The following is a 56472-nucleotide window of genomic DNA, read 5'->3' as shown; positions in this document are numbered from 1 at the left end:
AACGGCGATCAGCGGGTGATCCGTGCCCGTATTGCCGAGCTTGGCAGCTCCGCCAGGGGAACCGATCTCAACGAAGAACTCGACGTTCGCCTTGTAGTAATCGGCCCACTCCTCGGGCACATCGTCTTCGTAGTAGATCGCCTCAACGGGGCAGACCGGCTCGCAGGCACCACAGTCGACACACTCGTCAGGATGGATGTAGAGCGAACGTTCGCCTTCATAGATGCAGTCAACCGGGCACTCTTCAATGCAGGCTTTGTCTTTGACATCCACGCATGGCTGCGCGATAACGTACGTCACGTCCCAACCCTTCTTCTCTGTGTTGACTGGCACCAGGAGGGATCGGCGCTCAGGGTTCCATTATCCCCCACCCGGCTTGCCCAGCCGCGCCACGACGTGGACTGTGAACTTATGTGTGCGAACTGATAGGTGCCAGCCAGGCTCTGTCTGCGGGTGAACAGTGCCGGGCCCGATCGTCGCTGGGCCGGTGTGCGACGATCGGGCCCGGCACTAGCATGGGGGAATGATCCGCCTGCCGCCGCTCAGCCACCTTCCCTGGGAACGTTTACATCCCGGGATGCGCCTGGTGGTCCGTTATCGGCGGGCCGGGCAGGCCGACATCGGGGGTTCGGCAGAACCCTTCACCGATGCCGTGGGCGAGCTCCTCTCCACCGAAGGGTCCCCCGGAGAACCCACGACTGCTGCGTTGAGGGTGCAGACCCGGTGGACCGAGGTCCACATCCCCTGGCAGTCGGTGGTAGCGGTAAAGGAGATTCCGCCGGCGCCGGTGCGAGCCGGAGCTCGGAGCGTCAGTCCGTCGGAGTGACCAGGGTCATCCCAGCCACCTCGATCTCCACCAAGGCACCCGGCGCCACACTGAAGTTGGATCGCGGGGCTCCGGTCATCACGACGTCACCCGGGCCCAGACGGAGCCAGTGACAGACGTATTCCAGGCACTGGCGGATGGTGGACGGCAGATCCCAGGTCCCCGTGGAAACGCGCTCCGCTCCATCGATGCGGACCACCATGGCAACCTCGTCAATACCGCACTCGGTGTCGATCCACGGCCCCAGCGGGGTGTAGCCCTCCCCCCCTTTGCCTTCGAAGTTCCGTGGGTCCAGGACGGCCCGGTCCGGACTGGAAACGTCGTTCACCGCCGTCACACCGAGCACGTACTGGTGGGCTGTTGCTGCCGTCAGGCCGAGAGTATCCTTGCCGATCACCACGGCAATCTCACCCTCGATGGCCGGGATCCCGGCATCCCGGCGCAAGGTGAGTGGGATGCCGGAGGCCACCACGGTCCGCGGACTCTTGAGCCACGCCTGGACCGGGCTGTGATGCTCGGGCCCGTTCTGAGCGATCCCTACCACGATGACGGGCTGGCAGGGGGCCAGCATCTCCCCGTTCAGTGGCTCCGATGGCACCGCATCGGCTGGCGATTCGCCCCGTGCAAAGGCTTCGTAGGGATCCTCCACCGGCAGCCAGTCCGAGCCCTCAGCCCGGACCCAGTGGAAGCCGGCATTGGTTGACAGTCGGGCGAGCCGCATCAGAGCACCGCCATCGCGGTTGGCCTCGAGTTGAGCACAGCAGCCACCGTCAGATCTCGATCTTCGTGATGCGCTGAGTGGTGGCTTCCACGCCCTCGCCGGTCTCGTGGCGGGAGACCTTGACGGCATCGTCCGTGCGGAGCAGGTCGCGTCGCAGCGTCTCCGGGACCAGGAAGGTGGAGCAGGTGGTGATCAGAGCCAGGGTGGCCATGTAGATGGCCAGCAGAATCCAGTCACCCTTGCTCACGGCGATGATGTAGGCACCCAGGACGCCGGCCAGGCCGCCTGCCAGGACCGCGGAGATCTCGCGGGCCATCGCCACGCCCAGGTAGCGGTGCTTATTGCCGAACATCTCCGGCATCATGGCGCACTGCGGGCCAAGCATGGTGTTCACGGCCACGCCGATGCCGATGGCGATCACGAATACCGCCAGCCAGGTGTTGCCGAGAGTAAGCATCCACCACGCGGGGAACGAGTAGAGCAGCATGAAGACGGCGCCGACGCGGTAGATGGTGCGACGGCCGAATTTGTCGGAGAGGTGCCCGGCGAACGGGACGGAGAAGACACCGATCAGAGAGCCGATGGTCACGCCCCAGGCCAGCAGGCCCTTGTCCGCGTTCTTGCCAACCACGGAGACGAAGAACGCCAGGGAGAGAGTCTGGAACATATAGGAGCCGCCGTTCTCCGCCATGCGCAGGCCGATGCCGACGAGGACGCCGGGCAGGCCCTTGGTGAAGATCTCTTTGACGGGCTTGTCCTGGATCTGCTCGTTCTTCTCCAGCACCACGAACGTCGGAGTTTCCTTCAGCTTCGACCGGATGAACAGTGCGACCAGAATCAGCACGAAGGAGAGCAGGAACGGCACGCGCCAGCCCCAGCTCATGAGCTGATCCTTGGGCAGCAAGTTGATCAGCCAGAACACCACGCCAGCCAGCAGGGTGCCGGCCTGGATGCCGATAAACGGTAGCGAGGCGAAGTATCCGCGACGCTTGACCGGGGCGTACTCGGCCATCAGGACGGTGGAGCCGGCCTGCTCGGCGCCGGCACCGAAGCCCTGCAGCAGGCGCAGGACGACCAGCAGGAGAGGAGCCAACAGGCCGACCTGGTCGTAGGTGGGCAGGACGCCGATCAGGGTGGAGGCACCGCCCATGAGCAGGATGGTCACCACCAGAACCCATTTGCGGCCCAACCGGTCACCCAGACGTCCAAAGACGAGGCCCCCGAAAGGACGCGCCAGGAAGCCGACGCCGTAGGTTGCGAAGGCGGCCACAGTCGCCATCGCGGGATCCGCCTGTGAGAAGAACAGAAGGTTGAAGATCAGTGCCGTCGACAGGCCGTAAAGGGCGAAGTCGAAGTATTCGAGAGCGCTGCCGATGCTGGAGGCCAGGGTGGCACGCTGCAGATTCTTGGCGTAATCCGGATCGGAGGCACCCGGGTGTTCAACCGTGTGTACTGAGGTCAATGCCATCTCCTTTGATTGGCTGGAACGAGCGAAATCGACGCAATGATTACGCCTTGTCTCTGCGTGGAGACTACCAGCCCTTTGAACTCTGTTCAACCCCCTGAACATTCCGAGTGCTGTCACCGCGTCGTCAACCCGGGTCAATAGGAGGAATATCCAGCCCAGTCACGCCACCCTCGGCGCCCACGAGGCGCTGGATATGTCGATAAAGAGGGTCCTGCCCCAGCACTGATGCGGCAGATGCCCCCGACCGAAGCCACCGGGGTGCGGCATCCATCATACTGAACATGGTTCCGCATATTGAATGCCACCAGGTGGATCGCTCTGGAAGCTCGGCCGGCGCAGAGGATAGGATTTTCGCTATGACTTTGATCCAGAATTCCCCCGCTCTTGCTCTGACGATCGCCGGCTCCGAAGCGACCGGCGGGGCCGGGGCGCAGGCGGATCTGAAGACTTTTCAGGCCCGAGGGGTCTTCGGTATCGCGGCGCTGACCTGCATCGTTTCCTTCGACCCCAAGGCCGACTGGAATCACCGTTTTGTCCCGGTGGATCCCTCCGTCATCGCCGATCAGCTCGAGGCGATCACGACCGCTTACCCTGCCGAGGTGCTGGACACCGCCAAGATCGGGATGCTCGGCACCCCTGCGACCATCGAGACCGTGGCCTCCATACTGAGCAGCCAGAGCTGGCGCCATCTGGTGCTGGACCCGGTGCTGATCTGCAAGGGCCAGGAACCGGGTGCCGCGCTGGATACGGACCAGGCGCTCAAGCGCGAGGTGCTGCCGCTGGCTACCTTCGTCACCCCGAATCATTTTGAATCGCTCTCCCTCTCCGGCATGGAGGAGATCAGCACCGTCGAGCATCTGGAGGATGCCGCCCGGCGGATTCACGACTCCTCGGGCGCAACGGTGCTGGCCAAAGGCGGGGTGCGGCTGGGCGGAAGCGACGCGGTGGACGTCTTCTACGACGGCACGACGTTGGAGATTCTGCGCGCACCCAAGGTTGGCGAGGTCGCCGTTTCGGGTGCGGGCTGCTCACTCGCTGCGGCCGTGACGGCGGAGCTGGCCAAGGGCGTTGAACCCCTGCAGGCCGCTCGTAACGCCAAGGAATTCGTCACGGCCTCGATCGCGGGCCGGGTCAGCTCCCAGGCTCCGTTCGACGCCGTCTGGCAAGGTGCCCTCTCCGCCTCCTGATGGGTACCTCCTCACTTCCTTCCTCTTTTCTCCGTCCCCCGTCCCTCCCTCTCCCAACTGAGTCTCAGGTTGGAGGGATGGTTGCAGGAAAGAGGCGGGACAGGGGGTGCTGAGGCTGCCCACAGCGCTCTGGCAGGTGACTTGCCTAAGGTGAAAGGGAATCCCCTGCACCCTTCCCCAAGGATCACCATGAACGCTTCAGCGACCCCCGCCGTCTGGTATCGGCGCTCCTTCCGTAACCAGCCACTCTGGCACTGGCTCGTACTGGCCGGCATCATCCTTCTCGCCGTCGTGCTGGAAAGCTGGAACCTGGGGCAGGCCGGGATGTCCGAGTATTACGGAACGGCGGCCCGGAGCATGTCCGAGAGCTGGCGAGCCTTCTTTTTCGGATCCTACGACCCGGATGCGACGATCACCCTGGACAAGCTCTCCGGCTTCCTGGTCCCTCAGGCCCTCTCGGCCCGGATTTTCGGCTTCAACCAGGTCTCGATCACGCTCCCCCAGGTCATCGAGGGCGCCGTCACCGTCTGGGCCGGTTACCGCATCGGCAAAAACTGGGCAGGGCCCCTGGCGGGCCTTCTGGCGGCTGCAGGCTGTGCGCTGACCCCGCTGGCGATCTCGATGTTCGGGCATTCCATGGAAGACGGCATGCTGATCATGTTCTGTGTGCTCGCCGTGATGTCCTGGCAGGATGCGGTGCGCACCGGGAAGCTGCGCTGGCTGGTCCTCTCCGGTGTCTGGGTGGGGCTGGGCTTCCAGGCCAAGATGATGGAGGCCTGGTTCGTGATCCCGGCGCTCGTGCTGGGCTATCTGCTGGTGGTACACCGCTCCTGGTGGTTCAAAATCCGGCATGTGCTGATCTTCGGCGCCGTGACCCTGGTGGTTTCCCTCTCCTGGATGACCGCCATACAGCTGGTCCCCGCGCAGGATCGCCCCTATGTGGACGGCAGCACCAATAACAACATGTACGCCATGGTCTTCGGCTACAACGGCCTGAACCGCTTCATCCCGGAGGCCGTCTCCGGCTCCGTCACGACCGGCCCTGGGCTGGCACAATCCGGCCGGTCCGGCGGGATGCAACCCGGAACAGCCCCGGCCGATGGCGGCCAACAGGCCGGGACGCAGGGTGGCGGCACCCGGGGCGTGCGTGCAGGGCAGCAGCCCGGCGGCGCGGGTGGTTTTCCGGGTGGAAGTTCGGGCGGCTCCGCCTGGAAGCTGCTCAGCGCTCAGTACATCTCACAGATCGGCTGGCTATACCCCGCAGCGCTCTTCGGCCTGTTGCTCAGCGGCATGGCAGTGTTCCGCCGCCGGGCAAGCCAGGGCATCAGCTCCGCCTTCTGGGTCGGCGGCATCTGGCTGGCGACCGGCGTCGTGATCCTGAGCGCCATGACCATCCCACACACCGCCTATCTGGCCATCCTGGCGATGCCGATTGCCGGCCTCTCCGCAGTCGGAGGAGTGCTGATGGCCCGGGCCTACCGTAAAGCCCAGACTCTCCGCCAGGCGTTGCTGCCCGCAGGGGCTCTGGCGATCCAGACTGCCTGGTCCGCCGTGGTGGCCTCGACCAGCGGCCTACTGACCCCCTGGCTGCCACTGGTTATCGCAATGGCCGGGGCCGCCGGGGTACTTGCGCTGACGCTGCCGTGGCTCAGGCAGCTGCCGTCGCTCAATCACCAGGAGGCCCCGGCCGCTGAGCGCCGTGGCTTTGTTCCGGGACAGCTGCTCACCGCAAGCACCGCCCTGGCGATCGCCGCAGTCTTCCTTGGCCCGGCAGCCTGGTCCGCCTCCGTCGTGGTACCCGCGTACGCCGGAACGGCATCGGACGCTTATGCCGGCCCACGGCAGACTGAGGGTGGATTCAGTGGAGGTTTCGGCGGAGCCGGCATGGGCGGCTTTGGTGGCGCTGACGGAGCCGGTACGACGGCCGGGCAGGGACAGCGATCTGCCCCCGGGGCCGGCATCCCTCAGGCGGCTGGCGGCCGCGGCGAGCGCGGAGGGAATCCAGCGGCCGATGGCGCAGCAGGCAACCGCGGCGGCGACCAAGCAGGGGCTGGCTCCCAAGGAGCTGGCGCTCAGGGCGGCGCCGCTGCAGGCGGCCCTTTCGCCGCGGTGACCGGAACCACGCTCACACTCGACGCCGCAGACCAGAAGCTCTATGACTACCTTCATGCGCAGAACCCTGGGGCGCATGTGCTGATGGCCACCGACAGTCGTACGACGGCATCGCGTTTTATCCTCAACACCGGCCAGGAGGTCATCTCCTACGGCGGCTTCAGTGGGACCGTTCCTTCTCTGACTCTGGATCAGTTCACCGCGCTGGTGACCTCCGGCCAACTCAAGTACGTGCTCCTGACCCAACCGGCCGGAAGCACCTCGGACACGGCCTCCTCCGGGCGCGCTGTGGGCGGAATGATGGGTCGGGTGGCATCCACCCCGGAGGCCTCCACCATCCGTGACTGGGTGGCCCAGCATTTCACGGTGGTTCCGGCCAGCGACTACGGATCGGGTTCCGGCACCAGCTCTCTCGGCACGCTCTACGTTTACCAGGGCTGAGTTTACAAGGGCTGATCGGCAGGCTGCGCCTCCCCCGGATCCGCTGTGGACGGACCCGCAGGGGACGAATCCGGTGTGGACGAATCCGGCAGAGTGCGCATCCTGAGCAGAGGTGAGAACACCACGGCCAGTGGCGTCAGCAGACCTGCGAGGGCGCCGATCCAGATGGCTGGAACGGCGCCCAGCAGGGTGCCCAGCACGCCTGCCAGCAGGGCGCCCAGGGGTATCACTCCGAAGACCATGAAGCGGATCGAGGCGTTCATCCGGCCCAGCAGCGCAGGTGGACAGATCCGCTGGCGCATGCTGACCTGCATGACGTTGAAGGCCAGGATAGCGAAACTGGAGACGAATTCCACCGCGATCAGCAGGGACATCTGCCAGAACACGGTCGGCAAGGCGGCAGCCAGTGGAACGCCCAGAGCTGCCACGGACCAGCAGATCGCCGCTACCGGGATCAGTCGCCCTTCCCCCATCCATCGAGCCAGGTGGGGTACCGCCACCGCGCCCAGCACACCGCCGACGGAGCCCACAGAGAGCACGATGCCGAGCCCCACCGCACCGAGGTTCAGCTCCCGCAGGAGCAGGATCGGTATCAGCGTGCCCGTGATGTTGCCACAGAAATTGGCCCCGGCCACGGTCAGGACGATGCGCCGCAGCAGTGGTTGATGCAGCACATAGGCCAGTCCTTCGCGAATCTCCACGCCCAGCGACCGCCGTTGCTCCACCGGATGCCGGTCCTCGCGGACCCGTACCCGCCACAGACACAGTGCAGAGACGGTGTATCCCAGCGACTCCGCTACGAACAGCACCGGGGCACTGAGTACCGTGAGCACGGCACCGCCCAGGCTGGGACCGGCCACCCGCGCCACCTGAGCCGTCCCTTCCAGCCTCGAATTGGCATCCGGCACCTGCGACCGTTCCACCAGAAACGGAATGACGCTCTGGTAGGAGACATCAAAGAACACCGTGGCCACGCCCACCACGAGCGCCACCAGATACAACTGCCAGATGTGCAGCAGGCCAGACCACCAGAGCACAGGGATCGCCAGCATCGCCACCGCACGGACGGCATCGGCCGCAATCATGACCCGCCGTTTTCGCCAGCGGTCCACCCAGGCACCAGCGGGCAGGCCGACCACCAGGAAGGCGATTGTCCCCGCGGCCCCGAGCAGGCCGACATCGAACTCGCTCGCGTTGAGAAGTCCGACGGCGAGCACCGGCATGGCGAGCAAACCCAGTTGCGTGCCCAATTGGCTGATCCCCTGGCCGGACCAGAACCGCAGGAAGTTCCCGCTGCGCCACAGCGATGGTGAGGTCATGATCCCAGTCTCAGCGACCGATTGGTTTAAGTCAATCAGTCGGTGGGAGCCCTCTAGACTGGTGGTATGAGCGCATCAGAGGAGGAACTGAACCAGGCAAGGATCAAAGCACTTTCCTCCAGCGTGCGGCTGCGGATCCTGCGCCTGTGCCTGCACGCGGCCAGAACCAACCGGGAAATCGCTCAGCTCATGGAGATGAATCCTGCCACGGCCCTGCATCACGTCCGAACCCTGGTCAGCACCGGATTCCTGGAGGCGCAAGCCGAGCGCCCGGGCAAACAGGGCGCCCGGGAAATCCCCTATCTGGCGACTCGACGCTCCTTCCGCCAGGAGGTCCCCGGAATTGCACCGATCCTCATTGAAACCTTGATGCAGGAGGTGGAGGGCCTGCCTCCCGAGGAGATTGAGGTGACCCGACTGGGTCTCATGCTCAATGCAGAGCACCAGGCGGAACTCAGGGATCGGCTGGAAACACTGACCAATGAATACGCGGCCCGGCCGGCCGATCCGGACGGCAGCCCGACCTCGCTGTTCATGGTGCATCACCCGGACCGCTCAGCAATCTCTCTCGACCCACCACCCAACTGAGTCGCAGCGTAGTGGCGCAAAAATCGCGAATTTCCAGCAACTACTGCTGTGAGGTTGGGAGGTTGGGAGAGACAGCCGGACGGGATGCACGACGGCGGCCCACCACGCGGATCATGACCATCACCGCCAGATACAGCACGGTGACCCCGGCCAGGCCATAGAGCCACACTCTGCCGGGAAGATTGTCCAGAATCAGCCCCAGCATGCCGTGCGGCATCGAGAGCCAGAGACTCATCAGATAGGCCAGCACACCGACCAGCGCGCCCAGCAGGACGGAACGGGCCCAGCTGCCGATCATCACCATCGCGGAAGCGGCCAGCAGCACGGCCAGCGAAGCACCCCACGGCCATCCACCGGCGACCCGCGAGTGCAACAGGGTGCCCAGCAGTGCCACCACGACACCGACGACGACGGCGCACAGCGTCCGGCCCAGCCAGTCACTCGCCGTAGAGCGCGGAGCAGTGGCTTCCACGCCAGCGTTCCCGCGCCCAGCATTCCCGCGCCCATGGCGCACGGTCTGGAAACCCTCGCGGGCACTCACGGGAGCGAACTTGCCGTCGCCGGCCGCCATCGAGCTCCCCTGGATCACCATCTGGCTGCGATGCGCGGCCATGGCCTGAAGCTTGGTGTGCAGATCGCCTTCCACCCAGAGAGTGGCGAGTTCCTCCTGCGCCTGACGATCAGCAGGGCGGTCCGAGTGGATCACGTGGACCAGCGGCACATCCCAGGCCTCGGCCGTGGAGGCCTCCAACGCAGAGGGCGAGCGCTGCAGCGATTCCGGCTCGGCAGCCAACTCGATGGCGCGCAGAGTGAGCTCATGGGTGCGCATATGGTCTGGATGCCCATAGCCACCATCAGGGGCATAGCTGACCACCACATCCGGGCGCATCCGGCGAATATACGCTGCCGCATGGGCACTGGGGATCTCCAGCGGCATCCGGCTCAGGGCCAGTGGATCGTTCAGCGCCAGCGGGTCCGGCTGGGCACGCCCATCGGACCCCCAGGACATCCCGGAGTCCCGGAAAATCCTGGGCTCCGACCCCTCAGCGAGTGCGGGCCATTCGCCCAGAAAGGCACGCCCGTTGATGCCGAGCACCCGGCTGGCCTGATCAAGCTCCGCGCTGCGCAGCTGTCCGAGGGCCGCACCGCCGTCGTTGAGGCTCTGGCCTTCGCGCGCAGGGCCATACTCTGTGGCGGGCTTGGGCAATCCCTGTTCCAGATGCCTGATGTCTTCCGGCAGCACCTCGCCCAGCTCGCCACGGGTGTTGGTGAGCAGGTCCACCTGAACGCCCCGGCCAGCCAGCAACGCCATCGTGGCACCGGTACTGATCGACTCATCATCCGGGTGCGCATGGATGAACAGTACCCGGTAGCGGCCGTCCGGAGCAGAGGGCTGGTCCGGAAGGAAACCGAACGGCAGAAAACCAGCACCGGGCGAGCCCGGCACGGTGGTGCCGGGCTCGCCCGGTGTGAAGGAGGGAACGCCCATCAGTGGTGGTCCGGGCTGCTTAGCCCTGAGCTGCAGCCTGGTTGCGGGAACGGTTGGCCTTGACACGCTCGGAAGCGGTCAGAATCACCTTGCGGATGCGGATCGCCTCCGGGGTGACCTCCACACATTCGTCCTCGCGGGCAAACTCGAGGGACTCTTCGAGGGTCAGCACCCGCGGCGGAGTGAGGTTCTCGAAGCTGTCCGAGGAGGCAGCGCGCATATTGGTGAGCTTCTTCTCACGGGTGATGTTGATGTCCATGTCATCAGCGCGGGAATTCTCGCCAACGATCATGCCCTCGTACACCTCAGAGGTGGGCTGGACAAAGAAGGAGCCACGCTCCTGCAGGTTGATCATCGCAAACGGTGTCACCACACCGGCACGGTCGGAGATCAGCGAACCGTTGGTGCGGTACTCGATCGGGCCAACCCAAGGTTCATAGCCCTCGGAGATGGAGGAGGCGATGCCGGCGCCGCGGGTGTCCGTGAGGAACTTGGTGCGGAAGCCGATCAGGCCACGGGCCGGAACGACGAATTCCATCCGGCACCAGCCGGTTCCGTGGTTGGCCATATTGGTCATCCGGCCCTTGCGGGCAGCCATCAGCTGGGTGACTGCGCCCAGGTACTCTTCCGGAACGTCGATGGTCATGTGCTCCATCGGCTCGTTGACCTTGCCCTCGATGACCTTGGTGACCACCTGCGGCTTGCCCACGGTCAACTCGAAGCCTTCGCGGCGCATCTGCTCCACCAGGATGGCCAGGGCCAGCTCGCCTCGGCCCTGCACCTCCCAGGCATCGGGGCGCTGGGTGGGCAGCACGCGGAGCGAAACGTTACCGATCAGCTCCTTGTCCAGACGATCCTTGACCTGACGGGCCGTGACCTTGGCACCCTTGACTTTGCCAGCCAGCGGCGAGGTATTGATACCGATCGTCATGGAGATCGCCGGGTCATCGACCGTAATGAGCGGCAGCGGCTGCGGGTTGTCGACGTCGGTCAGGGTTTCACCGATGGTGATGTCCTCGATGCCGGCGACTGCCACGATCTCTCCGGGGCCGGCCGACTCGGCGGGCACGCGCTCCAGAGCCTTGGTGGCCAGCAGTTCAGTGATCTTGACGTTCTTCAGGGTCCCGTCGTGCCGGGCCCAGGCCACCGTCTGCCCCTTGCGGAGCGTGCCGTTGAAGATGCGCAGCAGCGCCAGACGCCCCAGGAACGGGGAGGCGTCCAGATTGGTCACATGCGCCTGGAGCACACCTTCGGGATCGTAGGTCGGGGCCGGGATGTGTTCAATGATGGTCTTGAACAGTGGTTCCAGATCCTCGTTGTCCGGGGCCGAACCGTTGGCCGGCTTCTCCAGCGAGGCGCGCCCCACCTTAGCGGCGGCGTACACCACGGGAACCTCAAGCACCTTGTCCAGATCCAGGTCCGGAACCTCATCGGCCAGATCCGAAGCCAGACCGAGCAGCAGGTCCATCGACTCGTGAACGACCTCATCGATCCGCGCATCGGGACGGTCGGTCTTGTTGACCAGCAGGATCACCGGAAGGTGCGCGGCCAGTGCCTTACGCAGCACAAAGCGGGTCTGCGGCAGCGGGCCCTCAGAGGAGTCCACCAGCAGCACGACGCCGTCCACCATGGACAGGCCGCGCTCCACCTCACCACCGAAGTCGGCGTGGCCCGGGGTGTCGATCACGTTGATGGTCACGGTCTCGCCGTTAGAGGACGGACCGTTGTAGGCCACCGTGGTGTTCTTGGCCAGAATGGTGATGCCTTTTTCCCGCTCCAGGTCACCGGAGTCCATGACGCGGTCGGCCACTTCACCGTGTTCGGCAAAGGAGTGCGTCTGCTTGAGCATGGCATCCACCAGGGTGGTCTTGCCGTGGTCCACGTGCGCCACAATGGCAACATTGCGCAGGTCGTTACGGGAGGCTGTCTTAGTCTCGGACTTAGTCTCGGACATGCGTGAGGACTCGATTCGGTGATCGGAGGCGGGATGACGAAAGACGGCAGGGCCGGTCAGACCCCGACGCCAGCGTTACAACCCCCCATTCTAGCCGCGTCCGACGACCTCACCCAAACGCATGGGCTACTACACCCAGCGAATGGTGTCTGATCTCACAGTTGGCAGTCCGCGCCGCATGCGTCATGATAAGGCAAGAAGTAGCCGCCGTGAGTGCGGTCAGAGGGGGAACATATGGGTGCCTGGGAGGCGGGTCGCATGCTGCGCAGGCCGTGGCTCCTCAGCGCCCTCGCAGCCGCTCTGGTAGTCCTGACCTTGCTCTTCGGCCAGTCGTTGGGGCGTGCCGCTGGCGCGCCCTTGGCTGGCGCGCGGGCCCTCTCAACGCTGATCAGCCCCGATGCGACTACCCTGGCCGGTGATGGCGCCCGGATCCGGAATCCGCTGACCAATCGGGTGGAGCTGGTTCGCGCCGGCATGCCGAGCACTGCCGTATTGATCGGCGATTCACAGTGTGCAGGGGCGGCCGGAATTCCGGGCGATCACACCTGGCCGCAGATGGCGCTCACCAGCCTGGGCTATAGCGTCTCCTTCCACGGCGTCCCGGGCACGGGTTACGTCGCCGCGAACTCCCGCGGCCAGGATTACCCGGACGCCCTGCTCTCCGGCCAGTGGGTGCTCCCCTATGCCGGCCCACGGGCAGCCAACGCTCCCCTGGTGGTGATTGAAGGTGGAGGCAACGATGCCGCCCTCGGCGCCACCGATGCGCAGATCACCGCCAACGCCCAGCGGCTGGTGACGGAGCTGCGCAGGACCTACCCGGCATCGGCCATGGTGATGATCGGCACGCTGGGCCGTGGTGAGAATTTCGGTGGCGGTCGCCGCAGCCAGGTGGATGGCCTGCTCAAAGGATTCGCTGCGACGCAGCGAATCCCCTTTGTCAGCGTGGGCGACTGGCTCACCCGCTACAACGTGGCTCAGGATCTGGCGGATGCGGTCCATCTGAACGAGACCGGGCACCGCATTCTGGCCCAGGTGCTGCGTAACGCCTTCATCACTGCAGGCATCGTGGGCCCTGCGGGACAGATGCAGGCACACCGTGCCAGCCTTATCCCCCAGCCCTGATTCCGACTGTTCTGGCTTTACTCTGATTAACGCCGTGTGGCCGGCATCGTGAGATTGACGATGCCGGCCACACGAGCACAGTGAATCAGGACGCTTCTTCCATAGCCAACAGTTCCTCACGCATCTGACGGCGTTCCTGCTGAGCCTGCGGGTCCGGCAGCGGCACCGCCGCCAGCAGACGCTGCGTGTAGGCCTGCTGCGGATCCTGCAGAATCTGCTCCCGGGTTCCCTGCTCAACGATCTTGCCGCGCTGCATCACCACAATGCGATCCGCCAGGTAGTCCACCACGGCGAGATCGTGAGTGACGAAGAGGCAGGCGAAGCCGAGTTCCTTCTGCAGGTTCTGCAGAAGATCCAGCACCTTGGCCTGCACCGAGACGTCCAGTGCCGAGGTCGGCTCATCAGCAACCATGAGCTTGGGCTTGAGCGAGAGAGCGCGGGCGATACCGACACGTTGCTTCTGGCCGCCGGAGAGCTCATGCGGGTACCGGTTGCGGTAGTTGCGGGGCAGCTCCACCTGGTCCAGGAGGTCCTCGATCCGCTTCTGCAACGCCGGTCCCTTGGCGACCTTGGCCAGGAACATCGGTTCCCCGATGCTCTCACCGATCGGCAACCGCGGGTTCAGCGAGGACGATGGGTCCTGGAAGACCATGCCGACGCTCTTGCGCACCGTGTGCAGCAGGCGGCCATTCTTCTTCGCAGCCGTGATGTCCTCGCCCACCACGCGCAAGGTGCCTTCAGCGACCGGCAGCAGCCCCACGGCGGCCCGACCGATCGTCGTCTTACCGGAACCGGATTCGCCCACCAGGCCGACCACCTGGCCGGGGTAGATCGTCAGATCAGCCCCTTCCACGGCGCGAAACGCGGCAACCCTGCCCTGCTTGGGGTATTCGATCGCCACATTCTTCAACTCCAGCACGGGAGCTTCGGTGCGGGTCTCTTCGGCCCGGTGCTTCCCTTCCCCCTCGGGCACGGGCTCGGTCATCTCCAAGACCTCCACCGTGGCGCTCTGCTCGCTGCCGCGCCCCAGGTGCGGGACGGCGGCCAGCAGGGCCTGCGTATAGGGGTGCTGAGGCCGGTAGAAGATGTCCTCCGCCGTGCCGGTTTCCACGATCAGGCCCTTACGCATCACCGCAATGCGATCCGCCAGGTCGGCCACCACACCCATATCGTGGGTGATCAGCACAATGGCGGAATCCAGCTTGTCCTTCAGATTGCGCATCAGGTCAAGGATTTCGGCCTGGACCGTCACGTCCAATGCGGTCGTCGGCTCATCGGCGATCAGAAGTTTCGGATCACAAGAGAGCGACTGGGCGATCATGGCGCGCTGGCGCTGACCACCGGAGAGCTGGTGTGGATAGGATTTGAAGGCCTTCTCCGGATCCGGCAGCTCCACCAGTTCCAGCATTTCCAGGGCGCGTACGCGTGCCTGCTCCGGTGAGATCTCGTTGTGCATGCGCAAGGTCTCAATGATCTGGAACCCCACGGTGTACACCGGGTTCAGTGCCGTCATCGGCTCCTGGAAGATCACGGCAACCTCGCCGCCACGGACCCGGCGCAGCTTGGCGGGCGCGGCGTTGAGGATCTCGTCGCCGTTGAGCTTCACCGAGCCACGCACCCGCGTGTTGTCCGGCAGCAGGCCCAGAACGGCCATCGAGCTGGCGCTCTTGCCGGAACCGGATTCACCCACGATGGCGAGTACCTCACCGGCCTTCACCTCATAGTTGAGTCCGATGGCGGCAGGCACCCAGCGCTTGTCCACGCCGAAGTCCACCGAGAGGTCCTTGACCTCGAGGACGGTGGCGCCGGGAGTGGTCCGTGCCGTGGCGGGAACCGGGGCTGCGAAGCCTGCCGCAACATCATCGAGAATTTCCTCGATCTCGCCCACGGTGTTCTCTGCGTTATCGGGGGTTTCCCGCTCCGGGGAGTTCCCTGCGTTGACGTCGGTCATGATGAAATCCTGTTCCTTCCGTGCTGGATCGCAGCAACGTCGAGGTTGCTTGGCACAGCAAGCCTGAACATCGAATGTGCCCGCAGCCGGGCGGGAATTCGTGACACTGAGGTGGAGACTGTCACGATAGAGCCATGACTGACGAGCCCATGACAGACCAGCACTTTCGGCCCCGGAACGGCAAGATCCTGGGTGTGGTGCTGTGGGTGGTCGCCGCGGCTGGCCTGATCGTGCCCCTGATCACCAGGTTCAGCCTGACCGATGTGCTGCTGGCCCTGCCGATCGTAGGCCTGCTGGCCTTCTGCGGCTACTGGCTTTTCTGGTACCCGGAGGTCGTGGTAGGCAGCGACTCGGTGACGCTGGTGAACCCGGTCCGCACCATCGAGGTGCCCTGGGAGGCGCTCATCACGGTGGACACTAAATTCGCCCTGACCCTGGTTACTCCGGTGGGCAGGTTCAGCGCCTGGGCGGCACCGGCTCCCGGCGTGGTCACCACGTACCGGAGCAAGCCCGGAGACGCTCAGGGCCTGCCCTCGACCACGTACGGCGCACAGGGAAGTCTGCGACCCGGCGATCTCAAGCGCAGCGACTCCGGCGCGGCGGCCTATCTGGTCCGCAGCCGCTGGGCGGCCCTGGCCGAAGCCGGAGCCCTCGACGTCGATCACACCGAGAACGCTGTGGTGAGCCGCCAGGTGCACTGGCCGCTGGTGGGCATTGCAGGCGTGCTGGTGGCGGCCGTCATCGTGCTGGGCGCCCTGTCCTTCTGAGCACCCAGCGATACAAGCTGAGTGAGTGCCGATCATGAGGCCTGGTCGGCTTTCCTGGCGTGGCGTGCGCTGAACTTCTTCTGGCGCGGATCGAAGGCATCGCGCAGACCATCACCGATGAAGTTGATGCACAAGCAGATCACCACGATGAACAGGCCGGGGAACCAGAACAGCCAGGGCCGGGTGGAGAACGCTTCCTGGTTCTGCACCACGAGCGAGCCCAGCGAGATATCTGGTGCCCGCACACCGAGTCCGATGTAACTCAGACCGGCCTCCAGCAGGATGGCCGAGGACATCAACAGCGTCGTGTTGACGATGATCACGCCGATCGCGTTCGGCAGAATGTGCTTGAAAACAATGCGGGAGTTGGAGGCACCGGCGATCCGCGCGGCGTCCACAAACTCACGCTCACGCAGGCTGAGGAACTCTCCACGGACCAGACGGGCCAGGCCCACCCAGATGGCAAGTGCCAGAAACACTCCCAGAAGCACCACGCCGAAGTTGTTCTGCAGCCAGGCGAACATCTCAGCGATGAAATCGCGCTGCTCGATGATGGAACCGTCGGCCTGCACTTTGGTGCTGCCCACGCTGGCCTTATTGGCAATCTGGCCCAGCACAGCAGCCGTGACGATCACCGGGATGATGATGATGGCATCCGTGATGCGCATCAGCACCGTCTCCACCCAGCCGCGGAAGTAACCGGCCAGCGCGCCCACCACCACACCGATGAAGGCCGCGATAATACCGATGGTGAACATCACGATGATGGACAGCTGGGCTGCACGCATGGTCATCGCGAACATATCGCGACCCACCCGGTCCTGGCCGAAGGGATGGTCACCGAAGCTGAACGGGAAGGTGTAAGTCGGCGCCGCGTCGTTGACGATGTCACCAACGTCCGTGTAGCTGTACTTCCACCAGCCGGGAATGTTGATCCATCCCCAGAGCTTGATGCCGGAGGCACTGAAGACCAGAACGGTCACCAGGACGAAAATCACCAGGGCGACCATGGCGGCCGTGTGGCCGAAGAAGCGCTTGCGGATGATCTGGCCCTGGCTCAGGCCCTTAGTCTCTTGAATATCTTCGATACCGGCGGCAGGGACCACCGCTTCGATCTGATCGTCGCCCGGTTCAAAAGGCACCAGCGTCGTCATGATTTCACCTTCACTCGGGGATCGAGGGCGGAGTACACCAAGTCCGCCAGCAAGTTGAACACCAGGGCTGTGATCGCGACGACCACAAAGAAGCCCATCACGGGATTCGGGTCAACCCGCTGCAGACCCTGGGCGAACATCTGGCCCATACCGGTGAAAGAGAACACCGATTCCGTGATCACCGCACCACCGATCAGACCGCCGATATCGAAGGCCACCACGGTGGCCAGCGGGATCAGCGCATTGCGGAAGGCGTGACGCATGACGACGGTGCGCTCGGAGAGGCCCTTGGCCCGCGCCGTGCGGATGTAGTCCATGTTCATGATTTCCAGCATGGAACCACGGGAGTACCGCGTGTAGGAGGCGATGGAGATCAGGATCAGCGCAATCGTGGGCAGCAGAAGGTGGGTGAACTGATCCAGACCCTGAGCCCAGAAGTCACCCTGGAAGTTCGGAGTGCTCGCACCGATCGTGGCAATAGGCCGCCCGCGCGTGGCGTCATAGTAGCCCGGCCAGGCCTGCATGAAGCGATCCAGCGTGATGAGGAGCCCCATCAGGAAGGCGGTGAGCCCCGCGGAACGCATGTTCTGACCCCGGTCGTAACCGCCAAAGAAGTAACCGACTGCGACGCCCACTCCCACGGCGACGACGGCAAGAATCACCATCATGAGGAAGGTCGCCTGATTCAGAAGGGCTGGCAGAGCGAAGTAGAGGACGACGCCGATGCCCACGGTGGTCAGTGACGAATAGAGGGCTTTACGGTTTTTGAGGCCCGCAGAAAGCGCAGTGACGCCGAAGGCAACGCCGACCCCGCTGAGTGCAAGAACCACCGGGCCGAGCCCGGGGGTGCGCAACCAGCCGGTGAGTGACATGTAGAACATGACTGCCGCGACCACCGCTGCGGTGGCACCGAAGGCGATCCACCGTCCCTTCCAAGCACCCTTGGCGACCGCCATCGCGATCAGGCCGAAGACCAGCGCCACTGCGATGATCACCGGTATCGGAATCTCCGGGTTTTTAAGGAAGGTATTGAAGCTGATGGCTCCGAATTCTTTCAGGAGCACGGCGGCCCAGAAGATCGGCAGCGAGAAGAACAGGAAGGCCATGAACGTGACGCCGTAATCGAGCGCGCTGTACTGGCGGAGTGCGGTGATGATTCCGATGCTGATACCGATGACGATGGCCAGCAACGTTGCTGTTGTCACCAGGGTCAGGGTCTGCACGATGGCAAGACCCAGTTGTTCAGTCACCGGTTGGCCTTGCAGATTTTTTCCCAGATCGCAGGCATTGGCGAAGGGAATCAGGCAGCCGGCTGCACCGCGGAGCCACACAAAGTAGCGCAGGGGTGCGGGGACGTCGAGATGGAGCAGATCGCTGCGCGACTGGATAAGTGCGGCTTTATTGGGGTTGTTGCTGGTACGCAACTCTTCCAGCGGATCGCCAGACGCTGCAGTCAGGAGATAGACCACGAAAGAAGCGCCAAGCAGAATGAGTGCGGCTGTGATGAGCCTTCTCACAATGTAGCTGAGCATAAGGACCTCGAGAGGGTACATGATCGGGCGTGACACAGCAGTTTACTCCACGCCCAGAGGCGTCCTGTCGCGCTGCATCATCCGGATGGTCGGATGGAACCAGAGGGGCGCCAGGACTTTCAAAGTCCTGGCGCCCCTCCACGGAAGGATCAGTCACTGCCCGGGTTGGATGCCCCGGCCAGCATGACGGACTATCTGCCTATTTGGCAGTCCAGTCCCAGACATTCCACCAGACGCCGGTCTGCGTCGGATTGTAGCTGACACCGGCAACCTTGTCGCTGTAGGCATCCATACCAACGGTCTGGAACAGCGGGAGGCCGTAGCCCGTGGACCAGATCTGCTTGTCGATCTGGGTCATCAGATCGTTCTGCTTCGCCGGATCAACAGCCTTGATCAGCTGTGAGCAGAGCTCATCGGTCTTGGGGTCCGAGTAGGTGTTGAAGTTGTTGCCAGCGTTGGACTTGAACAGCTGCGGGATGTTCGCAACGCCAACGCCCGAGTTGATCCAGCCGAAGACAGTGGCATCGTAGCCGCCCTTGCCCAGAGCCTTGGACCATTCCGACTTGCCGAGACCGCCATCGACGATCTTGAAGCCGGCCTTGGTGGCGGACTGCGCGATCAGCGTGTAGGAATCCAGACGGTTCGGGTTGTCCTTGTTGTACATGATACGAACCGTCGGGGTGGCACCGTTGAGCAGCTTCTTAGCGCCGTCAATATCCACGGCCGAGTAGTCAGCGGAACCATTACCCTTCACGGAGTTCGCGTAGGGATCCTGCTGCGGCAGGAAGGTCTCCGAATCCAGGACCTTGGCGTTGGGATCCAGCGGCGTGATGATCTTCTTGAGGATGTCCGCACGCGGAACGGTCTTCATGAAGGCCTTGCGCACGTTCTCGTCGGCAAAGACGCCTGTGTAGTTCAGGTCAAGGTGATCGTAGGAGAGCTGGTTGCCCTTGTCCGCGGTCACGCCCTGGCTCTTGAGAGCATCAAGCTGAGCCACGGTATCAGCGGAAGCCTGCGGTGCGATGATGTCTGCCTCGCCGTTCTTCAGTGCCGCGATCTGTGCAGATGCGCTGGAGATGTAACGAACGGTGATCTGGTCCAGGTGCTGAGTCGGGCCCCAGTTGTAGTCGTTGTTCTTCACCAGGGTGATCGACTGATCCGGCTGCATGCTCTTGACGACGTACGGGCCGTTCGAGAGCGAAAGGCTCGTATCCGAGGGGAGCTGCTTGGTATCAAAGCCGGTGTTCCAGAAATCGGCGGCCTTCTTCAGCGCGGCGACAGGGGCGGCGGGCTTGGTGGGATCACCCTTGGGGGTGTTCTTGAGCAGGTCCGTCAGAGCAGCCGCATCCTTGAGGCCGGCCTTGGTGGCGACGACGTGAGCAGGAACGTCGATGACCGGAATGCCCAGCGCGACTTCCCAGTCAGCGTAGGGCTCCGAGTACTTGATGGTGATGGAGTGGTTGTTGTCGCCGATTTCCGGGAAGGTCGTCAGCGCCAGGCCGGAGGTATCCGCCGCCGGCTGGAAGTAGGTAGTGCCGGTCTTGGCTTTAGGATCTGCGTCGTCGTAGTAGCCGGAGCCGGAAGCCCAGGCCAGGACGAGGTCGCTCGCATCCACCGGGCTGCCGTCGGACCACTTGACGCCATCGTTGACCGTGTACTTGACGGTCAGCGGGCTGTCCGAGAGCTTCTCGATCTTGCCGAACTTGGTGTTACGGACCACTTTGAGCTTGTTGTCGATGTAGCCGAAGCCCGAGTGGGTCGCGTAGGCGATCTTCGAGTTCGTGTCGACGTTGTTCTCGGTGAAATTGCTGTTGAACGAGGTGAAGCCATTGACTTCAACCACGGTTGCCGATCCACCGGATTTGCCGGTGTTAGCGGCAGTGGAACCGCCCCCGCTAGGGTTCCCAGCGCAGGCGCTCAGCGCGAGCGCGGCGATTGCCGCGACGCTGAGTGCTTTCGAAACACGTCCAAAACGCATTTCGCCTCCTCAGTTGTTAGGTGCTTGTGACCAAAACATGGCTGCTTCGGCCGGCCGGCCCAACATCACAGGGATGTATGGGCCAACTCACATGATGTAGAGCGTAGACCGATCAAGTTACCGATGGGTAAAAGATCCTTCCTTCGGGTCATGGTTGTTATGGAGATGCAACCTTAAGTTCAGCGTTTCGTCGCTCGATTGCCCCCTCCAGTCCATCCCGCTGGACCTCATCCGACTCCCGCTCCTAGGTGCTACTAGCTCCGCTCTGCCCCGCACTAGACTCCAGCAGATGAACCCTTCGCCAACGAGCACCACCCCCAGCACGCTCCACGCGCCGCTTAAGTCTCAGTTCGAAATTTTTCTCGATGAGCACCGCGAAGCGCTGAACTCCTGCCTGGAGGGGCTCACCGAGGAGCAGGCGCGCAGGCAGCTGGTGCCATCGCGAACTACCCTGTTGGGCCTGGTGAAGCATGCCGTCTTCGTGGAGAAGGTCTGGTTCGATGAGGCCATCAGCGGACGGAGCCGGGCGGAGATCGGCATTCCTGACACGCCGGATGAATCCTTTGTCCTGGAGGACACGGACACCATCGCCTCCGTCCGCGAGGAGCATCGCACCACCTGGGCTGCATCCCGGGCAGCTGCTGCCACCCTGGACCTGGATGATCTGGTGACCGGAAATCGGCGAGGACCGCTCCCCTTGCGATGGGTCTACCTGCACATGCTGCGCGAGCTGGCCCAGCACTGCGGGCATGCCGACATTTTGCGCGAACAAGTTCTCGCGGAGCCGTCCTGAGCTTCTTCCCCTCCGTCGAGTGGTGACGTATGGCCCCTAACACGCGGTGTTAGGGGCCATACGTCACCACTCGACGGAGGATTCTCAGGCCGGAGTGTTCAATGTTGATCGATTCTGACGGAGACATTGTGGTTTGAATCACGTATGACTAGCGTGAGCGTATTCTTCACCCTGTTTTTGTTCTGCTGATTTCCCTGCTCACAATGCCAGATTCGGTCCGTCCTGGAGACGGACGCACCTCCAAGGATGACGTTCCGATGCCTCTTAGCCCCTCACGCCGTTCTTTCCTCCTCGGTGCAGCAGCGGCGGCAGCCGCTTTCGCCCTCCCCCTGCCTGGTGCCGCCGCCATCACTGCCGATCGCTTCAGCGTTCTGGTGGATCGCCGTCGTGATTTCCTGACCGGCGGCTCGGTGGCCGCCACTCACCCAGCCCTGGCTCAGAAGCGATCTACCATCGATGCCTCAGTGACCGCTCTTCGGGCCTCCTTCAATCGCAGTGCGGGACGCACCAACCTATGGCCAAATCTTCCGCTGGACAAACTCGGCTCGCTGGCCTCGCACACTGACAACATGGGCCTGACCTTCAATCAGATCACCTCTCTGGCGCTCGCCTGGGCCTCTGCTGGCAGCATCCACCACGCAGACTCGGACCTGCTGATCGACATCGCCGGGGCACTGACCTTCATGGCAGGCAAATACACCCAGGCCACGAAGAAGGCCGGGAACTGGTGGTTCTGGGAAATCGGCGCCCCGCGCCAGGTCGCCGACACCCTGACGCTGCTGGGAGACTCAGCGCCGACCGACCCTGCGACGCAGCTGATCACCGCAGTGCGGTTCTTTGCCCCCGATCCTAATAAGCGCACCGGAAGCACTCTGCAGGAGACCGGGGCCAACCGCTCGGACAAGGCGCTGGCCTGTATTGCCCGCGGCCTGGTGTCCAGAAATGCCGACGATGTGGCCCTGGGCCGCGATGCGCTCTCCGATGTCAGGGGCGGTGGGAAGCTCAGCCTCTTCGCTCTGGTCAGCTCCGGCGACGGGTTCTACGCCGACGGCTCCTTCATCCAGCACGGCGGCCTGCCCTATTCCGGAACCTACGGTGGAGTCGCGATCTCCGGCGTCGCCGAATGCATGGCCATGCTGGCCGGCAGCGAATGGGCTGTTGCTGACCCGGCAATGGGCAACCTCCTGGACGCGATCGACAAGACGTTCGCCCCGTTCCAATGGGATGCCCGCACCATGGACACCACTCGTGGACGTGCAGTCTCCCGCCAGTTCTCCCGGGACTACGATTCAGGTTTCGCTATCGCCACCGCCGTCCTGGTGCTGGCCGAATCCGGCTCCAGCGCGCAGCGCGATCACTGCCGCGCACTAGTCAAGGGCTGGCTCAGCCGCACCACCGACCAGAATGTGGGAGCCAACAGCCAGGGGCTCGCCGCCTCGGCGCGCAGTCTGGCGGTCCTCGACGACGCCTCTGTCATACCGCCGGGGCCGCGCATCGGCATCACCAACACCTACACCCAGGAACGCATGGTGCAGCACCGTGGAGACTGGGCCGCCGTCGTGAGCACCTCTTCGAAGCGGATCGGCCGCTACGAATGGGGCAATCTGGAGAACAGTCTGGGCTGGTACCAGGGCGATGGCGTCTTCTACCTCTACCATCGGGCCGATCCGACACAGTTCTCCGCCGATTTCTGGCCGACCGTTGACCCTTACGCACTGCCGGGCATCACCGTCAACGGCGAACTGCGCCAGAGCGGTGCTGCCGCCGGAACCGGAATCCCCACGGCGCTCAATTCCTATGCCGGAGGTGTGACGCTTGGCGGCGAGATCGGCACCACGGCGATGGACCTGCAGAACGCCACCAAGAAGCTCTCTGCCAATAAGTCCTGGTACTTCCTGAAGGACTCGGTGGTCTGCGTCGGCTCCGGCATCACCGATTCTTCCGGGACCACAGTGCGCACCATGGTGGAAAACCGCGGCTTCGCACCGGGGAACCTTCCCGCGGTCCATTGCGACGGTGCGCCGCGCACCCTGAACGACACTTTGCAGTCAGCCTCCTCGGTTCATGTCGAGGGGCACGCCGGATTCGTGGCGCTTACCCCCGATTCCCTGGCACCGCAGACCCTGGGTGTCCGCTCCGAATCGCGCACAGGAACCTGGCAGGCGATCAATTCCGGAGGCGACACCGGGGGAACCACCGATCCGGTCAATCGGGACTTCCTGCGTATTGAGCAGGCGCATCCGGCCGCCGACGGCTGGTACGCCTACCAGGTACTGCCCCTTGCCAGCGCCGATCAGACGGCAGCCGCCGCCCAGAGTCCGCAGGTGCGGGTGCTCGTCGCCGACCGCTCCTGCCACATCATCGACGCGGCTGGGGGACGGCTGGGCCACTTCTTCACCGCCGGAACCTGGGCTGGCTACACGGCCAGCGGGCCCTGCGCCATCGGCCACCGGACCACCCCGGCACCGGTGGCCGGAGGCGGACCCGGGCGGACCGGCATCGTGCGCCAGGCGGTGGCCGGGGCACAGCTCACCGAAGTGGTGCTTGCTCAGCCGACCAGGGCCGGCGGCACCGTGACGGTGACCTTTCCCTTCGATGCGCCTGGCACCACGCTGAGCATCGACCCAGGGGTGACCGTGACCTCCACTTCCCCGTTGACGCTCACCGCCGTGATGGACACCCTCCGTGGCGGCGAACGGCGGGTGACCTTTGCCAGCATGGCCACCTCGGAGGCGGTCACGGTGCGCTTTGTGGACGGCAATGGCACCTCGGTAGCACCGGATCAGTCCCTCACCGGAGCGCTGGGTGACGCCTACACCGCCACCGCGGCGACGCCGGATGCCTACCGCCTGGTGACCACCCCGCAGAACGCGAGCGGAACCTTTGGTGATCAGCCCGTCACCGTGACCTTTGTCTATGAGGCAGCTGCCCCGGCGGCAGATCCGTCCCCGGCGGCCTCTTCTGGTTCCGTGGGCTCGGCGCCATCCGGCGCAGCCCCTGCCGCTCCCTCAACTGATTCCGGAGACTCCGACTCGCTGGCCAGCACCGGCATCGATCTGTTCGGGCTCGGCCTGGGCGCAGCAGCAGCAACGGCCGCCGGGGCCACGGTGCTGGGCGTGTACCGGGCCCAGATGGTGCGCACCCCTGAGCCCGCCGCTACGGTCACCGACGATGCCGCCGCGGGTGAGCTGCTCTGAGCCTGCCCTTGCACTGATCCCCGGCGGCTGGCTAGGTTCGCAGAGAGCGTGCCTCGCCGAGGCCGGTAGCGTGAAAACCAGCAGCGTGAAGAGCAGCAGTGCGAAAGTAGCGCCAGGATCCGCAAACGACTCGGGGGGTGCGCCCATCGGTGCCATCGCTGATGCGTCCGTGGCACTTTGCGCTGGCCTTCGGGCTGGTGGCCGGGGCCGGGGAGTTCATTGGCTATGGACTGCGGGTGGTTCTGGCTACGCCGCGCAGCGCACCGGCCGCTACTGAACCTGGACCATTCTGGGCTACGGACTGAGGTATTGAGCGTGCCGTTGATCGGCGTCACCGGAGTGATGGCTCCTGCCCTGCTGCTCTACGCTGCGGAACGACTGGGGAAGGCTGTGCGCTCCCCCCGCCAATGACACCGTGCTCTCCTATGCCTCGGCCCGGACCGGGCGTGGCAGCGCCTTCGGGGTTCACCAGGCGCCGGACCAGACCGGTGCCATGCTCGGACCACTGCTGCTGGCCACCATCCTCAGCTGGAAGGACGGCGACTACCGGCCGGCCTTCGCCACCCTTGCCGTGCCCGGGGTGCTGGTCCTGGCGCTGCTCTTCTGGCTGCGGCATCGGGTACCGGACCCGCGGGTCAATGAAGAGGGTATGCGCGAGGCTGTGCCGCACGATGCCAGCCCCGCTGTGGCGATCGTTCTGATCGTGGCGGCCAACGCCGTGGCGCTCCCCGGGCTGCTCCTGGTGATCAGCAGGCTCCCGCACCACACAGCCTGATGCAGAGCGGAAATGTGGGACATTAGGCTATTCCGGGTAGTGTGGCATCACAGACTGCCACAGCAACGTCTTGGCCTCATCCAGCGCAGAGCATGCCGCCGCGCGCAACCACAGAAAGCAGGAACCGTGGACCATCACATCCGTGCAACATACGACGCGATTCTCTCTCAACCGGCACCCCGCGACCTTGACTGGGACCGATTTGTCACCCTGTGGAAGGACATTGCGGATAAGGTCACCGAGGATCCCGGCGCCCGGCTCGCGGTGGACATCAATGGCCACCGTGAGGTCTTCCGCCGCCCGCACGATGGCCGTGTGTCCATCGAGGACATTGAGCTGGCCCGTCATATCCTCGCCAAAACCCCCGACGACAAGGGCAGCGGACACCTTTTGGTGGTGACCATCGACGAGCGCACGGCGCACATCCTGGACTTCGACCTGGATACTCCGAAGGTCGTGGAGACCGAACACGATGTGAAGGATCCGAGCCCTGTTGCTCACCATATGCGCACCGTGGAGCGCCACACGGGCCATGACGACGAAGCAGATCTCAAGGAGTTCTTCGACAAGCTCGCCGAAACGCTGCGACCGCTGGTCACTGCGCAGACCTTTGTGTTGTTCGGCCACGGCGCGGGTAAGTCCAACACGGCTGCCGCCTTCCTGGAACGCGCCGCCGCGCATCATCCGGAGGTGGCTGCAAAGCTCGCCGCGACCGCACAGATCGATCTCTCCGCGGCAACGGACCCGATGCTGGAAGCCAAGGCCAAGGAACTCACCGGGCGCTGATTTTCGGCCATCGAGTGTCGAGGTAATGCTGTTTTCCACGCGGCATTCCAGCGTTATCTCGACACTCGCGGGGCGATTCTGGGGTCAGCTGACCGCCACTGGGCTGACCGCCACTGGCTTGGGCGATGTGCAGCGCCAGGTAGGCGACCTCCTCATTGGGAAGCTGGGTCGCCTGGCTCCGGACAATGAACTCGCGGATCTTTCCCGCCGAGGCCACACGACGTGTGACGCGAAGAGCGGGATCATCAAGCTGTGGAGTTAGAACTGGAACTGCTGGTGGTGGCCAAATGCGCCAACGAACAGCCCGCGCTGGAGGCGATTCGGGCAGCGGCACGGTTGGCCGGTCAGAGCGAACCTGCCGCCTAACGCAGCTTGTCGATCTTGTCGACCGGAACGTAGAAAGTGACCTCACCGGTTTCGGTGTTGACTCGTGCTTTCAGGTCCACCTTGCCCAGCATCCTGCGACCGTGGGAAATGGCCACCGGGTAGGTGCTGCTGGCGTAGACCTCACAGTCTTCGATGAATTCGCTCATGCTACATGGTAGACCGCGCCCTCCCTCAGCGGGCTGACCATGCAGCATGAAAGGCTACTTCCCGCTGGTGAACAACAGACCCTTCGGGTGAATCGAGGACAGGCCCGGCACCGGGGTCAGCACCCCATTGCTGAGGTCCAGCGTCGCGAGATAGGTGGCGGCTCCATCCGGGGTCACGGTGGAAACGGCCTGCCCCGCCGCAAACGCCCCGGAGACCTCGACGACGGAGTTGTGATCCGGATCGGTGATCCACAAGGTTCGCCCGGACTGCGTGGCGAAGGCCGTGTCATCCACCGGCACGCTGAGGTTCAGCACCTGCAGCGACTGCCTCGGCCCACCCAGGTGGTCGGTGAAGATCAGTTGCTGGTCGCCCTGCGAATCCAGCAGGAACTGGTTCTTGAAGCGCGGGCTCTGGGCCGGAACCGCTGTGGTGGAATCCGGGTCACTGAGCGCCAGCGTGGTGGTGCCCGTGGCGCCGGCGTTGGCGACCGTTGCGGCGGCATCGTCGGTGAACACGGGAGTCAGCGCGGCCGTCGATCCCTTCAGGGTCGCCTCATAGAGTGCCGCGCCGGTGCCATCCGCCGGGTTCGAGGCGGTGATGATGATCGTGCCGTGATACACCGTCGCGGAGTCGGTGCCTCCTCCGTGGGTCAGCCCGGCGTAGGTGAAGTCCTTGACCTGGCTATCTGCGGCCGATGGCGTCACCGTGTGGAAACTGGAATTGCCGTCTTCGTTGGTGGTCACGAGCAGGCGCTGCCCAGCCTCATCCGCCCCCATGCCGTCGATCCGGCCGGTGATCGTCCAGGAGGCGCCCGGAGCGCCATCGAGTGAGTACTGCTGGATGGTGCTGGCTGTAGTACCGTTCGGAGCGGGCTCCCCCAGCGGCCCGACGCCGTTCTGGAAGGCGACATAAATGCTGTCACCCAGGCGCGTGATGTCGTCCGGCCTGGTTTCGGCTCCCACGGCAGCGAACGTTGTGATGGTCGGTGCGACAGCCGGATGGGCGTTGGCCGGGGCCGCGCTCGCGGGAAGGGCAGCGCAACTCAGCAGGGCTGCGGAGGTGATCGCGGTTCCGAGCAGAAACGGCGTGCGGGAAAGTCTGATGTCCATGGTCATTCCTCACGTGGGTCTGGAGTATTCCTGACCCATCCACCCTCCGCCCGCCGGGTGGATGGCAGATGAACCCCCAGTGAACTGCGCCCGGCCGTCCGGTCAGAATGTGCTGAGCCGGTCAGAATGTGCTGAGATGGCCGCGGGCTACCACGCTCTTCCACGGAGGTCGATCGTGCCGGAAGGCCAGGCTGCGGGAGCGCGCCCAAGGGGGCGGATCATCAGCGACGGTCCGGGCTCCAAGCTTCGCGGCAGACCGGCACAGTCCAGAAACCTTTCCCGTACGGCGACCCGCTGCCAACCACCCGAGGTGACCTACGCTCGTCTCATCGGACCACGCAAGGATGTGGACATCATGCCCTGCGTATCCGTAGGGCAACTCCGGGGTCCAGGGGCCAAAGTCTGCTGAGTACTCTGTGTGGAAAAGACAACTGAGCTGACCGATCACGTCCGGAGTCAGGGCTTCGTGCGGAATGGCTTCGAAACCGAAGGTCATTGTGGCGATCCCAGGGCGCCCGGGCCTCGCGCCCACTTCAGGCTTTCGATGACGATGGAGAGCACCACCTCGAGTTCCTCCGCATCACGGGGGCCATAAATCAGGAACTCGGTGCCGAAATCCTCATACTGATGAGGTTCAGCCCAGCCGAGCGCGGTGAGTTCGGCCCCGCGCTCGGGCGGAAGCACCAGATGCAAGGAAGTATCGTGCACACCATGAAGGTGCACCGGTTCCCACCGCGCTTCCGGTGCCAGCGAGACCTCGGGCACTCTGGCCTGGCTGACATCCTTGAGGAACACGGCCCGGGAGGATGCTGGTGATACCGCGCTGTGCCCTTCCATCACTCCGGGCAGAGCAAAGACCCGGTGGACCAGCCGGCCCCACAGCTCCGGCGGAGCCTGCTGGCTCAGCTGGGTCTGCGGCCCCTCGGTGGATACCCGTGGACGCTCGCCCGGGCGTCGGGTGATGACCTGCGACATCATTCGTCACCAAGGAAGAGAAGGTAGCCGCTGATCGTCGGCAGATCTACCACCAGCGTGTCCCAGACGGGGACATAGTCTGTCCCCTCATAGTGGTGGGCCAGACGATCCCGCATCCGTTTGATCAAGGACCAGGGCACCTCGGGATGCCGGTCCGTCGTGTCGATGCTCAGCCGGGCGACGTTTTCACCGACCCTGATGATCAGCGACTCCACTGCCAGACCCGGCACATTGTCAGGATCGCCGACGTACCACTCGTGCCCACGGGCTACAAGATGTTCTCCGATCTTGCACAGGCGAACAATCTCTCGCAACAGGACACCATCCCGGGCGCTCATACCACCCCGGGCGCTCATACGGCTACCGCCGTGGCGAGGACCTCGTGATCGGCGCACAGTCCACCGTCGGTCACCACGTCCACTTCGACGCCGAGCAGCTCGCTGGCCGCCGCGGCGAACGCCGCAACCGTGAGCAATCCGGTTCCGGGCGAACGTGTCACCAGAACGTCCAGATCGCTGCCAGGGTGGTCAGTGCCGTGGGCGACGGAGCCGAAGACACGGATGTTGCTGATGCCGTAGCGGCCACCCAGGCTGACCAGCTCAGGACGATGCGCGGTCAGGGCCTCGTGTGGCAAAGGGCGCGCTGCCGCCCGCAAACGTTCCAGCATCATCAGCATGTTCGGGTCAGGGAAGACGGTAAACCCGGCCTTCTCATACACTTCATGCGCATCCGCGGTGACCAGCATGAGCCGTTTCAGATTCCATGGTCGGACGGCATCCACGATCACCCGGGACAGTTCCGTGCCCAGACGGAGGCCACGCGCCTCCCGGGCGATGTATACGTCACAGAGCCAGCCGAAGGTCACCCCGTCGGTGAGCAGGCGGGCATAAGCCAAGCTGGACGCCATCGGGCCCGTACACACCGAAGTTGATGGAGGCCGCAGCCGCCCGCCGCGCCACCTCAAAGGACCGGCCGATCGACACTCAGCTCAAGGTCAGGCCGTGCGGTCAGTGCTTCCGGAGCCAATTCCGCTCCGCGCGCACGGCCGAATTCCCGCGCCCATTCCAGCATCGCCGCGCGCAGGCCCCCGGAACGTTCTATGGCAGCAACGCGGAAACCATCGATCTGGAGTCGGGAGGCACCTCGCCAGGCAAGCCCCGGAATGACCGTCAACTGCATCGTGGCCACGACTGCGCCAGTCTCCTCCCGCACCACCGCCAGATAGCTGGAGCTGGTGCGCGTGACGAGAGTGAGGGCCGCCTCGTAGCGGTCAAGCTCCGTGACGTCACCGGCGTGAGATGCGGGCTCATCGCTGGTCAGTAGCGCGGCAATGGCCGGAATGTCCTCACGGCGCGCCCGGTCCAGCCGGTAGGTCCGGCCATCCACTCGCAGCAGCCCACGAACCGAGGACCGCGCGTCGGCCTGCAACCGGGTAACCAGTAGATCGAGCCACCCGCCCACGCTGGCCCGCGCCTCTGCGGTGTCGGGATAGCGGCATCGCAGATGCAGCCCGGACTCGTCCAGGATGAACCACAGCATGACGCCGTCGGTGTCGATGGTCGCGCCCACGTACTGGGCGTCGAGGCCCACCGAGTCGATGCGCACCGGCAGCCTGCGCAAGTCCAGCCAGGAAATCGCGAACATGCCGGGCGCCATCGGCATGCCGCCCCAGGGCGCCAGCACATCAGCCAGCGGCCAGGATCCAAGCTGTACTGCTTCTTTGACCGCGGCCGCCGCAGGGCGCGGCTCGGGCACTGCAGACTCCAGCACCGAATTGGTGATGAACCAGCCCACCGAGTCGTGCCATCGGGCGTCGAAGCGGCTGTGTACAGGGAACACGGCCCGCAGCGGCGTTCCCGCCATCTCCCGCGTCACGGCGGTCATTGCCACGACGGCAAGCGCCAGTGTGGAGACGCCCTCCTCGCGGGCCTGAGCCGCAAAGGCGGCCGCGTCATCGACGTCGAACACATCCCGCACTTCCACCCGCTCGCGCTGCGGCTCAGGCGCGCCCAGCGGCAGCGGGAATTGCGGCATGGCCCCACCGCTGTCCCGGATGATGTCCACCCACCGCTCGCGCACCTGGCCCGGTGCCGCGTCCCGGTCCAACAGCGCCTGGGTGTGCTCCACAAAGGCCGGTACTGGCGCCAGCTGCCCGGCATCGAGTGCCAAGAGAAGATCCCGCGCAATCACCAGCATCGACCACATATCGACGTGGGCGTGATCGGCGGCAATGATCACGGTGATTCCGGCGGCAGTCTCCAGCAGGCACAGCCGATGGGAGGGTTGTGAGTAGGGCGAACAGGCGGCATCGAGCACCTCGCGCACAGCATCGTTGACCGCCTGGCCCGGGCCAATTTCATGCTCAACCCAGGCACCCGGAGCAATCTCGATCTCGTGCAGTTCCGGCTCGCCGCCCGGACCGGGCACAAAGACGGTACGCAACGTGCCATGACGGGCGATGACGGCCAGCCAGGCCTCCGCGATTGACTCCCTGCGGGTGGGAGCTGGCAGGCGGAAGGAGAGGGCCATCCAGGAACCCGGGCGCTCGCCCGCGCCCACGTGCAGTCGCTGGTCAAAGGACACCGGAAGGAGGCGGCCCGGGGTGGAGACCCTGACATCGTAGCCCCACAGTCGTCCGAATGGTAGCCGCAGATGGGTGATGTTGGTCAGCCTCATGGCAGTATCCTTTCGCCTCAGATAGCCTGAATACTTGATCAGCGCGGTCGCCGTAGGTGTTGCGGCCAGTCACCCATCACGTCACCGGTCAAGGAGCCTGATGCCTACTTTAGAGGTTCCCGGAGCCGAGCTGGCGGTCGCGTTGAGTGACGAAGGCGGCCATCCCGTCGTTCAGCTGCACGGCTTGACCTCCAGCCGCGCGCGGGATCGGGTACTCAATCTTGACCTCGGCCGTGGGCTCAGTGGCACCCGCCTGTTGCGCTATGACGCCCGCGGCCATGGCAAGTCGACGGGGCGCAAGGTCCCCGAGGACTATCGCTGGCAGAATCTGGCGGAGGACCTCCTGCGGCTGCTCGATCGCTGGTTCCCTGGCGAACCGGTCCATGGAGTGGGTCCGTCCATGGGGACAGCGACACTGCTGCACGCCGCAGCCCGCGAGCCCGAGCGTTTCACCGGGCTGACGCTCATGGTGCCGCCCACCGCCTGGGAGACCCGGCGTGCGCAAGCCGGGAATTACCGGGCCGCTGCGGAACTGATCGAGGCAGAGGGCGTTGAGGCCTTCCTGGTTTCTGCCCGGGGAGCCACGCCGCCACCGGCCACCGTAGGAGCGCCGGAGACCGTGCCGGACGTCGCCGATGCCCTGTTGCCATCCTTATTCCGGGGTGCAGCGCTGAGTGACCTGCCGGAGCCGGAGGCGATCGCCCGGGTCAACATGCCGACCACCATCCTGGCCTGGACTGAGGATCCAGGCCACCCGCTATCAACCGCTGAAACCCTGGCAACGCTGCTCCCCCAGGCGACGCTGAGGGTTGCCCACACCCCGGCCGACGTCGATATCTGGCCGACCATCCTGAAACAGGATGTCGCCGCGCGGGACTGATTCAGGCCAGCCAAGAATCAATCAGCCAAGAATCAAGTTGCTCGGCGCTGGCCAGGTCCGGACGGGGAGAACTGCCCATCCAGATGAGAGATTTATGTCACACCCTTCGCCTAGGGTGGCTCCATGAGCAGCCATCCTCCTCCCCCGGCCCATGTTCCTGTCCCGTCGCGTGTTCCTGTCCCGTCGCGACCCTACGGCGGGAACCAGCCACCGCCCTTGGGCTACGCAGCCCCTCTACCGGCAGCGCCACCGTGGGGAAACTCCTTGCCCTCGCCGGTGGAGCCGCCTCCGATCCCCTCCATCCGGACAATCCTGGTCGGTGCGCTCCTCATGGTGCTGGCCGGCGTCGTCGTCGTACTCCCTTACGTGCTGTTCGTGGTTGGCGGCGGTGGGAACAGCACCTCCTTTACGACGCTCACGCAAAGCTTCTGGTTTGCAGGCATCCTCTTCCTGATCGCAGGTGCCGTGGTGGTGCTGGTGGGAGTCATCCGGTCTGTCCGGGAGGAGCGCCGGCGCCGCCAGGCAGGATTCCCCGGGCCCACCGGGAGGCCGCTTGGTGCCGTTGCGCTGGCGCTGGTCATACACAGTGCCCTGCCATTCATCAGCATGTACTTTATGGTGGGCTCCGTGGCCGGACTGATCGTGGGGTATGTCAGCCGGTGGCAAAGCAAGAAGGCTGGACTCGACAATGGGCCAGCTCTGGCCGCCATCATCGTCGGCTGGGCCGTTGCCGCCCTGACAGCCTTCGGATGGGTCCTGTATGCGGTGCTCATCACGCGTCCGGCAACAGGCATCCACTTCTAAGCGTTTCAGATCACTTCCGACCGCCGATGACGAACCCATCGCCCGGCATGCAAGCTCTCCGGACCGGTTGATAGCCTGTGACGATGGATGAGGCACTGGATGCAGGGCCGTTTTTTCACGGTACCAAGGCCGAGCTGCGGGTGGGCGATCAGTTGACGGCCGGGTTTCGGTCCAATTACCGGCCCGAGATCGTGATGAATCATATCTACTTCACCGCTTTGCCCGATGGCGCCGGGCTCGCCGCCGAACTCGCTGCTGGCGACGGCACGCCGAGGGTGTACCTGGTGGAGCCGACCGGTGAGTTCGAGAACGACCCCAATGTCACCGACAAGAAGTTCCCTGGAAATCCCACCCGCTCCTATCGCAGCAGAAAGCCCTTGAGAATCCTGGGCGAAGTCGCCGACTGGACGAGGCAGACGCCCGAGGCCCTCCAGCTGTGGCAAGACCGGCTGGCCGCAATCCGTCAGGATGATCGCGCCGAAATCATCAACTGACTCAACAGAAGAGGCGTCCGAGAACAGGCTTCCAGCCAGTGGAAGAGCGGAACGAAAGGAGGCGGCGGTGAGCACCGTTGACCCCGTTGCACAGCGCCATCAACGCGAGGCCGCCCGCCGAGGCAGCCCGGCGAGGACCGCACGGTACGTGGTGATGCAGGTACTTCAGTTCGGCTGCGCCATCCTGCTGGGTATGGGGCTGGTCAGCATGGCTGACGAAGGCCGTGTCACCTCACTGAACAGCGTCTTCGGCAACTGGGACTCGCGCCTGATGGGGACCTTCTGGACCTTCCCCGTAGGGCTGTGCGGGGTGATTATGTTCGGCATCGCCGTCAGCTTTTCAGCCATTTCCCTCACCGGCCGGCCGTTGGTGTTTCCGGTCATTGGCCCCGCGACTGTCATCTTGATCGGAATCGCGATCGGCTTCAGCGCCGCGGCCCCGCAGCTCACTCCACCCGATCAGGTCGGGGTCCGCCTGGATACCTCTTTTGGCAAGAATGAACCCTGGACCCTCGGTCACTGGGTCTGGTATTACCTCGATGTCTGGGGACCCCTATTACTCTGGACTTTCGCCGCTGCCGCTGTGGTCATGGGCGCCGTCGCCCGGTTCCGTCGTCGTGCGCGTCACTCGGTACTTGCCGAGGTGGCCGCCAACGGTGCCCGCGTCGCCGGTGAGGTCACCGAGGCTCGCCTGCCCGACCCCCACGCGACGCGAACTCTCACCCGCATCACGGTGTGCTATGTTGACCGGTCTGGCACCACGCGCTGGATTGAGCCGCCCCTCATGGGACTGACCTCGGAGCTGCCGCGTCTTGGCGATACCGTCACGGTCCTTTACGACCAGAATGCCCCTGGCAATACGAAGCGCATCTTCGTCGGCCCGGCCGATGCGCAAGGCCCCGATGACTTCCACCGCTGGAACCCCCTGGTTTAGGCCAGCAACACCACCGCATACCAATACCTGAAGGAAGCTCATGCCCGACTCTTCACAGCCGCTCCGCAAGCTTGGTTTCCTCACGATTGGCCTGTTCGATCCGACGAATCCAGCCGCGGGGCACGAATCAACACTGCAGATCATCGAGCTGGGCGAGCGGCTGGGATTCGACAGCGCCTGGCTACGCCACCGCCACCTGCAGTTCGGCATCTCCTCCCCCATTGCGATCATGGCCGCGGCCAGCCAACGCACCGCCCGGATAGAGCTTGGAACCGCCGTGACCCCGATGGGCTGGGAAAACCCCTTGCGCCTGGCCGAGGACCTGGCCACCGTGGATCTGCTCGCCGGAGGACGGATCAATCCGGGCCTGAGCGTAGGCGAACCCATGCACTACGACACCGTGAAGCACGAGCTGTATCCGGATTCCGCCGAGGTGGAGGACTTCAGCTACGGGCGCGTGGATCGGCTTGCCCGATTGATTGCGGGGGAACCGGTCCGGGAGTTTTCCGGCCGGCAGGGTGTTGTGGAGGAATTCTCCCACCGGGTCGAGCCGCATTCGCCGGGGTTGCGCGCACGACTTTGGTATGGGGCGGCAAGCCGGAAATCGGCCATCTGGGCCGGGGACAATGGATTCAACCTGCTCACCAGCAGCGTGGTCTTCCCTGATGAGGACCAGGAACCGGTGTTTGACCACATCCAGCAGTCCCAGATCCTCGCCTACCGTGAAGCCGCTGCGGCGTCTGCGTCGGCTCACGGACGGGCCCGCGTTTCGCAAGGTCTGGTGGTGATCCCGACCGATTCGGCGTCAGCGAAGCAGCGTGAAAAGTACCGGCGATATGTTGAGGAGCGCACTCCGCGCACCCGGGCGCCGCAGGGGCCCAAAGGGATGCTGTTCGCCCCAGATCTCCTCGGCACCAGCGAGCAGATCGCCGAGCACCTCTACGCACATGCGGGGTTTCAGGAAGTCGACGAGGTGGCCTTCGCGTTACCCTTCAGCTTCGACCACGAGGACTACATCCAGATCCTCACCGACATCGCTACCAGGCTGGGACCAGCGTTGGGCTGGGCACCGGCAGAGGTTGGGCTGGCTTGATGGATTTTCAGCCAAGCGGCACGATCGCGTCTGCCAGCACCAGAGCATTCCCCGGGAGAGTACTGGAGCCAACCACCGAGCGTGCTGGCGGGGCTTCCCTGAAGTAGGCAGAGTAAACCTGATCCATCGCCGGAAAGTACGTCAACACGCCGTCGATATACAGCGTGACCTTGATGGCGTTGGAGAGATCAGCGCCGGCAGCGTGGCAGATAGCACTGAGATTCTTCAGGCATTGATGCATCTGATCCGCCGCGACCTGATCTGCGCGGCCCCAGAGGACCGGGTTCGGCGGACGATTGCCGGCCATCAGGCCTGTCGCCGGGTCAAGGGGCAGTTGGCCGGAAATGTAGAGCAGCCCCTGGTATACAAGCCCCTGGCTGGACCCTCCATTGGACTGTGGCGCATACGGCGTTCTGATGACGATGCGCTCCATGGATGCCCTCTCCTCGTTTATAACGGCCAGTAGCTCATCATCCTACGGTGCTACCTCTGGGCCGCTGGATGATGTCTTGTTGTATGTCGCGAGCACCTCGCCAGCCGACCGTGAGTACCACCTCCGATGACCACGAACGTTTAGCTGAGGTCGATCCAGTAGCGACGCTTGGGCGTGGCGTCAGCCGACACGTTCTCCAGCACTCCACCGCACCGCTCGATGGTGCCGATCGAACCCAGATTATCGTCGTCGCACGTCACAAGTGCCCGCTGGATGCCTAGGCCCAGCGCCACTCCCAGACCCTGCCGAAGCATTTCGGTCGCGTAGCGTCGACGGCGGTATTGTGGTCGCACTCCGTAGCCAATGTGACCGCCAACCGCCAGAAGTGCCCGGTTCAACTCATGCCGGATGTGCACCCGCCCCACTATCTGTCCCTCGACTACCGCGAATAACATGGTTGCCGGGACCCGCTCCGGCGAGAGATCGATTCCCTGTCGATCCCTCTTGACTCTGGCGAGATAGTCCTCCCACGACTCGTCAGATCGCCGCAACGCGAAGTCAAAGCCATCCTCTGCGAGTTCGGCCTGAGCTGCAGCGACCTCAGCCTCGTCCTCTGGGCACGGATTCCGAAGGACGAGGCGGAGATCAGAATCGTGGCTCGATGGGGCATCAGAGGGGGTCGTTGGCATCATCAAATTCTAGGCGTCGACTCGCCAGGGCAGCATTCCCTTCAGGACGTGGCGCTACGGACCGCGAAGACGGCGGCAACGGCAGCCCGCGCTCGGTCCGCGACGTCGGCGGCCGAGTCAGGCCGGAGCTTGCCATCCAGGTGAAGGAAGGCCAGGCCGTGGGCCATGCTCCAGAGCGCAGTCGACAGGCTGGGCACCTCGGCCACGGGAAGGTCCGGAAAGAAACGCTCGATGGCGCCATCAAGTACCCGGTGCAGCTCGCTGGAGGCTTGCACGCGTTCGCTGTCTGCGGCGTCGCACTCGTTGCCGAACATCAGGCGGAACACCGCAGGATGCCGCAGAGCGAATGCTACGTAGGTCACCCCGAGCTCGGCGATCGCCATCGCAGCTGGGGACTGCCCGGAAACCTCACCCAACGCTGCGTTCAGGTCGCCACGAAGTATCTTGAAGCCCTCAACTGCCACAGCCGACTCAAGAGCCTCCCGGTCGGCGAAATGTCGGTAAGGCGCCGCCGGTGATACCCCTGCACGGCGTGCTACGGCGCGCATGGAGAAGGGTTCGCCCGCCTCGAGACTCCCGAAGGCCGCGTCCAGGAGTACGGCGCGCAAGTCGCCATGGTGATAACTCCGGCCAGATGTTGACACTGCTAACTTCGCCCCCTACACTCCAATGTATGCGTTGCTAACATAGCGCGCTGAACGAGGCTCTGTCCACCAGCACCCGCTCAGGACATCGGAATCCTGAGCGGCGAGGGCGGTCAAGTAGGAGAAGTTGAGTCGGGACATGCACACCATTCTGGGAGCGAACGGCCAGATCGCGATCGAGCTGGCGCGGGAGCTGAATCGCGAAGACACGGCCGAGCTGAGGCTGGTCAGCCGCAACCCGCGCAAAGTCAACGATTCAGACACACTCAAGCGCGCCGACCTGCTCAACGCTGAGCAGACCAGAGCAGCCGTCGAGGGCAGCGACATCGTCTATTTCACCGCTGGACTGCCCGCAAATACCGACCTGTGGGAGACCCAGTTCCCCGCAATGCTCAGGAATGCGCTGGATGCCGCACGAGCGACCGGTGCGAAGTTCGCCTACTTCGACAACACCTACATGTATCCGCAGGATGATCGCCTCCAGACCGAGGACACACCGTTCGCACCGGTGGGGCGCAAGGGCAGGGTCCGTGCAGCCATGGCAACCAAGGTCCTCGACGAGATGGCCCGAGGCGATATCCCGGTCCTCATCGTCCGAGCGCCGGAATTTTACGGGCCAGGCCGGACTCAGAGCATGACGAATACCCTCGTGATTGACCGGCTGGCGGCAGGGAAGAGAGCACTGGTACCGGTACGGGATGATCGGCATCGGACGCTCATCTGGACGCCCGACGCGAGCCGCGCGCTGGCAACCCTGGCCAATACAGCTGACGCCTACGGTCAGACCTGGCATCTGCCAGTGGATGAGGACCGGCCGACCTATCGGGAATTCGTGACCATGGCTGCAGAGGCCTTCGGCACAAAGCCGGCCTACACCGTCCTCCCCCAGTGGGCACTGGAGGCGGCAGGTATCGTCTCGAAGCAGATACGGGAACTCAGGGAACTGCTTCCGCGGTACGCGCACAACAACCTCTTCGACTCCACCAAGTTCACCACCCGCTTCCCCGATTTCGGCGTAACCACCTACCGCGAGGGACTCAGGATCATCCGCAGCGACGCCGATGCCGATCCGGGCCAGGCCGATCACCAGCAGTAAGGCAGCATCCTGACACTCAGTCCCGGGGTCGATCCCACCAGTCAAGAACGCGCAACGCCTGGAACGTCACCCACTTCGACGGCTCCCCCGCCGGGGAGTCAATGTGGACCCAGACGTCACCGGGGAGACGGTGTCCCTGCAACCAGGTACCGTCCGGTCGGCGCTGGCTGCGGATGATCTGGATGGCCTCCGTCATGCGCGCGTCGGGCTGCGCCCCGTCCGCAAGGCATGCTGCGCGGAAGTAGTCGGCCGCCGCGAGGACGTTGTAATAGGCGCGTCGCGGGTGGGTGAGCCGGAGGACCTGCTCGAAAACCGGCTCGCGCGTGGACAACCGACGGAACAGCGAGCGCTCCAGCAGATACTCCTCGCCGCCTCGGCGCGCCTCGCGCACCCGTTCAGGGTCACCGGTGGCCAATTGATAGTCCAGTAATCCGATCAGCGCGTTGAGCGTGGAGTGGAAGGATGAGCGAACCGAGCCCTCCGTCCACGCGCAGTTCCATCCCCCGTCAGGCAACTGATGATCCAGGAACCAGGTCACGATGCCGTCGACATCGGCTCCCAGCCAGAGGCCGTTCGAGAGGGTCCAGGAGTTGATACAGCAGTCCACTTCGCCATGCCAGTAGGGCAGATCGTCATACTCCCAGGTGATCTTATCGAGTTTCTCCGCCGTGCCGTCCAGAACGCGTGCATCGAGCCCCCACTCGCGCAAATCCTTAAGCGCCCAGGTGGTCGTGGTCCACGGTTGCGGTTTGTTGTTATCCCAGGCCCAGCCTGCGGGGAAGAACGCTCCTCCTGCCCACGTCCCCTCGGGATCCTGGTGCGAGAGCACCTCCACTCCCAGTCCCTCTGTCGCGACCCGCGCACGGGTCGCTTCCCACCGATCACGCGGCGTACCCAGCACATCACATTCGATCTGCCATCGCAGCGCCGGATCTGAGTCCAGCAGCCAGGCTTCAAACTGGTCACCCATCGGTCCTCCATCCCCTGTGTCAGCCTAGCTTCGAGTGGGAGGCGGCACCATCTTCACCGCGCCCCACCCATGCGATACGCTTTCCGCAGTATTTCTACCGACTGGTAATTTATTTTCCGGAGGAACGAAAATAGTGCGCACAGCTAAAATACAAGGTGCCAGGACCTTTACCCGCGCACTCCTCGCGGTGATCGTGGGAAGCCTACTGTGCGGAGGAACCCTCACGCCCGCGCAGGCGACCCCCTCTCCGACTCCGGCGCCATCGCCCGTTTCCACGGCACCTTCCGCGGCGTTGCCTGCCGTTGACCCGGCCTCTCCCGCACCAACTCCAGTACCCAGCATGCCTGCGACATCCCCGGCCCCCTCACCCGTCGTGGAGCCAGTCCCGCCCGCACCACTGACACAGCCGCCGCTGGCGGCGCCAGCCACTTCGACTCCGCCTAGCATCCCCGTCGGGAGCGCTTTCACGGGGTGGTTTGCGTCGTATCACCCCAATTTTGGTGACCCTGTTGCAGATCAAATATGCCCCACAGCTGATTTCTGCTCACAGGATTTTCAGCATGGGACAGCCTACTGGAAGCCTGACTTGGGCGCGCATGGCGTGCTTGCAACGTCGGCGCTGGGCATGAAGTACTTTGCCGACGGTGGGTACTCGACCTACGGAATGCCTGACGAGGATCTAGGAAGATTTGGCCCGGTTCCATCGCTCGCCATTCCCGATACCACTGAGCAGGGTTTTGAGAAGGCGATCATTGTGGTGCCGATGGGCGCTTCAGCCTTCACGCTGGACCGGGCACAACCCATCGTCCAGTACCTTCAGCCATTAGGGCGTCACTACGACAACGCCTGGCTCTCGCCGGTCACCTGCGGGCTGCCCCAGGGTGCCTGTTTCGTAGACACCTACCGGCAGGGCGGCCAGACACAGCCCTACACGAGATGGCGACACTACTCCCTCGGCACCTCCGCCATCGGCGCCCTCGCTATCAACGGTCTGGAATGGAATCGCTGGGTGTCCCTCGGAGCAGAGAACAGCCCCCTGGGTTATCCCCTGAGGACCAGCTGCTCGAACGACATTCCTGGAGGTTTTTGCAAGACCCTCTACCAGCAAGCGGTCATCTACACGACGCCAACCTCCGCGGTGATCGTCAAGGGTGCGATGCTGCAATTGGATGGCAACACCCCCTTCACCGGCCTGTACGGCATCCCCCTGGCGGATGAGCAATGTGGCCTGGCGCAGGGCGGATGCCGCCAGGAATTCTCGGGTGCCACGATGGCCTGGACCCCCGCGCTGGGCGCCCGGGCGGTCAAGGGCGGCATTGGGGCCAAATGGAAATCCATGGGCATGGAGTCCGGCCGCCTCGGTTACCCGACGGGTCCCGAAAGCTGTTTCGGATGGATCGTCAACAACGTCGATAAGTCCGGCTGCTACCAGTGGTTCCAGGGCGGCATCATCTGGTGGTCCCCGGCCTCAGGAACGCATGTTGTCTGGGGCGCCATCATGAACGCCTACGAGCGCGCGAACTGGGTGTGGTTTGACAGCAATTCATCCTCTTCGACGCAACAGATGATCGGCTATCCGATCAGCGATGAGAGCTGCACCGGCCCCGGGGGTGGCTGCTACCAGTGGTTTGAAAATGGAATCATCTGGTGGTCCCCTGCCACGGGCGCCCAACGAGTCATCAACGGCGACAAATCCGTGTACGAGTCGCTCAACTGGGCTTGGGGACCGCTCGGCTACCCGACGACCGAGGAACAGCAGTGGTTCGCTGGCTACGCATATCCATACAGCCCCTGGGGTACTCGCCAGTATTTCCAGCGGGGTTACCTCACCTGGACACCCAGGTCCGGCATCACCGTCACCTACTACTGACGGGTCACTACCCACATTTCAGATACGCGTGTGGCGGGGCACGATGGTTTTCATGATCAGCGTCGAAAAGATCATCACGTCGCTGCAGCGAGGATAGCGAAGCGCCCTCATGCCCACGGACGCTGGCGGAGACTGTTGAAAGCCCCGGACAGAAATTCTGAGGCAATCGCGATGGCCTCGCCTCGATCAACCAGTGCCAGGCTGCCGACGTCATCGCCCGACTCCGCGTTGCCCAGCGTGGCGGTCGTCAGCGAGAACTCGACGTACCGTTCCTGGTCGTCGGAGATGTCGACCACAGAGTGCTCTTCGTCCTCCGAGTCGAGATCATCGTAGAGGGCGGCGAACCGCTCGAGGGTGACGCCCTCCTCGGTCTGGGCACCCCACCGATCGGTGAGGCTCACACTGCGATCCGTGTTCATGATGCCTCCAAGGGGATATCTGGCCGTTTCCCCCGGATGTCCTGGACTTTCGCGGGATTGGCTCCGGTATTCCGCTCATTGTATTGACCGCCCGGGAAGCCTGCGGATCCGAACTGAACACGCAGTCGCCCGGGAACCGACCCGGCCGCCGGTCTCGCCATCGTAGGTCTGTTGACGCGATGACCCACTGCTGATACACGGGGTTGGTATGACCCAATACATCATTTACTTCAACCAGCAATGGGTGGGCGACCACAGCGAGGAATGGTTCGCCAGCCGCGGCCCGCTCGCCAGGGCGGTTGTGGAAGAGCTGAAGAATGATGGCGTCTACGTGTTCGCTGGCGGGCTGGAAGAGGACATCAACAAAGCCTTCAGCGCCAATGCGCGGAACGGCACCCTTGAGATCGCCGAGGGATCGGATGACCCCTTCCGCCCTGCTGGTACAGAACACCACTGCGGGCAGAATTCCTTAAGGCGATGTTTTGCTCCGCCCCGAATACTCTTCCTCATTAAGAGAAGGCCTCTCTCTCCATCAGGGCCGGTTTGTGCCAGGATCAATGTTCTTCATCTTCATGAAATTATGAAAATTCACACATCAAGCCGTACTCGCCTCCCCCCCCCCGATAGATGAATGTCGAGGCTGTTTCCGGCCAGAGCCACAACACTGAACCACATATCGAAGCCCTCCAGTCGCGCGTCATCCATCAATATTTTTTGCCCGGTGACACCAGAACGCCCCAGCCACAGGCGCTCAGACAGTGGGAAGGTGAAAGGCCTGGCCCGAGGTAGCTCATCCTTGGCGTCGACGCACGTGAGCCGCCGGGCCGCGCATCTCTTTTGTGGCAGATGGTTGTTTTAGTGACACAAAACATGTTTCATATTAGAAAAGCACTATTCGGAAAGGACAGCAGTTCGTAGACGCGATTTTTACCACGCGAAGGAGTTCACATGAACATGGAAAGTTTCGATTGGGCGGGGATGGCGCAAAAGGTCGTCATCGCGCTGATAATTCTCTTGGTGACCTGGCTCCTTGCCAAGCTGATTAAGTGGGCCCTTGCCAAGCTCGTGGGGCGATTCAAGGGGTTGCAGCGCCAAGGGAACGATGGGCAACAGCTTGGGGAATCTCTAGGGAAGGTCGCGGCGCTGATCGTCTGGCTCTTTGGCCTGGTCGCGATCCTGCAGGTCTTCTCCTTGTCCGCAGTCCTGGGTCCAGTGCAGGATCTGCTTGGCAAGGTCATGGGCTTCATCCCGAATCTCGTCGGCGCAGGCATCATCTTCTTCATCGGCTACATGATCGCCAAGATTGTGCGGCAACTGGTGTCCACTGCTCTGGGCGCTGTCGACTTCAGCAAGCTCACAGCCAGGGCCAGGCGCACAGAGACTGCGGAGGACCTGGCCGAAGCACGTCAACAAAACGGCAAGATCATTGCCATCATTGGAAACCTTCTCTTCGCGATCATCATCATTGTGGTGGGCATCAGCGCCTTGCAGGTACTGGGTATCGCCGCAATCTCCGATCCGGCGCAGCAGATGCTGACCATGATCATGAGCGCTATCCCGCAAATCATCGCGGCCCTGATCCTGCTCGCCATCGGCTTTCTCATCGCCAGATTCGTTGGCACCCTCCTGGAAAGCACGCTGCAGGGAATCGGCACTGATTCTGTGGTGCACAAATGGGGCATCGTCCCCGCTGATAAGAGCGCCTCGGCCATCATCGCAACGCTGGTGAAGATCGCCATCATGTTGTTCTTCGGCATCATGGCGGCACGGCAGCTGAATCTGCCGGAAGCCACCGCGATCCTCAACCAGATCCTGGCATTGGGTGGCAGCGTGCTCTTCGGCGGGTTGATCATCGCCGCAGGGTTCCTGATCGCCAAGATCGTGGTCTCGGTGGTCGGCCCGGGCACGGCAGCCACGGTGATCCGTTGGGCGACGATCGCGCTGTTCGTCGCGATGGGCCTGAAGTACATGGGCCTGGCAGACTCCATCATCAACATGGCCTTCGGCGCTGTGGTGATCGGAGGAGCGCTGGCGGCAGCACTCGCCTACGGCCTGGGAGGGCGCGATGCAGCTGCCCGGTCGCTGCAGAAGCTGGAGAACAAGCAGTCGCAGCCCGAACCACCGGCCCATGCGGGTCCTGTGGACCCACTCAGTTAGACACTGACAACAAGCGACTGCGGCGTCGGCGTAGACGCAGTTGTTGGCAGGGCGGTTCTGGATCATTCCCGACCGCCCTGCCCTATGTCCGCTGCGCTGGCCCTCGGCTGAGTTGACCACCATGCCGTCACAACGTGCCCTACCCGCGTGAATGCGATCCGATCATCGGCAACTGAATCTTCGTCCGTCAGGTGGCTGGCAGAGTCGATGACACACTGCACCCGGCGACGCCAGGTTGCAGTCACACATTGATCCTGAACTCCACCGCGCCTCCTTCCATACCAACCTCTGTGGAATCACATCCGACGACGCACGTAAGCCGCACAGGCGGCGGTCCGGCCGGAGTCGTCTTTCACGCCGACAGGGGTACCCAGCACACCTCTACCCAGCTCAATGATGTCTGCGTAGGGCAACGAGACAGGACGCAATCCGGGCTACGGGATGCTGGACCGAGGAGTTCTACAACCGCTCCCGACTCCACTCAACCTTGGGCTACGACACCTCCGTAGAGCACGAACTGCTGCTCCTCGCGGCACTACCTCAGTCGGCACAAGCCGCCTGACCAACTGTCCACGACTTGCGGACAACCCCAGATTCCAACCTAGACCTGCCGAAGCTCGTCGTTTCGATAGAGATACAATTACCTCTCAGTCATGCCGCAGCCCTCTGCTCTGCTCGAGGTTCCGATAGCCACAACTGTCGCAGACCGGATCAGCAAGTTGTGCATTTCATGTTGACCGGACTTACCTTCATGCCCTCGCACGGTAGTCCGTCGTCCAGCGTCCCTCGTAGAAGCCCAATCAGGTGCATCAGAGTGTGGTTAGTCGGCTCGGCAAGAATCGATTCGCAGAGCGGCGTCAGCGCCTCGACGACGACTCGACCTATGTCAGCGAGGATCTCGATCCGCCTAGCTGAGCGCCCCAGCAGTTCGTAGCGGTCGAAGATCAGCGGCCTGCCGCGTGGGGTGAGACGAGCGTTTGCGTGAGTCACAGAGAGTTTCCAGAACGAGAGACGTCAGCCACTACGCGCGCGATCGCAACCCGGGACCCCTATTGCCAGGTTGCGGCGTCGGGGTCGATGCCGTGGGCGCGTGCGCTGGCGTCGATGATGCGACGCAACCACGAGGCGAGCCCGGTCTGGACGCCGTCGTAGTGTGCGGTGTATGCGGGATTGGCTTCATACATGCGGCCGAGGACGACCTGCATCTGCCGGGTGACCGGGAAGTAGGCGGAGAACACCTCGCGGTGCTGTTCAACGAGAGCGTCCGCGGCTGGGCTGCCGGGTTCAACACCAGCATCCATGGCATCAGCGAGGGCCCGATCAAGCGCCGCCGCCGCATCCGCGACGGCCTGCCAGTCCTCCGCGGTGCGTGACGCGGAGCGTTCGGCGTATTGCCTCCATTCCGGCGTATCGCCGTAGAGTTGCCGCGCCTCAGCCGGCCACTGAGGATTCCATCCTGGCCCGAACGTCGCGGCCTGCTCCTCAGCGGTCATGAGCAGCCCGTGCTCGTGCGCGTCGACCATCCGGGCCAGCTCATCGCCCAGCACGCTGAGATGCTCAATCCGCGCCGCAAGCTGAGCCTGCTGGGCGCGCAGCGCAATGACAACAGACGCACTCGGATCGTCGAGGACACTCCGGATGGCTTCCAGGTCGAGCCCCAGCTCACGGTAGACGACGATGCGCCGCAACCGCTCCAAGTCGCCGTCGGCATAGAGCCGGTACCCGGCAGCTGACCGTGACGACGGCCTCGCAAGGGCGATCTCGTCCCAGTGATGCAACGTCCGGACCGTCACGCCCAGGCGCACCGCGGCCTGACCAACGGTCAGCTCCACGGCGTCGCTGTTATCCGGCATGCACTCCATCCTTCTCCCCGTCGGTGTCCGGTGCAGTGATGTCCGGTGCTGTGATGCCGATCGCTTCAAGGTTCTTGGCGGTCTGGCTGGCCGGCTCGAAGGGTTTCGCCGCAGTGAAGACGACTCGCACTTTCTCCGGCGTGATCACCTCGACATCGCGGGTGCCCCAAGGCGTGTCCCGCGGGTCGCTCACCACGACCGCATGGTGGGCACGGCACGCGGCGACGAGGGCGTCGATCTGGTTCAGGACGCACGCGAAGCTGAAGCTCACCGCCGGCACCTGATCCGGAGCCGAGGCGGTGGGGACCAGCAGGACGTCCTGAAAGGCCCACCGGCGCAGGTGCACGAGCTGGCCTGGCACGCTGAACAGCTCGAAGAAGCCCAGGCCGAGGGTCCAGAAGTCGACGGAAGCGGCCAGATCGGTGGTCGGGATCGTCACGAACAACGGCATCCCGTAGATCCCGTGGAATGGCTCAGGCGCGACCGCGTCAGGGCTGGGGACGGGGACCGGACTCATCTCAAAAGCGTTGTAATAGTTGCTCATGGGCTCCATGTTCCGCCCTCACGCAGCGTGAGGGTCAAATCAGGGAACTCTGGGACCAACCTGTCAGCCCGGAACAGCTACAGGTCGAACGGCGATCATGCCGCGACATTCCACGGCCCTCGCCCCAAGGTCCTATGGCTCAGGAGCTTGGGCGTCGATCCCAGAACACCGAGAAGTGTGGGACGTTGGCTCTTCGTGAGACCATAAGACATCGATGAAGCCCTTGCGCTGCAATGTGCAGATCGTGAGCATCTCAGCCTGCATGTGGAATGCCATGACCTCATCATCACCATGAAGTATTGTGTCAACAATTTCCTGCATACGGAGCGCAGTGCCATCGCGCTGCCGCCCTTCACGGCCCCTTCAGGCAGCATCTGCCCGACGACCACCAGCGCCATGCTGACCCTGCGGCGCTGAGCCAACCCCTCGTCGCCTTCAAGGTTGCGGATGTGCTGCTCCAGGGAGCGCACGCCTGGCAGAGCAATGGCATAGCTCATTGCCGGATCCCGTTCCTTACGCGCTGCCAGTCAGCTGTGGTGAGCAGCCCGTCCGCCCGCGCCTGCTTGCTGGCCGCAAGGAGTCTTTCGGTCTCGATGCTTCCACGACACTCAAGGAGGGCATCGGCCACGGATTGCGAGGCAAGCCCCTCATAGAGCGTCGTGCACACCTCACTTCTCGCTTGTGTCAGTTCGATGAAATTCGGCAGCTTCGGACGCGCGCGCCTGGGAACGGCCACCTTGATCTTGCGTGGGTTTACATCGGCCAGCCCCAACAAGGCCAGTACCGACTCGCCATGAAGGTAAGCGCCTTCGCCAACGCGAAGAAGCGCCTCGGCGAACTGGTCGTACCGAGTCGGAGGAATGTCCGGCACTCGGTACAGCCCGTACGCGATATGCTCCAAGCCCCCTCGTGCAGCCAACTTCGGGAGCTCAACGGCGGGAACGCCTACCTCGGCGGCATCCCGCGTGGTGACGAACCCGTAGTGGTCGAGCGCTATCCCACGAACGACATCACGGTATTTGACCTCAGCAGGCATGTCACAACTCTACCGGAAACGGTAGGGTTGTGACATGCAGTTTCCTCAAATTTAGGCGTTGAAGCGGCACTCAACCACGTTACTGCACTGAGAACCACCACTCGACGGGCGGCTGAGAACAGCCAGAGGTATGATCCCCTGGGACATCAAGGCAACAACCGAAGCCTTGCTCCAGAGGGTTCACGCCGGGCTGATCTGAGAGCTGCGCGGTGACGTTCCGCTCGAGGACATGGTGCCGCTGCTCGGCTCGGACCTGAAATGTACGATCGCCAGTTTCTTGGAGTGTGTCCGATGCGGACGCGTGCTCCTTTGGGCGCTCTGTATCCGCGGAGATCCCATCCTCCGGCACGTAGACCGCGCCGAGATCGATAGCTGGGAATGGAGTGCCGTTCCGCCACGGGAGCGATGGGCCGGTCAATGATCGGAGCCGCTGAACCGGCACTCGACTAGACCACTTGACTAGACGTTGAACCGGAACTCCATCGAGCTCCGGTTCATGTCGCCCTCCGCGTCAGCGCCCGGCGGCTCAACCTATGCCAACGCCGCCTCAGTCAGTGCTAACAGTCCGGGACAGCCAGCGTTGTAACGTTCAATCAAGGATGCTCGCATCCCCGCAGCGGTGGCGCCTACCACATCCTGATCTGGATCGTCCCCGATAAAAAGACACTGGTAAGGCTCAACGCCGAGCAATCGGGCAAAAGTCTCAAAGGCCAGGGAGTCGGGCTTCCGCGCGCCGATTGCCTCAGAGATACAGACCACGTCGAAGATCTCGGACAGGCCAGTCGCCAACAGCTTGCCTAGCTGCTGTTCTTCATTCCCGTTGGTGAGCAGCCCGACCCGGTACCCGCGGGCTCGCAGCAAGGTAAGCGTCTCAACGACATCGGGGAACAGTCGCCACGCCCGTCGATATTCGGTCAGATACTGCTCGAAAAGGCGATCAAGGTAACCTGACTCATCCTCAAAATCGACACCGAACGCGGTCAGGACGGTTCTGAGCCTCCGACGTCGCTGCTCCTGGAAGTCGATTCGGCCTGCAAGCCAGAACTCGAACTCAACTTGTTCCACCGCGAACCACAGATCCACCGCACTCGCCGTGGAATCGATTCCAAGATCATGAAGGAAAAGTCGAACCCCATCGGTCGCGGCCCCTCGATGATCGAACAATGTGCCGTCAAGATCGAAGCCGACAGCCCTCACCGCAGGGTCGGCCCGCTGGCCGCCGTTCATGCGACCTGCACTCGCTGGTCACCGACCACATACCCGATGGCTAATCCACCGCCGATGGCTTCGAGATAGCTACGGATCGTGCTGATCTTCGCCCTCTCGAGATCGCCGCGCTCAATCAGTTCAGAAGGCCGGCGAATCCTGCTGACAGTTCGTACGCGCACCAGCTCTCATCTCCTGCCATATACATACCGTGCACAGGCTTCGACCATTGCGGACGCGGCTTCGATTGCCTCAGCGACGTCTTGCTTCGTCGCCGTCGGATGGTCGTCGTCGGGGTACTCAGTCGCGTTCCGCACCTGACGCATCCACTCGAACTCCTCCAGTGATTCATCCTGAACAAACACCGCTGCCGCCGACCCGGTGTTGCGATGTGCCCCGCCCGTTGGACGGACGCGCAACCCCTCGATCGCGAGGACTGCCGCAAGTGCCTTCCGAGCGCCATCGTAAGCGGCCGTAAACGCCATCGCATGATCATTGGTCTGCGCGAGAACCGCCGCCGTACTGACATGCAGCTCCGCCATGCCCATCACACTGAAAGCGTGTTCACGATTCACCGCAACTCGCTCCAGCCGACGATTCGCGACCATTTGCTCGATCGCGTCAGGCATCGACGTCACCGGTCATCACGTTGACCGCGGGTCGCGATCGGACGGTCGAGACAAAGGGCGATGCATCCTCCGCGCCCCAGTCCCGTGCCGAGAGCCTAGTGATGTTCACCGTCACGTCCAGCCGCTCACTCGCGTCGGATGCAATCTTCGTCAAGATCCGCCGCGGTGTGTCGCCCACCACCAGCACGTCGATGTCGTTCGGGAACGCTCCACTCTCCCCGGCTCTACGCGCTGCCCAGGACCCATAGATCAGCACCCGCTCGACGCCGCCGACGTCCTCGAAGAGCTCACGAAGCACTGGGATCGGACCGTACGTCGCCGCGATCAGATCACGCATGAGCGCGAACAGTGGATGATCCTGATTCGCGGTGACTAGGCGATTTCGCCCCTCCTGGCGATCACGAAGAACCTCGTTGTCTACGAGTCGGCCGACCTCGCGGTGCACTACTGGGCTGCTGACTCCGGCACGTCTACCGAGCGCGGTCAAGGTGACCTCACGGTCGGGATGCCCGAACACCTCGGCCAGAATTGCCCCGACCGCGTCGGAACGCACGAACGGCGTCAGTTGCGGAGCGAGAGTCTTCACAAAACAAGAAAATATCTTCCAGTTATAGGAAGAGTCAAGTGTGGCAGGCTTTTTCAAAGTCCTGTGAGGTTTCGGGCGTTGCCGGTGCGGATCGGTGATGTGTCCTCGCCCACGCTGGATTCTCTGACTACACCTCCGGTCCTCGCGCCGCGGCCATCGGCACACCAGGGTAAGCCAACGCAACGGCCACGGGAAGCAGAATTACTACTGGAACGAGCGCAGGCTCGAAGGCGACGCTGTCGTCAAGTGCAAGTGCCACAGACATGCGGATGCTGCCACCGAACCCGGTCCGTCATGTGTCGGTCCTGATTTCGTACTCCGAATTGTCTATCATGATCATTGAGCGGATGATTCAGAATCCAGCTGCTACCGTCGCCGCGACAACGCACCGCGATCAGGAGACGAAATGACCGACATGCCCATTCAAACGGCCCTCGAAGCAGCACTCGGCACCGAACGGTCCGACGACCTGCTGACCGCGCTCGACAATTACTCGAATCAGCCGAACGCCGTCAAGGGCGCAGCGAAGAGGCCAAGCGACCCCGAGGTCGAAGCGGCAGCGCATGCCGTGTTCGCCGCAGCTACGCCCCAAAACCTTGATCTGGAGCTCGATACGATCGGGATGTGGGGCCTTCTGACGCTCGCAGCTCGAGCGGACATCACGATTCTGGACGGCCTTCCCGTCTGGCGGGCAGACAACCCGAAGGTGGCTTCGATCAGACGCGCTGCCACGAAGCACCAGAAAAGCCTCGCAGAAACCAACGCGACGAAGCCCGCTGCCGGTTCTGCGGACTAGCCGCATCGATCCGGCGGGTGTGGTCCGCCCACTGCATGGAGAGGGTGGCTGCCCGTTCGAGCCGGGCCAGGTCCGGGAGACTCACTTCTCAGTGGGAGATGTCGGAGCCTCCATCACCGTCGACTTCAGACGTTAAACCGGAATTCCACCACGTCACCGTCGCTCATCACGTAGTCTTTGCCTTCTATCCGGACCTTGCCCTTGGCCTTGGCTTCCGCCATCGAGCCAGCAGCCATGAGATCCTCGAAAGACACGATTTCCGCCTTGATGAAACCACGCTGGAAGTCGCTGTGAATCACGCCGGCAGCCTGGGGTGCAGTATCGCCCTGCCGAATGGTCCAGGCACGGGCTTCTTTAGGCCCGGCCGTCAGGTACGTCTGCAGCCCCAGCGTGTGGAAGCCAACGCGCGCCAGCTGGTCCAGGCCAGACTCTTCCTGGCCGTTCATTTCCAGCATCTCTCGGGCCTCCTCATCAGAGAGCTCCACCAGATCCGCCTCCAGCTTCGCGTCCAGGAACACCGCATCCGCAGGCGCCACCAGAGCGCGCAGCTCTTCCTGGCGCTCCGGGTTGCCCAGCACGGCATCGTCCACGTTGAACACGTAGATGAACGGCTTAGCGGTGAGCAGGCTCAGTTCCTTGAGGTAGCCCATCTCCAGCTTTTCCGGACCTGCAGCAGCAAAGATGGTATCCCCGCGCTCCAGAATCTCCTGGGCTTTGAGCACGGTGGACAGTTCCGCAGCTTCCTTCTGCTTCAGCTTGACGGCCTTCTCCAGGCGCGGGATGGCCTTCTCCACGGTCTGCAGATCCGCAAGAATCAGCTCCGTATTGATCGTCTCCATGTCCGAGGACGGGTCAACTTTGCCGTCCACATGCACCACATCCGGATCGTCAAAGACCCGGATGACCTGAGCAATCGCCTCAGCCTCACGGATATTGGCCAGGAACTTGTTCCCCAGCCCCTCCCCCTCGCTGGCGCCCTTGACGATGCCGGCGATGTCCACAAAAGACACCACAGCCGGCAGTAGACGCTCCGAGTGGAAGATTTCTGCCAGCTTCGCCAAGCGCGCGTCGGGCAGGTTCACAACGCCGACGTTGGGCTCGATGGTCGCGAAGGGATAGTTCGCGGCGAGCACGTTATTGCGGGTCAGCGCATTGAACAGGGTTGATTTGCCGACGTTGGGGAGTCCGACGATCCCAAGAGTAAGAGCCACGGGATCTAAGTTTACGGGATCTACGTTTGCCGGTAGAGCCCGGAGCCCTGTCACGAGGCGGACGGCCGGGGCCAGTGCTTTCCTGTCGGTGCCTGATGGCAGGCTTCGTCCCATGGATATCGGCATATTTACGCTCGCCCTGCTCATCGGCGCAGCCCTGGGCGCGCTCGCTACCGCGCTGCTCCTCTTCCAGAGCGCACGACGCCGCCACGAGACTTTCGCAGCAGAGCAGGCGGACAGTGCCGAACGGCTGGCGGAGGCGAATGCGGCTCTCGCCGCCGCCGAAGCTGAATCCCGGCTCCTGACCGAGCAGGGCCGTACCGATGCCTCCGTGCTGCGCGCCCTGGCCCCGGTGGCCGAACGCCTCGGCGAGGTTCAGCGACATGTCACTCTGCTCGAACGTGACCGGATCGAACAGTTCGGAGCCCTCTCACAGCAGCTACGCGATGCCCGGGCCTCCGATGCCGAGCTTCTGCAGACAACTCGCTCCCTGGCATCCTCGTTGCGTTCCACCTCAGCACGCGGTCGCTGGGGCGAGATTCAGTTGCGTCGGGTCGTGGAGTCTGCAGGTCTGCTGTCCAAAGTCGATTTTCATGAACAGGCCCACCAGAGCACGGAGGGCGGCAGCATCCGTCCGGATATGGTGATCCACCTGCCCGGCGGGAAGAACCTGGTGGTCGATGCCAAAGTACCGCTCAGCGCCTATCTGGAGGCACACAAGGCCCCGGACGATGCCGCGGCGGCAGCCCTGTTGGCCCAGCACGCCAAGGCTCTGCGCAGCCATGTGGATGCGCTGGCCACGAAAAAGTACTGGGAAGCCCTGGAGAACTCACCCGAAGTGGTGGTGTGTTTCCTTCCGGCAGAAGCGATTCTCTCTGCCGCGCTGGAAGCCGACGAAACTCTGCTGGACGATGCCCTGCGGCGCAATGTGGTGCTGGCTTCCCCCAGCAGCCTCCTGGCAGTGCTCAAGGCCGTTGCCCATTCCTGGCGGCAGGACGTTCTCACCGAAAACGCAAAAGAGCTCTACACCCTCTCAACCCAGCTCTACGAACGGCTGTCCACCCTGGGCGACAACGTCTCCAAACTGGGCCAGTCATTGAAGTCGTCGGTGGACCGCTACAACAGCATGGTCGGTTCGCTGGAGGCTCGCGTGCTGCCAGCCGCACGGAAGCTGAATGCTGTGGACCCGGACAAGCTGGCGGCGCCATCGTCCGTGGAGGTGTTACCGCGCTCGTTGAGCGCCCCGGAATTCGCCAGCATCCCCGAACCCTCCGACATTCCAGGGTTCAGTGAAGCCACAGAACAAGAAACCACCGAGCAAAGCGCCTGAGTTTAGGCCTCAGGCCGGCTACCGCGCCCGCCCAGAACCCTGGAGGAATCACCGGCCTGCTTGAGGGTGGCCCGCAACTCTTTGGGCAGGGAAAACAGCAGGTCCTCTTCGGCAGTGACGATTTCCTCGACCTGCCCGTAGCCGTAATCGGCCAGCAGCCTCAGCACATCCTTGACCAGTACCTCCGGCACCGACGCCCCGGAGGTCACGCCGACGGTCGCCACGCCTTCAAACCATGACTCATCGACCTGGTGCGCAAAGTCCACCCGATGGGAGGCCTTGGCCCCATACTCCAGGGCTACTTCGACCAGACGGACGGAATTGGAGGAATTGGCGGACCCGACCACGATGACCAGATCGGCCTGAGGCGCGATCTTCTTGATGGCCACCTGCCGGTTGGTGGTGGCGTAGCAGATGTCGTCGCTGGGCGGATCCTGAAGGGTGGGGAACCGTTCACGCAGCAGCCGCACGGTCTCCATGGTCTCATCCACGCTCAGCGTGGTCTGCGAGAGCCAGATGACCTTCTCCGGGTCCCGGACGCTCACCTGGTCCACCTCATGGGGGCCATTGACGATCTGGATGTGCTCCGGTGCCTCGCCTGCGGTTCCTTCGACTTCTTCGTGGCCGTCGTGACCGATCAGCAGAATGTCGTAGTCCTCGCGGGCAAAGCGGACCGCCTCGCGATGGACCTTGGTCACCAGCGGGCAGGTGGCGTCAATCGTGCGCAGACCCCGCTCTTCGGCGGACTGAACCACTGCCGGTGACACCCCGTGGGCGGAGAAAATGACCAGCGCTCCCTCGGGAACCTCGTCGTTCTCCTCCACGAAAATGGCACCCTGTGCCTCCAGCGAGGAAACCACATGCACGTTGTGCACGATCTGCTTGCGAACGTAGACGGGCGGCCCGTAGTGCTCCAGCGCCTTTTCGACCGCGATGACGGCCCGGTCCACGCCGGCACAATAGCCACGGGGTGCCGCCAGCAGCACGCGTTTGGGGGCGTGAACTGGAGCGGCTGCGGCAATGTCTTCCGGGCTGCGCCGCGTGCGCGGGATCACCGGCATGGGCACGGATACAACGGTGCTGGTCATGAGCTAAGTCTAGTGTGCTGGGCCCACAGCCTCAGGGGGCCTGCACCGAGCCTGCGAGTCATGGGGGAGGCTGGGGACGCCGGGCTGTACTGGAGAGGCATGGAGGTCAGCTGAACGGGGTCAGCACAATCTTGCCGCCGCCGGAGCCTTGCATATTCGCGGTGAATGCTTCCGCCAGCTCCTCCATCGGGTAACTCTGCGAGACATCCACCGTCACCACTTTGTCCCGGATCAGTGCACTCAACCGGTCAAGATCCGCCACGTCGGGGCGTACCCAGATGTAGCGGCCGCCACGGGAAACCACCGTTCCATCCGCAATGGACGCGTGCCGCCCGCCCGGCTTGAGAACAGCAACCGTGGTATCAAGGACGCCGCCAATGAAGTCAGCCACCGCATCCACGCCCTCAGGCGCCAGAGCCTTGACGCGGTCCGCGAGGCCCTCTCCGTACTCGACCGGCTCGGCTCCCAACTCACGAAGCCGCTCATGATTCCTGGCCGATCCGGTGGCGATCACGCGGACGCCCGCGTGCCTGGCAAGCTGGATGGCAATACGACCGACGCCGCCAGAACCATTATGGATGAGCAGAGTTTCACCGGGCTTGAGGTCAAGAGCGTCCAGAGTGCGCATGGCTGTGAGCCCTGTCAGGGGCAATGCTGCGGCCTGCTCCCAGCTCAGTTCGCGGGGCTTATGCGCAACAATCGCGGCAGGGAGGGCGACGAACTCGGCAAAAGTTCCGCCCTGCAGAGTGTCACGGCGGCCATACGAATACACCTCATCGCCCACGGCGAATTCGGGCGTATCTGCTCCCACTGCTTCAACCACACCGGCCACGTCCCATCCCGGCACCACGGGGAAATGAATGTCCATGATGCTGTCCAGATAACCTGCCATCACTTTCCAATCCACCGGATTGACGCTGGCAGCCTTGACCCGGATCAGTACGACGCCAGGCCCCACCTTGGGCATGGGCAACTCGGTACGCGTCAGCACCTCGGGTCCACCGTAGGAGGAATAGCTCATGGCCTGCATGGTCGTGGTCATTGATCAGCCTTTCTGCGCTGCGGGAGTACCTGCCGCAACGCGAGCCTGCCGACGAAAATTCCTCCCTGCCCAACGAGGCCGAGGACCCGATGAAGCCCAGGACCCAACGTGGCCTCGGGACCCAACGTGGCCTCGGGACCCGAGGAGGCCGGGGAGCGCACCGGAGGCTAGTGCGCGGGAACCGTCCGGGTAGCTGCGGCGCTGGGCACCGACCCGTTCCGGGTCAGGATCCTGCCGATGACGCCGGCAACCAGCATGAGCAGGCCGACCCCCAACACCCAGATCAGCCAGGAATCGAAGCTGGTGGACACGGCCACCATCAGTGATTTTTTGAAGATGCTGGTCGCCTGGGCACTGTCTGCCGATCCTGCAAGGCCGGAACTGGTGAAGTTGTTGGCAGCCGCGATGGACACCAGCTTCAGGATCCCCGCCACAGCGGCCAATCCCACACCGTAGATGATCAGGGTGGTGGAACGACGCCGGGCGGAAAGCAGGGTGATGATGAACGCCAGCAGCGCCGCCACCAGGAACCAGAGCCCTAGGGGCGAAGCCGCCGTGAGCTTCACCACGGCCTGACGCTGCGCCTGGGTCCCCACTCCCAGCAAGACCTGGTTCGGAGCGCTCAGACTCAGGCCGGTGGACTTGTTGACGTCGTTCAGGATCAGCTGCAGTAGTGGTGCAACATCCAGATTGAGCACACCGTCATCATTGGCGTTCGCGGCCGGATCAACCACGGTGAGTTCATGGCTGCGCCGTAGGGTCTCTGCCCAGGCTGCAGGATACCCGGGGTCCTTGGTGAGATCCTGAGTGGCTTTCGCAATCACCGGCTGGACGACCTTGGCCACCGAGGGAATGGCCTCCAGTTTGCTGGCGGCCGCATCCGCCGCTGCCGTGGCGAGGGCGGACTGAAATTGCGGATCCTTGCCCAGTGGGGCGGCTAGGGCAAGAAACCCATCCTGGCTGGCAATGCTGTGACCCACCCACATGGATGGCACGGCAAGCAACGTCAGGAGCAAAGCCATCGTGGCGGTCACTGCCGCCAGAAAACTGCGCATAGCCCCGTTCCTACCCTTTCCTGAGCTTCATCGGCCACTGTACAGACGGATGCTGTGCACATACCCAGCGTCTGAGCATGGCTTGTCGGTGGCCTTGGGTAGGGTGGTTCTTGGTGGTTCCGCACCTGCTTCCCCAGCTTCCTGCCGCTCAGAAAGGGA

General features: G+C 63.7%; 56 protein-coding genes (1 of these 56 cut by a window edge). 24 read left to right on the top strand and 32 right to left on the bottom strand.

Annotated features, from left to right (window positions below):
* A protein-coding gene (gene fdxA, locus QQM37_RS07060; RefSeq protein ID WP_285725959.1) for a ferredoxin crosses the window boundary here: on the bottom strand, positions 1-300 show its 5' portion. It extends 24 nt beyond the left edge of the window; only the first 300 of its 324 coding nucleotides appear in the window; the start codon lies at positions 298-300; its stop codon lies off the left edge, out of view.
* A gap of 223 nt (positions 301-523) precedes the next feature.
* Here fdxA and QQM37_RS07055 point away from each other — a divergent pair, with 223 nt between their 5' ends.
* Complete coding sequence (locus QQM37_RS07055) at positions 524-826, top strand: putative acetyltransferase (protein ID WP_285725957.1); 303 nt, start codon at positions 524-526, stop codon at positions 824-826.
* Here the strand turns inward: QQM37_RS07055 and QQM37_RS07050 are convergent.
* Positions 810-1547 carry a fumarylacetoacetate hydrolase family protein gene (locus tag QQM37_RS07050; RefSeq protein ID WP_285725955.1) on the bottom strand — a complete coding sequence of 246 codons (738 nt, stop codon included), beginning with the start codon at positions 1545-1547 and terminating at the stop codon, positions 810-812. The two genes, QQM37_RS07055 and QQM37_RS07050, sit on opposite strands and share 17 nt — an antisense overlap.
* Positions 1548-1596: 49 nt before the next feature.
* On the bottom strand, positions 1597-3015 hold the full coding sequence (locus tag QQM37_RS07045; RefSeq protein ID WP_285725953.1) for an MFS transporter: 1419 nt from the start codon (positions 3013-3015) through the stop codon (positions 1597-1599).
* 356 nt (positions 3016-3371) lie between these two features.
* Between QQM37_RS07045 and QQM37_RS07040 the strand changes: the two genes are divergently transcribed.
* Entirely contained in the window at positions 3372-4202 is an 831-nt protein-coding gene (locus QQM37_RS07040) for a hydroxymethylpyrimidine/phosphomethylpyrimidine kinase (protein ID WP_285725951.1), read from the top strand.
* A gap of 189 nt (positions 4203-4391) precedes the next feature.
* Positions 4392-6755: an ArnT family glycosyltransferase gene (locus QQM37_RS07035; RefSeq protein WP_285725949.1), complete on the top strand. Its 2364-nt coding sequence runs from the start codon at positions 4392-4394 to the stop codon at positions 6753-6755.
* A 2-nt stretch (positions 6756-6757) separates the two neighbouring features.
* Here the strand turns inward: QQM37_RS07035 and QQM37_RS07030 are convergent, their stop codons facing one another.
* On the bottom strand, positions 6758-8074 hold the full coding sequence (locus tag QQM37_RS07030) for an MFS transporter (RefSeq protein ID WP_285725947.1): 1317 nt from the start codon (positions 8072-8074) through the stop codon (positions 6758-6760).
* A gap of 66 nt (positions 8075-8140) precedes the next feature.
* Here QQM37_RS07030 and QQM37_RS07025 point away from each other — a divergent pair, with 66 nt between their 5' ends.
* Positions 8141-8662 carry an ArsR/SmtB family transcription factor gene (locus tag QQM37_RS07025; protein ID WP_285725945.1) on the top strand — a complete coding sequence of 174 codons (522 nt, stop codon included), beginning with the start codon at positions 8141-8143 and terminating at the stop codon, positions 8660-8662.
* Between the two features lie 40 nt (positions 8663-8702).
* Here QQM37_RS07025 and QQM37_RS07020 read toward each other — a convergent pair whose 3' ends face one another.
* Both QQM37_RS07020 and typA read right to left on the bottom strand, forming a co-directional pair.
* Positions 8703-10217 carry a PIG-L family deacetylase gene (locus QQM37_RS07020; RefSeq protein ID WP_285725944.1) on the bottom strand — a complete coding sequence of 505 codons (1515 nt, stop codon included), beginning with the start codon at positions 10215-10217 and terminating at the stop codon, positions 8703-8705.
* A complete protein-coding gene (gene typA, locus QQM37_RS07015) occupies positions 10171-12105 on the bottom strand; it encodes a translational GTPase TypA (RefSeq protein WP_285725942.1) in 1935 nt (644 codons plus the stop codon). The genes QQM37_RS07020 and typA overlap by 47 nt, the downstream gene beginning before the upstream one ends.
* Positions 12106-12363: 258 nt before the next feature.
* On the opposite strand from typA, the gene QQM37_RS07010 reads away from it, so the two are divergent.
* Entirely contained in the window at positions 12364-13227 is an 864-nt protein-coding gene (locus QQM37_RS07010; RefSeq protein WP_285725940.1) for an SGNH/GDSL hydrolase family protein, read from the top strand.
* Between the two features lie 85 nt (positions 13228-13312).
* Here QQM37_RS07010 and QQM37_RS07005 read toward each other — a convergent pair whose 3' ends face one another.
* Entirely contained in the window at positions 13313-15178 is a 1866-nt protein-coding gene (locus tag QQM37_RS07005; RefSeq protein ID WP_285725938.1) for an ABC transporter ATP-binding protein, read from the bottom strand.
* A gap of 134 nt (positions 15179-15312) precedes the next feature.
* Here QQM37_RS07005 and QQM37_RS07000 point away from each other — a divergent pair, with 134 nt between their 5' ends.
* Positions 15313-15945 (top strand): PH domain-containing protein, encoded by a 633-nt coding sequence (locus QQM37_RS07000; protein WP_285725935.1) that lies wholly within the window; start codon positions 15313-15315, stop codon positions 15943-15945.
* Positions 15946-15977: 32 nt separating this feature from the next.
* On the opposite strand, the gene QQM37_RS06995 is transcribed toward QQM37_RS07000, so the two are convergent.
* The 3 genes from QQM37_RS06995 to QQM37_RS06985 all read right to left on the bottom strand — a co-directional run bounded on the left by QQM37_RS06995 (position 15978) and on the right by QQM37_RS06985 (position 20609).
* On the bottom strand, positions 15978-17099 hold the full coding sequence (locus QQM37_RS06995) for an ABC transporter permease (protein ID WP_285725933.1): 1122 nt from the start codon (positions 17097-17099) through the stop codon (positions 15978-15980).
* A complete protein-coding gene (locus QQM37_RS06990) occupies positions 17096-18631 on the bottom strand; it encodes an ABC transporter permease (RefSeq protein WP_285725983.1) in 1536 nt (511 codons plus the stop codon). The genes QQM37_RS06995 and QQM37_RS06990 overlap by 4 nt, the downstream gene beginning before the upstream one ends.
* A 199-nt stretch (positions 18632-18830) precedes the next feature.
* On the bottom strand, positions 18831-20609 hold the full coding sequence (locus QQM37_RS06985; protein ID WP_285725931.1) for an ABC transporter family substrate-binding protein: 1779 nt from the start codon (positions 20607-20609) through the stop codon (positions 18831-18833).
* Positions 20610-20898: 289 nt separating this feature from the next.
* Between QQM37_RS06985 and QQM37_RS06980 the strand changes: the two genes are divergently transcribed.
* The 6 genes from QQM37_RS06980 (at position 20899) to QQM37_RS06955 (ending at position 26422) form a co-directional block, all read left to right on the top strand.
* Complete coding sequence (locus QQM37_RS06980; protein WP_285725929.1) at positions 20899-21402, top strand: DinB family protein; 504 nt, start codon at positions 20899-20901, stop codon at positions 21400-21402.
* 257 nt (positions 21403-21659) lie between these two features.
* Positions 21660-24599, top strand: coding sequence for a polysaccharide lyase family 8 super-sandwich domain-containing protein (locus QQM37_RS06975; protein ID WP_285725927.1), 2940 nt, complete (start codon positions 21660-21662; stop codon positions 24597-24599).
* Positions 24600-24736: 137 nt separating this feature from the next.
* A complete protein-coding gene (locus QQM37_RS06970) occupies positions 24737-24904 on the top strand; it encodes a hypothetical protein (RefSeq protein WP_285725925.1) in 168 nt (55 codons plus the stop codon).
* Between the two features lie 110 nt (positions 24905-25014).
* The gene (locus tag QQM37_RS06965) at positions 25015-25374 is read left to right on the top strand and encodes an MFS transporter (RefSeq protein ID WP_285725923.1); all 360 of its coding nucleotides are present in this window, start codon (positions 25015-25017) and stop codon (positions 25372-25374) included.
* Positions 25375-25500: 126 nt separating this feature from the next.
* Entirely contained in the window at positions 25501-26160 is a 660-nt protein-coding gene (locus QQM37_RS06960; RefSeq protein WP_285725921.1) for a hypothetical protein, read from the top strand.
* Between the two features lie 25 nt (positions 26161-26185).
* Positions 26186-26422, top strand: coding sequence for a hypothetical protein (locus QQM37_RS06955; protein WP_285725918.1), 237 nt, complete (start codon positions 26186-26188; stop codon positions 26420-26422).
* A gap of 100 nt (positions 26423-26522) precedes the next feature.
* Here QQM37_RS06955 and QQM37_RS06950 read toward each other — a convergent pair whose 3' ends face one another.
* From QQM37_RS06950 to QQM37_RS06925, 6 genes are all read right to left on the bottom strand, one after another.
* Positions 26523-26693, bottom strand: a complete 171-nt coding sequence (locus tag QQM37_RS06950) for a hypothetical protein (RefSeq protein WP_285725916.1) — start codon at positions 26691-26693, stop codon at positions 26523-26525.
* Positions 26694-26747: 54 nt separating this feature from the next.
* Entirely contained in the window at positions 26748-27803 is a 1056-nt protein-coding gene (locus QQM37_RS06945; RefSeq protein ID WP_285725914.1) for a hypothetical protein, read from the bottom strand.
* Positions 27804-28295: 492 nt separating this feature from the next.
* Positions 28296-28781, bottom strand: coding sequence for a luciferase domain-containing protein (locus tag QQM37_RS06940; protein WP_285725912.1), 486 nt, complete (start codon positions 28779-28781; stop codon positions 28296-28298).
* Positions 28778-29116 carry a HepT-like ribonuclease domain-containing protein gene (locus tag QQM37_RS06935; RefSeq protein ID WP_285725911.1) on the bottom strand — a complete coding sequence of 113 codons (339 nt, stop codon included), beginning with the start codon at positions 29114-29116 and terminating at the stop codon, positions 28778-28780. Before QQM37_RS06935 ends, QQM37_RS06940 begins: the two co-directional genes overlap by 4 nt.
* Before the next feature lie 14 nt (positions 29117-29130).
* The gene (locus QQM37_RS06930; protein ID WP_285725910.1) at positions 29131-29685 is read right to left on the bottom strand and encodes a GNAT family N-acetyltransferase; all 555 of its coding nucleotides are present in this window, start codon (positions 29683-29685) and stop codon (positions 29131-29133) included.
* A 53-nt stretch (positions 29686-29738) separates the two neighbouring features.
* On the bottom strand, positions 29739-31454 hold the full coding sequence (locus tag QQM37_RS06925; RefSeq protein WP_285725909.1) for a peptide synthetase: 1716 nt from the start codon (positions 31452-31454) through the stop codon (positions 29739-29741).
* A 100-nt stretch (positions 31455-31554) separates the two neighbouring features.
* Here QQM37_RS06925 and QQM37_RS06920 point away from each other — a divergent pair, with 100 nt between their 5' ends.
* The 5 genes from QQM37_RS06920 to QQM37_RS06900 all read left to right on the top strand — a co-directional run bounded on the left by QQM37_RS06920 (position 31555) and on the right by QQM37_RS06900 (position 35659).
* Positions 31555-32334 carry an alpha/beta fold hydrolase gene (locus QQM37_RS06920; RefSeq protein ID WP_285725908.1) on the top strand — a complete coding sequence of 260 codons (780 nt, stop codon included), beginning with the start codon at positions 31555-31557 and terminating at the stop codon, positions 32332-32334.
* A gap of 276 nt (positions 32335-32610) precedes the next feature.
* Positions 32611-33138, top strand: coding sequence for a hypothetical protein (locus tag QQM37_RS06915; RefSeq protein WP_285725907.1), 528 nt, complete (start codon positions 32611-32613; stop codon positions 33136-33138).
* Between the two features lie 83 nt (positions 33139-33221).
* A complete protein-coding gene (arr, locus tag QQM37_RS06910; RefSeq protein ID WP_285725904.1) occupies positions 33222-33632 on the top strand; it encodes an NAD(+)--rifampin ADP-ribosyltransferase in 411 nt (136 codons plus the stop codon).
* Positions 33633-33699: 67 nt separating this feature from the next.
* The gene (locus QQM37_RS06905; RefSeq protein WP_285725903.1) at positions 33700-34566 is read left to right on the top strand and encodes a DUF3592 domain-containing protein; all 867 of its coding nucleotides are present in this window, start codon (positions 33700-33702) and stop codon (positions 34564-34566) included.
* Positions 34567-34606: 40 nt separating this feature from the next.
* Positions 34607-35659, top strand: coding sequence for an LLM class flavin-dependent oxidoreductase (locus QQM37_RS06900; protein WP_285725901.1), 1053 nt, complete (start codon positions 34607-34609; stop codon positions 35657-35659).
* Between the two features lie 7 nt (positions 35660-35666).
* Here the strand turns inward: QQM37_RS06900 and QQM37_RS06895 are convergent, their stop codons facing one another.
* The 3 genes from QQM37_RS06895 to QQM37_RS06885 all read right to left on the bottom strand — a co-directional run bounded on the left by QQM37_RS06895 (position 35667) and on the right by QQM37_RS06885 (position 37389).
* Positions 35667-36092 (bottom strand): RidA family protein, encoded by a 426-nt coding sequence (locus QQM37_RS06895; protein ID WP_285725899.1) that lies wholly within the window; start codon positions 36090-36092, stop codon positions 35667-35669.
* Positions 36093-36232: 140 nt separating this feature from the next.
* Complete coding sequence (locus QQM37_RS06890; protein WP_285725897.1) at positions 36233-36781, bottom strand: GNAT family N-acetyltransferase; 549 nt, start codon at positions 36779-36781, stop codon at positions 36233-36235.
* A gap of 41 nt (positions 36782-36822) precedes the next feature.
* Entirely contained in the window at positions 36823-37389 is a 567-nt protein-coding gene (locus tag QQM37_RS06885; RefSeq protein ID WP_285725895.1) for a TetR/AcrR family transcriptional regulator, read from the bottom strand.
* A 175-nt stretch (positions 37390-37564) separates the two neighbouring features.
* Between QQM37_RS06885 and QQM37_RS06880 the strand changes: the two genes are divergently transcribed.
* Positions 37565-38521, top strand: a complete 957-nt coding sequence (locus QQM37_RS06880) for an NAD-dependent epimerase/dehydratase family protein (protein ID WP_285725893.1) — start codon at positions 37565-37567, stop codon at positions 38519-38521.
* Between the two features lie 16 nt (positions 38522-38537).
* On the opposite strand, the gene QQM37_RS06875 is transcribed toward QQM37_RS06880, so the two are convergent.
* Positions 38538-39491 carry a prenyltransferase/squalene oxidase repeat-containing protein gene (locus QQM37_RS06875; RefSeq protein WP_285725891.1) on the bottom strand — a complete coding sequence of 318 codons (954 nt, stop codon included), beginning with the start codon at positions 39489-39491 and terminating at the stop codon, positions 38538-38540.
* A gap of 340 nt (positions 39492-39831) precedes the next feature.
* On the opposite strand from QQM37_RS06875, the gene QQM37_RS06870 reads away from it, so the two are divergent.
* Positions 39832-41361: a hypothetical protein gene (locus QQM37_RS06870; RefSeq protein ID WP_285725889.1), complete on the top strand. Its 1530-nt coding sequence runs from the start codon at positions 39832-39834 to the stop codon at positions 41359-41361.
* Positions 41362-41468: 107 nt separating this feature from the next.
* Here QQM37_RS06870 and QQM37_RS06865 read toward each other — a convergent pair whose 3' ends face one another.
* Positions 41469-41780 carry a hypothetical protein gene (locus QQM37_RS06865; protein ID WP_285725887.1) on the bottom strand — a complete coding sequence of 104 codons (312 nt, stop codon included), beginning with the start codon at positions 41778-41780 and terminating at the stop codon, positions 41469-41471.
* A 208-nt stretch (positions 41781-41988) separates the two neighbouring features.
* Here QQM37_RS06865 and QQM37_RS06860 point away from each other — a divergent pair, with 208 nt between their 5' ends.
* Entirely contained in the window at positions 41989-42411 is a 423-nt protein-coding gene (locus QQM37_RS06860; RefSeq protein WP_285725885.1) for a YciI family protein, read from the top strand.
* 317 nt (positions 42412-42728) lie between these two features.
* A complete protein-coding gene (locus QQM37_RS06855) occupies positions 42729-43937 on the top strand; it encodes a mechanosensitive ion channel (RefSeq protein ID WP_285725883.1) in 1209 nt (402 codons plus the stop codon).
* Between the two features lie 1049 nt (positions 43938-44986).
* Here the strand turns inward: QQM37_RS06855 and QQM37_RS06850 are convergent.
* Together QQM37_RS06850 and QQM37_RS06845 are read right to left on the bottom strand one after the other, a co-directional pair.
* Positions 44987-45790 carry a MerR family transcriptional regulator gene (locus tag QQM37_RS06850; RefSeq protein ID WP_285725882.1) on the bottom strand — a complete coding sequence of 268 codons (804 nt, stop codon included), beginning with the start codon at positions 45788-45790 and terminating at the stop codon, positions 44987-44989.
* Positions 45780-46334 carry a VOC family protein gene (locus tag QQM37_RS06845; RefSeq protein WP_285725880.1) on the bottom strand — a complete coding sequence of 185 codons (555 nt, stop codon included), beginning with the start codon at positions 46332-46334 and terminating at the stop codon, positions 45780-45782. Before QQM37_RS06845 ends, QQM37_RS06850 begins: the two co-directional genes overlap by 11 nt.
* A 291-nt stretch (positions 46335-46625) precedes the next feature.
* On the opposite strand from QQM37_RS06845, the gene QQM37_RS06840 reads away from it, so the two are divergent.
* On the top strand, positions 46626-46751 hold the full coding sequence (locus QQM37_RS06840) for a hypothetical protein (RefSeq protein WP_285725878.1): 126 nt from the start codon (positions 46626-46628) through the stop codon (positions 46749-46751).
* Between the two features lie 76 nt (positions 46752-46827).
* On the opposite strand, the gene QQM37_RS06835 is transcribed toward QQM37_RS06840, so the two are convergent.
* From QQM37_RS06835 to QQM37_RS06815, 5 genes are all read right to left on the bottom strand, one after another.
* Positions 46828-47370, bottom strand: a complete 543-nt coding sequence (locus tag QQM37_RS06835; protein WP_285725876.1) for a hypothetical protein — start codon at positions 47368-47370, stop codon at positions 46828-46830.
* A gap of 531 nt (positions 47371-47901) precedes the next feature.
* Positions 47902-48597 carry an HAD family hydrolase gene (locus QQM37_RS06830; protein WP_285725874.1) on the bottom strand — a complete coding sequence of 232 codons (696 nt, stop codon included), beginning with the start codon at positions 48595-48597 and terminating at the stop codon, positions 47902-47904.
* Entirely contained in the window at positions 48594-48758 is a 165-nt protein-coding gene (locus tag QQM37_RS06825) for a hypothetical protein (protein WP_285725872.1), read from the bottom strand. Before QQM37_RS06825 ends, QQM37_RS06830 begins: the two co-directional genes overlap by 4 nt.
* Positions 48759-48764: 6 nt before the next feature.
* Entirely contained in the window at positions 48765-49205 is a 441-nt protein-coding gene (locus QQM37_RS06820) for a HEPN domain-containing protein (RefSeq protein WP_285725870.1), read from the bottom strand.
* Complete coding sequence (locus QQM37_RS06815) at positions 49198-49791, bottom strand: hypothetical protein (RefSeq protein ID WP_285725868.1); 594 nt, start codon at positions 49789-49791, stop codon at positions 49198-49200. The genes QQM37_RS06820 and QQM37_RS06815 overlap by 8 nt, the downstream gene beginning before the upstream one ends.
* A 406-nt stretch (positions 49792-50197) precedes the next feature.
* On the opposite strand from QQM37_RS06815, the gene QQM37_RS06810 reads away from it, so the two are divergent.
* Positions 50198-50587 carry a hypothetical protein gene (locus tag QQM37_RS06810; RefSeq protein WP_285725865.1) on the top strand — a complete coding sequence of 130 codons (390 nt, stop codon included), beginning with the start codon at positions 50198-50200 and terminating at the stop codon, positions 50585-50587.
* A gap of 125 nt (positions 50588-50712) precedes the next feature.
* Here the strand turns inward: QQM37_RS06810 and ychF are convergent, their stop codons facing one another.
* Positions 50713-51798: a redox-regulated ATPase YchF gene (ychF, locus tag QQM37_RS06805; protein ID WP_285725864.1), complete on the bottom strand. Its 1086-nt coding sequence runs from the start codon at positions 51796-51798 to the stop codon at positions 50713-50715.
* 112 nt (positions 51799-51910) lie between these two features.
* On the opposite strand from ychF, the gene QQM37_RS06800 reads away from it, so the two are divergent.
* Entirely contained in the window at positions 51911-53128 is a 1218-nt protein-coding gene (locus tag QQM37_RS06800; RefSeq protein WP_285725862.1) for a DNA recombination protein RmuC, read from the top strand.
* 2 nt (positions 53129-53130) lie between these two features.
* On the opposite strand, the gene QQM37_RS06795 is transcribed toward QQM37_RS06800, so the two are convergent.
* From QQM37_RS06795 to QQM37_RS06785, 3 genes are all read right to left on the bottom strand, one after another.
* The gene (locus QQM37_RS06795) at positions 53131-54216 is read right to left on the bottom strand and encodes a 4-hydroxy-3-methylbut-2-enyl diphosphate reductase (RefSeq protein WP_285725859.1); all 1086 of its coding nucleotides are present in this window, start codon (positions 54214-54216) and stop codon (positions 53131-53133) included.
* Positions 54217-54322: 106 nt separating this feature from the next.
* Complete coding sequence (locus QQM37_RS06790) at positions 54323-55246, bottom strand: NADP-dependent oxidoreductase (RefSeq protein ID WP_285725981.1); 924 nt, start codon at positions 55244-55246, stop codon at positions 54323-54325.
* 179 nt (positions 55247-55425) lie between these two features.
* Positions 55426-56313, bottom strand: a complete 888-nt coding sequence (locus QQM37_RS06785) for a hypothetical protein (protein ID WP_285725857.1) — start codon at positions 56311-56313, stop codon at positions 55426-55428.
* Positions 56314-56472: the final 159 nt, after the last annotated feature.

This window comes from Psychromicrobium xiongbiense, assembly GCF_030271165.1.
Classification (GTDB): domain Bacteria; phylum Actinomycetota; class Actinomycetes; order Actinomycetales; family Micrococcaceae; genus Renibacterium; species Renibacterium xiongbiense.
The sequence above is the reverse complement of the archived record's forward strand: the minus strand, read 5'-3'. Positions and strand labels throughout refer to the sequence as shown.

Excerpts from the sequence above, each read along its gene's own strand:
- QQM37_RS07055 (WP_285725957.1), top strand. The coding sequence starts at position 524 with ATGATCCGCCTGCCGCCGCTCAGCCACCTTCCCTGGGAACGTTTACAT.
- QQM37_RS07050 (WP_285725955.1), bottom strand. The coding sequence starts at position 1,547 with ATGCGGCTCGCCCGACTGTCAACCAATGCCGGCTTCCACTGGGTCCGG.
- QQM37_RS07045 (WP_285725953.1), bottom strand. The coding sequence starts at position 3,015 with ATGGCATTGACCTCAGTACACACGGTTGAACACCCGGGTGCCTCCGAT.
- QQM37_RS07040 (WP_285725951.1), top strand. The coding sequence starts at position 3,372 with ATGACTTTGATCCAGAATTCCCCCGCTCTTGCTCTGACGATCGCCGGC.
- QQM37_RS07035 (WP_285725949.1), top strand. The coding sequence starts at position 4,392 with ATGAACGCTTCAGCGACCCCCGCCGTCTGGTATCGGCGCTCCTTCCGT.
- QQM37_RS07030 (WP_285725947.1), bottom strand. The coding sequence starts at position 8,074 with ATGACCTCACCATCGCTGTGGCGCAGCGGGAACTTCCTGCGGTTCTGG.
- QQM37_RS07025 (WP_285725945.1), top strand. The coding sequence starts at position 8,141 with ATGAGCGCATCAGAGGAGGAACTGAACCAGGCAAGGATCAAAGCACTT.
- typA (WP_285725942.1), bottom strand. The coding sequence starts at position 12,105 with ATGTCCGAGACTAAGTCCGAGACTAAGACAGCCTCCCGTAACGACCTG.
- QQM37_RS07010 (WP_285725940.1), top strand. The coding sequence starts at position 12,364 with ATGCTGCGCAGGCCGTGGCTCCTCAGCGCCCTCGCAGCCGCTCTGGTA.
- QQM37_RS07005 (WP_285725938.1), bottom strand. The coding sequence starts at position 15,178 with ATGACCGACGTCAACGCAGGGAACTCCCCGGAGCGGGAAACCCCCGAT.
- QQM37_RS07000 (WP_285725935.1), top strand. The coding sequence starts at position 15,313 with ATGACTGACGAGCCCATGACAGACCAGCACTTTCGGCCCCGGAACGGC.
- QQM37_RS06995 (WP_285725933.1), bottom strand. The coding sequence starts at position 17,099 with ATGACGACGCTGGTGCCTTTTGAACCGGGCGACGATCAGATCGAAGCG.
- QQM37_RS06990 (WP_285725983.1), bottom strand. The coding sequence starts at position 18,631 with ATGCTCAGCTACATTGTGAGAAGGCTCATCACAGCCGCACTCATTCTG.
- QQM37_RS06985 (WP_285725931.1), bottom strand. The coding sequence starts at position 20,609 with ATGCGTTTTGGACGTGTTTCGAAAGCACTCAGCGTCGCGGCAATCGCC.
- QQM37_RS06980 (WP_285725929.1), top strand. The coding sequence starts at position 20,899 with ATGAACCCTTCGCCAACGAGCACCACCCCCAGCACGCTCCACGCGCCG.
- QQM37_RS06975 (WP_285725927.1), top strand. The coding sequence starts at position 21,660 with ATGCCTCTTAGCCCCTCACGCCGTTCTTTCCTCCTCGGTGCAGCAGCG.
- QQM37_RS06955 (WP_285725918.1), top strand. The coding sequence starts at position 26,186 with ATGCTGTTTTCCACGCGGCATTCCAGCGTTATCTCGACACTCGCGGGG.
- QQM37_RS06950 (WP_285725916.1), bottom strand. The coding sequence starts at position 26,693 with ATGAGCGAATTCATCGAAGACTGTGAGGTCTACGCCAGCAGCACCTAC.
- QQM37_RS06945 (WP_285725914.1), bottom strand. The coding sequence starts at position 27,803 with ATGGACATCAGACTTTCCCGCACGCCGTTTCTGCTCGGAACCGCGATC.
- QQM37_RS06940 (WP_285725912.1), bottom strand. The coding sequence starts at position 28,781 with ATGATGTCGCAGGTCATCACCCGACGCCCGGGCGAGCGTCCACGGGTA.
- QQM37_RS06935 (WP_285725911.1), bottom strand. The coding sequence starts at position 29,116 with ATGAGCGCCCGGGATGGTGTCCTGTTGCGAGAGATTGTTCGCCTGTGC.
- QQM37_RS06930 (WP_285725910.1), bottom strand. The coding sequence starts at position 29,685 with ATGGCGTCCAGCTTGGCTTATGCCCGCCTGCTCACCGACGGGGTGACC.
- QQM37_RS06925 (WP_285725909.1), bottom strand. The coding sequence starts at position 31,454 with ATGAGGCTGACCAACATCACCCATCTGCGGCTACCATTCGGACGACTG.
- QQM37_RS06920 (WP_285725908.1), top strand. The coding sequence starts at position 31,555 with ATGCCTACTTTAGAGGTTCCCGGAGCCGAGCTGGCGGTCGCGTTGAGT.
- arr (WP_285725904.1), top strand. The coding sequence starts at position 33,222 with ATGGATGAGGCACTGGATGCAGGGCCGTTTTTTCACGGTACCAAGGCC.
- QQM37_RS06900 (WP_285725901.1), top strand. The coding sequence starts at position 34,607 with ATGCCCGACTCTTCACAGCCGCTCCGCAAGCTTGGTTTCCTCACGATT.
- QQM37_RS06895 (WP_285725899.1), bottom strand. The coding sequence starts at position 36,092 with ATGGAGCGCATCGTCATCAGAACGCCGTATGCGCCACAGTCCAATGGA.
- QQM37_RS06890 (WP_285725897.1), bottom strand. The coding sequence starts at position 36,781 with ATGCCAACGACCCCCTCTGATGCCCCATCGAGCCACGATTCTGATCTC.
- QQM37_RS06880 (WP_285725893.1), top strand. The coding sequence starts at position 37,565 with ATGCACACCATTCTGGGAGCGAACGGCCAGATCGCGATCGAGCTGGCG.
- QQM37_RS06875 (WP_285725891.1), bottom strand. The coding sequence starts at position 39,491 with ATGGGTGACCAGTTTGAAGCCTGGCTGCTGGACTCAGATCCGGCGCTG.
- QQM37_RS06870 (WP_285725889.1), top strand. The coding sequence starts at position 39,832 with ATGCCTGCGACATCCCCGGCCCCCTCACCCGTCGTGGAGCCAGTCCCG.
- QQM37_RS06865 (WP_285725887.1), bottom strand. The coding sequence starts at position 41,780 with ATGAACACGGATCGCAGTGTGAGCCTCACCGATCGGTGGGGTGCCCAG.
- QQM37_RS06860 (WP_285725885.1), top strand. The coding sequence starts at position 41,989 with ATGACCCAATACATCATTTACTTCAACCAGCAATGGGTGGGCGACCAC.
- QQM37_RS06855 (WP_285725883.1), top strand. The coding sequence starts at position 42,729 with ATGAACATGGAAAGTTTCGATTGGGCGGGGATGGCGCAAAAGGTCGTC.
- QQM37_RS06850 (WP_285725882.1), bottom strand. The coding sequence starts at position 45,790 with ATGCCGGATAACAGCGACGCCGTGGAGCTGACCGTTGGTCAGGCCGCG.
- QQM37_RS06845 (WP_285725880.1), bottom strand. The coding sequence starts at position 46,334 with ATGAGCAACTATTACAACGCTTTTGAGATGAGTCCGGTCCCCGTCCCC.
- QQM37_RS06840 (WP_285725878.1), top strand. The coding sequence starts at position 46,626 with ATGAAGTATTGTGTCAACAATTTCCTGCATACGGAGCGCAGTGCCATC.
- QQM37_RS06835 (WP_285725876.1), bottom strand. The coding sequence starts at position 47,370 with ATGCCTGCTGAGGTCAAATACCGTGATGTCGTTCGTGGGATAGCGCTC.
- QQM37_RS06830 (WP_285725874.1), bottom strand. The coding sequence starts at position 48,597 with ATGAACGGCGGCCAGCGGGCCGACCCTGCGGTGAGGGCTGTCGGCTTC.
- QQM37_RS06820 (WP_285725870.1), bottom strand. The coding sequence starts at position 49,205 with ATGCCTGACGCGATCGAGCAAATGGTCGCGAATCGTCGGCTGGAGCGA.
- QQM37_RS06810 (WP_285725865.1), top strand. The coding sequence starts at position 50,198 with ATGACCGACATGCCCATTCAAACGGCCCTCGAAGCAGCACTCGGCACC.
- QQM37_RS06800 (WP_285725862.1), top strand. The coding sequence starts at position 51,911 with ATGGATATCGGCATATTTACGCTCGCCCTGCTCATCGGCGCAGCCCTG.
- QQM37_RS06795 (WP_285725859.1), bottom strand. The coding sequence starts at position 54,216 with ATGACCAGCACCGTTGTATCCGTGCCCATGCCGGTGATCCCGCGCACG.
- QQM37_RS06790 (WP_285725981.1), bottom strand. The coding sequence starts at position 55,246 with ATGCAGGCCATGAGCTATTCCTCCTACGGTGGACCCGAGGTGCTGACG.
- QQM37_RS06785 (WP_285725857.1), bottom strand. The coding sequence starts at position 56,313 with ATGCGCAGTTTTCTGGCGGCAGTGACCGCCACGATGGCTTTGCTCCTG.